This is a genomic window from Kitasatospora sp. NPDC034023 (genome assembly GCF_055575795.1).
Genome location: NZ_JBVIRY010000007.1, coordinates 55,857 through 111,775, shown reverse-complemented (window position 1 = coordinate 111,775; position 55,919 = coordinate 55,857). Strand labels below are relative to the sequence as shown.

Genomic DNA, 55,919 nt, shown 5'->3' with positions numbered 1-55,919 from the left:
GCCCCGGACCTCGTGGTCCGGGGCGGGGCCCCTGCTCGGGCGCTACGGCATCAGGCGCCGCGCAGCACCGCTCCCGTACGGGCGACGGCCTCGGCGACGGCCGCCTCACGGGCGGCGGTGGCCTCGTCCGCGGTCAGCGTGCGGTCGACGGCGCGGAAGCGCAGCGCGTACGCCAGCGACTTCTTGCCCTCGCCCACCTGCTCGCCGGTGAACACGTCGAACAGCCGGATGGCCTCCAGCAGTTCGCCGGCGCCGGTGCGCAGCGCGGCCTCGACGTCGGCGGCCGGAACCGCCGTGTCGACGATCAGCGCGACGTCCTGGGTGGCCACCGGGAAACCGGAGACGGTCGGACCGTTGACCCGCTCGGCGCCGTCGGCGGTGAGCAGGTCGACGTCGATCTCCATCGCGGCGGTACGGGCCGGCAGCCCGAGCGCCTTGACCACCCGCGGGTGCAGCTCGCCGGCGTGGCCGACCACCCGGTCGGTGCCGGTGACGAGCAGCTCGGCGCAGCGACCCGGGTGCCAGGGCGCCAGCTGCCCCTGGCGGACGGTCAGCTCGATGCCGGCCGCCCGGGCCACCGTGCGGGCCGCCTCGACGGCGTCCGCCCAGGAGGCCTGTTCGCCCTTGCCCCACCAGCCCGACGGCAGCCGCTCACCCGCGAGGGCGACGGCGATCCGGCGCGGCTGGTCCGGCAGCGCGGCGTCCAGCTCGGCCAGCTCCTCGTCGCTGGGCCGGTGGTCGACGGCCGGGCGCGGGGCCACGGACAGCTCGTCCTTGGGCAGGAAGACGGTGCCGGTCTCGTAGATCGCGAGGTCGGTGTTGCCCCGGCCGATGTTGCGGCGCAGCGCGCCGAGCAGGCCCGGCAGCAGCGTGGTGCGCAGCGCCGGCTCCTCGTCGTTCAGCGGGTTGACCAGCTTGACCGTCCGGCGGCGGCGGTCGTCCGCCTCCAGGCCGAGCGCGTCCCAGGCGGTCTCGCCGAGGAACGGGTAGTTGTTGACCTCGACGTAGCCGGCCCCGGCCAGCGCGACGCCGATCCGGCGGTTGATCCGCTGGGTCTCGGTCAGGCCCTTGCCCGGCGGCACGTTGGGCATCCGGGCGGGGACGTTGTCGTAGCCCTCCAGCCGGATGACCTCCTCCGCGAGGTCGTACGGGTCGGTGAGGTCGGGGCGCCAGGTCGGCGGGGTGACCTCCAGGACGTCGGCGCCGGCGACCGAGCAGCCGATCTCCTGCAGGCGCCGGGTGACGGTCTCGCGGCCGTACGCGGTGCCGGCCACCCGGTCGGGCAGGTCGGCGGCGATGGTGATGGTGCGCACCGGGTGCGGGGCGGCGATGTCGGTGACCCCGGCCTCGGCGGTGCCGCCGGCGATCAGGACCAGCAGGTCGACGGCGCGCTGCGCGGCGGCGCGGGCGGCCTCCGGGTCGACGCCGCGCTCGAAGCGCTTGGACGCCTCGGAGGGCAGCTTGTGGCGCTTGGCGGTGCGGGCGATGGCGACCGGGTCGAAGTGCGCCGCCTCGATGATCACCTCGGTGGTGCCCGGGCCTGCGGCCGGGTCGAGGATCTCGGTGGAGGCGCCGCCCATGACACCGGCCAGGCCGATCGGGCCGCTGTTGTCGCAGATCAGCAGGTCCTCGGCGGAGAGCTTGCGCTCGACGCCGTCGAGGGTGGTGAGGGTCTCGCCCTGCGCCGCCCGGCGGACCGTGATCGGGCCGTCCACGCGCTGCTTGTCGTAGGCGTGCAGCGGCTGGCCGACCTCGAGCATCACGTAGTTGGTGATGTCGACGGTCAGCGAGATCGGGCGGATGCCCGACTTCTGCAGGCGGCGCTGCAGCCACAGCGGGGACTTGGCGTCGGGGTCGACTCCGACGACCGTACGGGCCACGAAGCGGTCGCAGCCGGCCGGGTCGTTGACCTTGACCAGGTAGCCGAAGGAGTTGGCCGGCGGCACGTCGAGCAGCGCCGGGTCGGCCAGCGGCAGCCCGTACGCGGCGGCGGCCTCACGGGCCACGCCGCGCATGGACAGGCAGTAGCCGCGGTCCGGGGTGACGGCGATGTCGAGCACCTCGTCGACGAGCTGGAGCAGCTCGACGGCGTCGGTGCCGGGCTCGTACTCCGGCGGGAGCACGATGATGCCGTTGTGCTCGTCGCCCATGCCCAGCTCGCGGGCGGAGCAGATCATGCCGGCCGAGGTGTGGCCGTAGGTCTGGCGGGCCGCGATCGGGAAGGGGCCGGGCAGCACGGCGCCCGGGAGCACGACCACGACCTTGTCGCCGACGGCGAAGTTGGTCGCGCCGCAGACGATCTCCTGCGGCTCGCCGGTGCCGTTGGCGGCGCCGACGTTGACGAAGCAGTGCCGGATCGGCTTCTTGAAGCCGGTCAGCTCCTCGATGGAGAGCACCTCGCCGACCACCAGCGGACCCTTGAGGTCGGCGCCGATCTGCTCGACGGTCTCGACCTCCAGGCCGGCCCGGACCAGGCGCTCCGCGACGTCACGGCCGGTCGCGCCGGCCGGCAGGTCGACGTACTCGCGCAGCCAGGAAAGCGGGACGCGCATCAGATCTCCATCCCGAACGGGAGGGTGAAGCGCACGTCACCCTCGACCATGTCGCGCATGTCGGCGACGTTGTGACGATTCATCAGAATCCGCTCCAGGCCCAGGCCGAAGGCGAACCCGCTGTAGCGGTTGGGGTCGACACCGCAGGCGACGAGCACCCGCGGGTTGACCACGCCGCAGCCGCCGAGCTCGATCCAGCCCTCGGAGGAGCAGGTGCGGCACGGCCGGTCCGGGTTGCCGACGCTCTCGCCCAGGCACACGAAGCACTGCAGGTCGACCTCGGCCGACGGCTCGGTGAACGGGAAGTACGAGGGCCGCCAGCGCAGCTCCAGGTGGTCGCCGATCAGCTTCTCGACCATGACCTCGATGGTGCCCTTGAGGTCGGCGAAGGTGATGCCCTCGTCCACCGCGAGGCCCTCGACCTGGCGGAAGACCGGGGTGTGGGTGGCGTCCAGCTCGTCGGTCCGGTAGACCCGGCCCGGGCAGACCACGTAGATGGGGGGCTCGCGGTCGAGCATGGTGCGGGCCTGGACCGGGGAGGTCTGGGTGCGCAGCACCACGCCGGAGTCGGCGGAGCCGTCCGGGGCCTGGACGAAGAAGGTGTCCTGCATCGAGCGTGCCGGGTGGTCCGGGCCCAGGTTGAGGGCGTCGAAGTTCAGCCACTCGGCCTCGACCTCGGGGCCCTCGGCGATCTGGTAGCCCATCGCGACGAAGGTGTCCTCGATGCGCTCGGCCATGGTGGTCAGCGGGTGCCGGGCGCCGCGCGGGATGCGGTCGAACGGCAGCGTGACGTCCACCGACTCCTCGACCAGCACGCGGGCGTCACGCTCCGCCTCCAGCTCGGTCTGCCGCTCGGCGAGGGCCTGGTTGACGGCCCCGCGGGCCTGGCCGATCAGCTTGCCGGCGGCCGCCTTGGCGTGCGGGGGCAGGGCGCCGATCTCGCGGTTGGCGAGCGACAGCGGGGACCGGTCGCCGGTGTGGGCGACCTTGGCCTGCTTCAGCTCGTCCAGGGTGGTGGCGGCGGCGAACGCGGCGACGGCCTCGTCCCGCGCCTGCTCCACCACCTCGGGCTTGAGGGCCTCGACCTCGACCGGGTCGTACGACTTGTTGGGTGCCGACATCTCTATCTTTCCCGTGCTCCTGCTCGTCCGTGCTCAGGTGTGTGGGCTCGCCTTCGCGTCACGCCCGGCGGGGCCGGGGCACGGGCAGCCGGTTCTCCGTTCACCGGAGGCTCACGGGAGTGGGTGTCCGCGGCTCAGCCGCGCGGGGCGTTGCGCGACGCCAAAGGTCGAGTGTAGTCGCAGCGCGTAGCGCCGCTGCCGCGAAGCCCGTCCGGCGGGACCCCGGTGCCCTCTCGGAGCAGTGCTCAGAGCATGAAGTCGGGTACGCCGGCGGGCAGGATAAATCGGAACCGGGCGCCGCCGCCGGGCGCGCGGTCGACGCGGATCGAGCCGCCGTGGGCTTCCACGATGCCCTTGACGATGTAGAGGCCCAGGCCCGTGCCGCCACGCTTGGAGCCGCGCCAGAAGCGGGTGAAGACGCGCGGCATCGATTCCTCGGGGATGCCGCTGCCTTCGTCGCTCACGGTGACCGCTGTGCCTTCCACGATGCGGGGCGGGGTGCCGGAGCGCTCCCAGACGGGTGCCTCGACGACCTCCTTGGCCGGTGCCACCTCGATCGTGACAGTTCCCTCACCGTGCCGCACCGCATTTTCCAGCAGGTTGGCGAGCACCTGGTCGACCTTGTCCGGGTCGGCCCACAGGACGGTCAGCGGCTCGCTGACCCGGATGTCGAAGCGGTCCTCGGCGATGCCGGTGGCGACCTTGCGCTCGACGTGCCGGCGCACCGCCGCGGCCAGGTCGACCACCTGCTTGCGCAGCTCCAGCCGGCCGGCGTCGATCCGGGAGATGTCCAGCAGCTCGGCGATCAGCCGGGTGACCCGGTCGGCGTCGGCGTCCACGGTCTCCAGCATCAGCCGCTTCTGCCCGTCGGTGAACCGCTCCCACTTGGCCAGCAGCGTCGCCGTGAAGCCCTTGACGCTGGTCAGCGGGGAGCGCAGCTCGTGCGCGACGGTGGCGATCAGCTCGGCGTGGCTGCGCTCGGTGCGGCGCCGGGCCTCGGTGCCGCGCAGGGCGATCACCAGGCGCTCCAGCGGCCCGCACGGCACCGTACGGACGTACCGGGCGGAGACCAGCACCTCACGGCCGCCGGGCAGCAGCAGGTTGCGCTCCGGCTGGCGGGTGCGGGTGGCCAGGCCGCCGTACGGGTTGGTCAGCTGCCACCAGCGGCGCCCGTCCAGGTCCTCCAGCGGGAGGGCGTCCTCCAGCACGCAGCCGAGCGCGGCCTCCGGGGGCACGCCGGTGAGCCGGGCCGCGGCCCGGTTGAAGCAGACCACCCGGCCCAGCCCGTCGGCGACCACCAGGCCGTCCGGCAGGTCGTCCGGGTCGAGCTCGGGCCCGCTGCCGACCATGGGTTGCCTCCCCGATTACCCACCGTGCCGTTCCCCCCACCGAGGCAGACCCTAGCGCCTCGCAGGCCCCCGCAGTAGGGCTTGCAACGGGGTGATCCCGGTGCGCCCCCGGGTGTGTCAGGTGTTCGAACGGCAGCCGCCGGGCGAACGCTGCGCCCGGGCCGAGGCGTAGAGGCAGACTGCCGCGGCGGTGGCCAGGTTGAGGCTCTCGGCGTGACCGTGGATTGGGACGCGCACGACCTCGTCGGTGAGCGCGCGGGTCTCCTCCGGAAGCCCCCACGCCTCGTTGCCGAACAGCCACGCGCCGGGCGCGCCCAGGGTGCCCTCGTCCAGCTCCTGGTCCAGGTCGCGCTCCCCCGCGCCGTCTGCGGCGAGCACCCGGATGCCGGCCTCGCGCAGCTTCCCGACGGCTTCCTCGACCGGCACGCCGACCGCCACCGGCAGGTGGAAGAGGCTGCCCACGGAGGCCCGCACGGCCTTCGGGTTGTAGAGGTCCACCGAGGCGTCGGTGAGCACCACGGCGTCCGCGCCGGCCGCGTCGGCGGTGCGCAGGACGGTGCCGGCGTTCCCGGGGTCGCGCACGTGGGCGAGGATCGCGACCAGCTTCGGACGGGCCTCGAGCACCTCGGCGAACGGGGTGTCGATGAAGCGGCAGAGCGCCACGATGCCCTGCGGGGTCACCGTGTCGCAGATCCCGGCGATCACCTCGTCGGTGGCGGTCAGCACGGGCAGCCCCTCGGCCCGGGCCTCCTCGACGATGCCGGCGTGCCGCTCGGCGGCCTCCGGGCTCACGTACACCTCGACCACGGCGTGCTCGGACGTGCCCGGCAGCCTGCCGAAGGCGACGGCCTCCCGGACGGCCTGCGGGCCCTCGGCCAGGAAGCGGCGCTCCTTGGTCCGCTGGTTGCGCTTGGCCAGCCGGCGGGCGGCGACGACGCGCGGCGAGCGCAGGGAGGTCAGCAGGGGGGTCTCGGTGCTCGGCATGGTCTCGTTCTCTGGAGGCGCTGACGGAGGGGGTAAAGCAGAACCGGACCCGCAGGCGAGCCTGCGGGTCCGGTCAGAGCTCAACCGATCTCGGAAGATCAGGCGGCGTCGGCGGCGGCCTTCGGGGCGTTCACGTCGGCCGGCAGCGCCTTCTGGGCGACCTCGACCAGGGAGGCGAACGCACCCGGGTCGTTGACGGCCAGGTCGGCCAGCATCTTGCGGTCGATCTCGATGCTGGCGGCCTTCAGGCCCTGCACGAAGCGGTTGTAGGTGATGCCGTTGGCACGGGCCGCAGCGTTGATGCGCTGGATCCACAGCTGACGGAAGTCGCCCTTGCGCTTCTTGCGGTCGTTGAAGTTGTAGACCAGCGAGTGGGTGACCTGCTCCTTGGCCTTGCGGTACAGGCGCGAGCGCTGGCCACGGTAGCCGCTGGCGCGCTCCAGGATGACCCGGCGCTTCTTGTGGGCGTTGACTGCCCGCTTGACGCGTGCCACTTGATTACTCCTTGGGTTGGACCACGGACTACTTCACGTGGTCCGTCATTCGAATGGGTCGGGAAGGATCAGCTGCCCCGCACACGGCTCTCGCCGGGCGGGAAGGCGATCACTTGCCGAGAAGCTTCTTGATCTTCTTGGCGTCAGCGGGGGCCAGCTCGACGGTCCCGGCCAGCTTGCGGGTCAGCGTCGAGGGCTTGTGCTCCAGGAGGTGGCGGCGGCCGGCGCGCTCGCGCAGCACCTTGCCAGAGCCACTGATCTTGAAGCGCTTGCTGGCGCCACTGTGCGTCTTCTGCTTCGGCATTTCGCCGTATCTCCTCGTCGGTCCCATTCACGCCCGCGCGGCGCTGCCACACGGGCGTGAACTGGATGGATCTGTGGTGACCGGGCGGGACGCCCGTCACCCTTGGGGGCCGGTCTCCCGGGCCTCCTGGCCGGTGAAGGCTCAGGCGCCCTGGGAGGCGGCCGGCTGCTCGACCGGAGCGTCGGCCTCGGGGGCCGCGGCCTCGGCCGGGGCGTCCTGCGCCTCGGTCGCGGCGTCGTCGGTCGCCACGTCCTCGGTCGCCACGTCCTCGGTCACGACGTCGTCGGTCGCCAGGTCCTCGGCCACCTCGTCGTCGGCGAGGGCGGCGTCGGAGCCGGGGGTACGGCCCTGACGCTCGGCCTTGCGGGCGTCCGCGAGGGCGCGGGCCTCGGCCATCGCCTCGGTCTTCTTCTTGTGCGGGCCAAGAACCATGATCATGTTCCGGCCGTCCTGCTTGGGCGAGGACTCGACGAAGCCCAGCTCCTGGACGTCGTCGGCGAGCCGCTGCAGCAGGCGGAAGCCCAGCTCGGGGCGGGACTGCTCACGACCACGGAACATGATCGTGATCTTGACCTTGTCGCCCTGGTTGAGGAACCGGACGACATGACCCTTCTTGGTGTCATAGTCGTGCGGGTCGATCTTCGGCCGGAGCTTCATCTCCTTGATGACCGTGTGCGCCTGGTTCTTGCGCGCCTCACGGGCCTTCATGGCCGACTCGTACTTGAACTTGCCGTAGTCCATGAGCTTGCACACCGGCGGCCGGGCGGTCGCCGCGACCTCGACCAGGTCGAGGTCGTACTCCTGCGCAAGCTCCAGCGCCTTGGCAAGCGGCACGATGCCGACCTGCTCGCCGCTGGGACCGACGAGTCGCACCTCGGGGACGCGAATCCGGTCGTTGATGCGGGGCTCGGTGCTGATGGGGCCTCCTAGGTTGCACCTTCTGCGATGCGGCCGTCGGACGGCGGTCGCACGTAGTGGACTCGACCACTGGGCGGGGCTTCATTCGTACTGCGCTGCCCGGCACCTTCCGGCACCGACTGCACCCGCGACACGAAAAAAGCCCCGCTCGGTACAAGCGGGGCTCCACACAACCGGGGGCGACGCCCGGTGAGGGGCGCTGCGGCGACTCGGCGCCGAAGCGCCCGTCGCGGACCGGGACCCGTCGACCGCGAAGCCGATCGGGTGGGAGACTTTCGCGGTTGCCCTCTCGGGCCTCCTCAGTGGAGCCTCCACTTGCTGGCCAGGCGCCCATGCGGGATCCCGGCCGGTCAGTCTCGAAGCATACAGCGCCGGGAGGTCGAACGCTATTCCGCCCCGGCGCACTGCCTTCTCCGCGCCCCGAAGGGCCCTTGTACGCTCCACATGTACCCACACGGCACGACGGAACGAGCCCCCCTTGAGCAGCGAGCCCACCCAGACCCCCGGCACGGACGACGACGCGATCGGCTTCGACGACCTCACCCGCGACATCGCCGAGGTCCCGGCCGTCGAGGTGATCACCACCGTCGCCGTGCACCTGATGAGCGCGGCCGCCGTCAAGTGCGGTCTCGCCGAGGGCGGCGAGAAGGACAAGGACCTGGACGAGGCCCGCAAGCTGATCACCGCGCTCGCCGGACTGGTCACCGCCGGCGCCCCGGAGATCAGCAACTTCCACGCCGCCCCGCTGCGCGACGGCCTGCGCTCGCTGCAGCTCGCCTTCCGCGAGGCCTCCATCGTGCCGGACGCGCCGGGCACGGGCCCGGGCGAGAAGTTCACCGGGCCGGTCTACGCCTGAGTGTCGTCCGTGCGACAGGGGGCGCGCCTCACCCGAGGCGCGCCCCCTGATCGTTTCTGCCGCCGATCGCCTTTACCGCCGGTACAGCGGCTCCCCCGGCAGCTCGGCGCTCGCCGGCAGCACCGCGAGGTCCAGCCCCCGGTCCAGCCGCACCCGCAGCACCGGGTCGGCGGCCACCGCCTGCCCGACCCGCTGCGCGGCCGCCTGCAGCCCGGGCTGGTCCAGCGCCGGGTCGAACACCACCGCGAGCACCCCGTCCGAGCCCTCGGAAGCCGCCAGCAGCCCGGTGACCACCTGCGGCTCGGCCGCCAGCAGCGCCCGGACCGCCTCGCGCACCTCCGGGTCCCGCGCCGGCGGCAGGAACGGACGGTTCTCCGCGAGCGCCCGCAGCCGGGCGCCGGCCAGCTGGAAGGGCACCGGACCGGCCGGGTCGACCAGGAGCGTGTCGGCACGCTCCGAGAAGGCCACCATGGCGGCCTGCGGGGCGGCCACCGGCGCCGGGCGGGCGTCGGCCCGCCAGCGGGCGAGCGTCTCGAGCGAGGTGAAGGCCGGCAGCGCGCGGCGCCCGTCCGGGGCCTCCAGCACCGGGACGGCCATGTCGCTGGACTTGTCGTGCCGGTGCCCGTGCTCGTCCACCTCGACCTCGCCGAGGATCGCGACGATCGGGACCATCAGCCGGGTGGGAGTCAGCGCCGCCAGCACCTCGGGCTCGGCCGCGCGGTCCTGCGACCAGCGGGCGAGGGCCTCGACGAGCGCCGCATCGGCGGTACCGTCGTCGTCGCCGAAGCCGGGATTCGGGATGTTCTTGCCGACGAACGCCGGGTTGGAGAAGTCTTTGCGGTCCACCCGCCCGACCCTATGCCACCGCACCCGACCGGCCTCATTTCCCCGCACGCGCCCCCTACCCACCGGTAGCCCGCTGTGGCACCCTGCGCCCATGGTGATCCTCGACGCACCCGCGCCCGCCCCGGTCTCCGACCGCCTCCGGTACGACCGCGCCACCGCCCACCTGGACGGGCCGGTGGCCGTCGTGGACCTCGCCGCCTTCGACGCCAACGCCGCCGACCTGGTGCGCCGGGCCGGCGGCAAGCCGATCCGGGTCGCCAGCAAGTCCGTGCGCTGCCGCGCGCTGCTGGAGCGGGTGCTGGCCACCGACGGCTTCGCCGGGGTGATGAGCTTCACCCTCGACGAGTCGCTCTGGCTGGCCCGGACCGGCGTCCGCGACATCCTGCTCGCCTACCCCTCCGCCGACCGGGACGGATTCGCCGAGCTGACCGCCGACCCCGAAACCGCCCGGGAGATCACCGTCGTCCTGGACGACCCGGACCAGCTCGACCTGATCGACAAGGCCCGGACCGGCGACGCCGAGATCCGGGTCTGCCTGGAACTGGACACCGCCCTGCACCTGCTGGGCGGCCGGGTCCGGGTCGGCGCCCGACGCTCCCCGCTGCGCACCCCCGAGGACCTCGGCGCCTTCGCCGAACTCGTCCAGCACCGCCGGGGCTTCCGGGTCGTCGGCCTGATGGCGTACGAGGGACACGTCGCCGGGGTGGGCGACCGGATGCCCGGACGGCCGGTGCGCTCACAGCTGATCCGGCTGATGCAGGCCAAGGCCCGGGCCGAACTCGCCGAACGGCGCGCGGCGGTGGTCCGGCGACTGCGCCAGGTGGCAGAGCTGGAGTTCGTCAACGGCGGCGGCACCGGCAGCGTGGAGTCCACCGTGGCCGAGCGCGCCGTCACCGAAGTGGCGGCCGGCTCCGGGCTGTACCAGCCGCAGCTGTTCGACAACTACCGCTCGTTCCGGGGCCGTCCGGCCGCCCTGTTCGGCCAGCCGGTGGTACGCCGCCCCGGCGTCGGCGTGGTGACGGTCCTCGGCGGCGGCTACCCGGCCTCCGGCGCGGCCGGCCCCGACCGCTCGCCGGTGCCGTACCTGCCGCAGGGCCTGCGCTACGACCCGATGGAGGGCGCCGGGGAGGTCCAGACCCCCCTGCTCGGCTCCGCCGCGGACGACCTGCTGATCGGCGACCGGGTCTGGTTCCGGCACGCCAAGGCGGGAGAGCTGTGCGAGCGCTTCGCCGAGCTGCACCTCATCGAGGGCGACCGGATCGTGCGGACCGTACCGACGTACCGGGGCGAGGGGAAGGCGTTCCTCTGACGCTTCGTCCGGCATTGCCCTACGGTGGTGCCGACACTGCGGTAGTGACGAGGGGAGCGGCATGGACGCCGAGATCACGGAGATTGCAACGAGGGGCGCGACCGCTCTGGCCGGCCTCATGGTCAGCTCGGCCTGGGAGCGGGTCAAGCCGCGCGTTGCCGCGATGTTCGGCCGCCGGGCGGAGTCGGTCTCCGAGGAACTGGACGAGACCCAGGCCGAGTTGGTCGCGGCGCAGGAGGGCGACAGCGAGTCCGCCGCCCGGAGCGCACAGGGCGAGTGGGAGCCGAAGCTACGCCGACTGCTGGCCAACAACCCGGCCATGGTCGCCGAACTCCAGGCGATCCTCGACGAGTTCGCGCCCAGGCGGCCCGAGCAGGCGACCACCGTGTACCACAATGAGCTCAAGGACATGACGGTCCACGGCACCGTCATCCAGGTCGGCAAGGGCAAGGTCGTCCAGGCCGACACGATCAACGGCAGCCTGAACTTCTGACCTTTCCGCAGCCTTAACTGGGCCCGATGGAACGGCTAACGACAGCCTTCCATCGGGCCTTTGTGCTGCTCTGGGGCCTACAGTCCGTCAACAAGTGCTCCACGCATGGCTATTGCCATCTGGTCCAGACCAATCCTACGCTCTGGCCGGGGGTCGCGCGCCGGGCCGGCGGCTCCCGAGCGGGCAGGCGTGTCCGTTCCCCCACACTCGCCCGGAACGACGGCCAAGGAGTCCCCACCCCATGTCCATCAAGCGAAGTGCCCTGTCCGTCGGCGTGGTCGGCGCCGCGGTCCTCGCGGTGGCCGCGACCACCGCCGGCACCGCCGGCGCGCACGGCACGATGACCAACCCCGTCAGCCGGGTCGCCGCGTGCTACGCGGAGGGCCCCGAGCACCCGGTGTCCCAGGTCTGCAAGGACCTCGTCGCCGCGAGCGGCACCCAGCCGCTGTACGACTGGAACGAGGTCAACATCGCCAACGCCGCCGGCAACCACCAGGCGCTGATCCCGGACGGCAAGCTCTGCTCGGCCAACCGCGACAAGTACAAGGCGCTGGACTGGCCGCGCACCGACTGGCCCGCGACCCCGGTCAAGGCCGGCGCGTTCACCTTCCAGTTCCGCACCACCGCGCCGCACATCGGCACCCAGACCGTCTACATCACCAAGCCGAGCTACGACCCCACCAAGCCGCTGAAGTGGTCGGACCTCGACCCGACACCGGTGGCCCAGGTGCAGGTCGACCGCACCGCCACGAACGGCTACTACACCTACTCCGGCACCCTGCCGCAGCGCACCGGCCGCCAGCTGCTGTACATGGTCTGGCAGCGCAGCGACAGCCCGGAGGCGTTCTACAGCTGCTCCGACATCGACTTCGGTTCGACCACCGCCGCTGCCGCCCCGGCACTCGCCGCGCAGGCCCCGGCCGCGCCAAGCGACGCCCAGATCGCGGCCGACGCGCCCAGGTCCACGGTCGCCCACCACGGCCACGGCGGGGACCCGAACGCCCCGGCCGGCCAGATCGTCCCGACCACCTCCGCCGCCGTGGCCGGCACCTCGGCCACCGGTCCGCTGCTGCTCGCCGGCGCCGCCGCGATCGGCGTCGGGTGGGCGGGCATGGTGCTCCGGCGCCGCCGCGTCGAGGCTGTTCGACGCGACGCCTGACGCCGGAGGCGGGGCCGGGCCGGTCACACCCCCGTCCGGCCCGGTTCCGTCACCGCATGACGGCGGCGGCCCACCCGGGGTTTCCCTCCCGGGTGGGCCGCCGCTGTGTGAGGAGCGCGGGGCTCAGGTGGTGGTGCCCCCGGTCCCGTCGGTGCCCCCGGTGCCACCGGGGCCGGAGCCCGCGCTGCCGCCCGGGCCGGTGCCGGGCATCCCGGGAATGCTCGGGATCTTGCCCTTGAAGTCGGTGATGCCCTTGACGATGGTGTCCATCACGGCGACGTCCGGCGCCTTGTCGGCGATGTCGAAGCCGAAGTGCACCGAGACCAGCGACTTGCCGTCGGCGGACGGGAAGACCACGGTCTCCACGTAGCCGTTGTTGCCCTTGGGCGCGTCCACCTTCCAACGGACCAGGTAGCCGTCCTGGCCGTTGACCTTGACCGCCTCGGACTTGAGCTCCTGGTGCCCGGTGATGTTGCCGTACGACTCCTTGGCGACCTTCGCGATGTCGGCCTTGGCCGCCGTCTGGGCGTCGGTGCCGCCACCGTCGATCCGGCCGGTGTTCACCCCGCCGAGGGTACAGTCGCCACTGCCGTCGGGGCAGGCGTAGGAGCCGACGGTGATCATGGCGTAGCCGTCGCCGGTGGTGCCGGCCTGCCAGCCGTTCGGGACCGGCAAGGTGAGGCGGTTCACCACGTCGATCGCCGTGTCGGCGCCGGGCCGGACCTTGCCGTTCCCGTTGCCCTTGCCGTTGCCCTTGCCGTCCCCGCTGCTCCCGTTGCCGCCACCGCCGTTGCCACCATTGCCGTTGCCACCATTGCCACCGCCCGGGTAGCCGTCCCACGGCCCATAGGCGCCTCGCGGGGTGTGCTGGGCGATCGGCTTGGGCTTGTCCCCGTGGCCGTCCATCGCGAGGTAGGTGATCCCCGAGCCCGCGCCCAGGCCGAGCAGGGCGGCGGCGACGGTCGCCACGACCAGCTTGGACGGCTTGCGCCGGGGCTTGCGCGGCGGCAGCGGTGAACCGAAGGCGGCGCCGAAGGGCGGCGGCTCCGGATAGCGGACGGTCGGGCCGCTGCCCAGGACTTCGCCCTCCAGCACCCGGGTCTGATCGGTCGCCCCCGGATCGCCGGCCTCCGGGGCCGCCGGGCCCTCCGGGGTGTCCGGGCCCTCCGGGGCGCCGGGTGCCGCAGCATCGGCCGCGGGAGCGGTCGAGTCCGGGGCGTCCGAGGGCGTGGGCCGGGTGTCGGCTGTCCAGCCCTTGCCGTCCCACCACCGCTGCGGCCTCGGGTCACCGGTGGGGTCCTTCGGATCCGGGTACCACCCGGCGGGAATCTGCTCGCTCACAGCAGAGAATCTAAAGGCAGCCGGATAAGCGCGAAATCAGCGCGGCACGGAATTCCCCCGGTTTTCGATGAAATTACGGTGAGAAGCAGCGCACCGGACTACAACGGGGTGACGTACGCCCCGGAGATCCCGCCGTCGACCAGGAACTCGCTCGCGGTGATGAACGAGGAGTCGTCGCTCGCCAGGAAGGCCACCGCGGCGGCGATCTCCTCGGCCCGGGCGAACCGGCCGAGCGGAATGTGCACCAGCCGGCGGGCGGCCCGCTCCGGGGCCTCGGCGAACAGCTCGCGCAGCAGCGGGGTGTCCACCGGCCCCGGGGAGAGCGCGTTGACCCGGATCCCCTCACGGGCGAACTGCACGCCCAGCTCGCGGGACATCGCGAGCACCCCGCCCTTGGAGGCGGTGTAGGAGATCTGCGAGGTGGCCGCGCCCATCCGGGCCACGAAGCTGGCGGTGTTGATGATCGAGCCACGCCCGTGCCGGCGCATGTACGGCAACGCGGCCTTGCAGCACAGGTAGACGCTGGTCAGATTGACCTCCTGGACCCGCTTCCAGGCGTCCAGGCCGGTGGTCAGGATCGAGTCGTCCTCCGGCGGCGAGATGCCCGCGTTGTTGAAGGCGACGTCCACACTGCCGTAGGTCTCGTACGCCTCGTCGAACAGCGCCTCGACCATGTACGGGTCGGTGACGTCGGTGTGCACGAACAGCCCGCCGACCTCCTTGGCGGCGGCCCGCCCGGTCTCCTCGTCGAGGTCGGCGCAGACCACCTTCGCCCCCTCCGAGGCGAGCCGGCGGGCGGCGGCCAGGCCGATGCCGCTGCCCGCGCCGGTGACCACGGCGGTGCGGCCGACCAGCCGGCGGCAGACCACCTCGTCCCGCGCGGCGTGCTTCTCGCTCATCGGGCTGTCACTCCTCGCTCTGGATGAAGACGTTCTTGGTCTCGGTGACGCGGCGCAGCACGTCCGGCCCCCGCTCGCGGCCCACCCCGGACTCGCCGAAGCCGCCCAAGGGTGTCCAGTCGGTCATGCGTCACGTCCGTCGGTCACGCGTCACATCCGTTCGAAGGATCGGTAGCGCTCCCAGTCGGTGACGGCGCCGTCGTAGGCGGCCTGCTCGACCCGGGCCATGTTCAGGTAGTGGTCGACCACGTCGTCGCCGAAGGCCTCCCGGGCCAGTTCGCTCTCCGCCCACAACGCGGCGGCCTCGCGCAGCGATCCGGGCACCCGGGCGTACTCCTCGACCGCGTAGGCGTTGCCCAGGCAGGGCGTGGGCAGCTCCAGCTTGCGCTGCAGCCCGTGCAGGCCGGCCGCGATCATCCCGGCCACGGCGAGGTACGGGTTGACGTCGCCGCCGGGCACCCGGTTCTCCATCCGCAGGCCGGGGCCGTGGCCGACCACCCGGTAGGCGCAGGTGCGGTTGTCCCGGCCCCAGGCGACGGCGGTCGGGGCGAAGGAACCCGGGCGGTAGCGCTTGTAGGAGTTGATGTTCGGGGCGTAGAGCACGCTGAACTCGCGCAGCGCCGTCAGCTGGCCGGCCAGGAAGTGCCGCATGGTGTCGGTCATCCGGCCGTCCCGGTCGGCGAAGGCGGGGGCGCCGACGGCGTCGCGCAGCGAGAGGTGGATGTGGCAGCTGTTGCCCTCGCGCTCGTCGTACTTGGCCATGAAGGTGAGCGCGCAGCCCAGTTGGGCGGCGATCTCCTTGGCCCCGGTCTTGTAGACGCTGTGCTGGTCGCAGGTGGTGAGGGCGTCGGTGTAGCGGAAGGCGATCTCGTGCTGGCCGAGGTTGCACTCGCCCTTGGCGGACTCCACGACCAGGCCGGCGCCGGCCATCTCGTTGCGGATCCGGGAGAGCAGCGGCTCGACCCGGGCGGTGCCCAGCATCGAGTAGTCCACGTTGTAGAGGTTCGCCGGGGTCAGGCCGCGGTAGCCGCCGAGCCAGGCCTGCTCGTAGGTGTCGCGGAAGACCAGGAACTCCAGTTCGGTGCCGATGTCGGCGGCCAGGCCGTACTCGGCGAGCCGGGCGATCTGGCGGCGCAGCAGTTGGCGCGGGGCGGCATCCACCGGGTGGCCGCCGTGCCGGGCCAGGTCGGCGGTGACCTGGGCGGTGCCGGGCTGCCAGGGGGTCAGCCGCAGGGTGCCCAGGTCGGGGCGCATCGCGAAGTCGCCGTAGCCGGTGGCCCAGGACGAGAAGGCGTAGCCGTCCACGGTGTTCATGTCGACGTCGACGGCCAGCAGGTAGTCGCAGGCCTCGGCGCCGTGCTCGGCGACTTCGTCGAGGAAGAACCGGGCGGCGAAGCGCTTGCCCTGCAGCCGGCCCTGCATGTCGGTGAAGGCGAGTGCCACGGTGTGCACCTTGCCGGCGTCCACCAGGGTGCGCAGCTCGTCCAGGGTCAGCGGCGGCCGGGGCGGCGGCCCCGCGGCGGCGTTCCCGGGTGCGGCGTTCTCGGACATGACGGAACCCTCCTTCCTCGTGTCCTGGGTGGTCTCGATGGTCTAGGTGGTCTCGATGGTCTCGGTGGTCTGGTGGCCCGGATGGCCGTGACGACCTCGAACCCGTCGATCACTCTTCGAGATCAAGCAGTCACAGCGAACCGTACGGCCTGCGCCTCGCGGGGCGGAAGAGGGCAGGCGTGTGTGGCGCGCCGATATGCGTGGTTGACGGGGTATCGGGCGGTTCGGGAGGAGAATGCGCGCCATGGATCGCAGGCCTTTGATCGGTGTCAGCACCTACCTGGTGGACGCGAGTTGGAGCCACTGGCGGAGCCGTCGGGTCGCTCTCGTCCCCGAGCGGTACACCGCGTACGTCCGGGACTCCGGCGGGGTCGCCGTCCTGCTGCCGCCCGACGCCCCGGAGCGCGCGCCGGAGGTGCTGGCCCGGCTGGACGCGCTGGTCATCGCGGGCGGGCCGGACATCGACCCGGCGTACTACGGGGAGCCGGCCCATCCGGCGACCGAGGTGGACTCGCCGGAGCGGGACGTCTGGGAGGTCGCGCTGCTGCGGGCCGCGCTGGCGGCGGGGATGCCGCTGCTGGCCGTCTGCCGCGGGATGCAGGTCCTGAACGTGGTGTGCGGGGGCACGCTGGTGCAGCACCTGCCGGACGTGGTGCCGGTGGACGTGCACGGCGGCTCGCCGGGGAAGTACGGCTCGCACCCGGTGCGGCCGGTGCCGGGGACGCTGCTGGGCGGGCTGCTGCCGGAGTGCGAGCTGGAGGTACCGACCTTCCACCACCAGGCCGTCGACCGGGTCGGGACGGGCCTGCGGGTGAGCGCCCACGCGCCGGACGGCACGGTGGAGGCGCTGGAGGGGCCCGGCTTCACGCTCGGGGTGCAGTGGCATCCGGAACAGGGGGACGACCTGCGGCTGATGCGGGCCCTGGTTCGGGCGGCCACCGCCGCGGCCCTGGACGCGGTGGCGCTGGACCCGGCCTTGGACATGGCGGCGCTGGGATAGCTCAACTGGGCGCGGGCGCAGGGGATTTCTGCTGGTCGGACGGCTGCGGCGTGCGCCGGGTAAAGCCACCCGAACGGCAACGACAACGGTCACCAGTACAGCCTTTGGATCTTTGTCGATTCTGCGGTTCACTTCGGTTGCAGGGCGGTCGCGCCGCGCCCCTGTTCCCATCCGTGCGCCCAGAGAGGACTTCCATGGCCAGGCCCGAGCATTCGCACGATGATCATGCGCATGACCACCAGCCGTCGAACGGGGACGGGCACGCGCACGGTCACGGCGGACATGGCAGCCATGGCGGACACGGCAGCCACGGCGGGCACGGCGGCCACGGTGGGCACTCGCACGGCGTCTCCGCCGACGCGGACCGCCGCTGGCTGCTCAGCGCCCTCGCCCTGATCGTCGTCTTCATGGCCGGCGAGGTCGTGGTCGGCTTCGCCGCCAAGTCCCTCGCGCTGATCTCCGACGCGGCCCACATGCTCACCGACGCCGCCTCGATCGTGCTCGCCCTGATCGCGATGCGGCTCGCCGCCCGCCCGGCCCGCGGCGGCTACACCTACGGCCTCAAGCGCGCCGAGATCCTCTCCGCGCAGGCCAACGGCGTCACCCTGCTGGTGCTCTCGGCCTGGCTGGGCTACGAGGCGGTCACCCGGCTGATCTCGCCGCCCGCGGTCACCGGCTCGCTGGTGCTGGTCACCGCGCTGATCGGGATCGTGGTCAACCTCGCGGCCACCTGGTGCATGTCCAAGGCCAACCGCACCTCGCTCAACGTCGAGGGCGCCTTCCAGCACGTCCTCACCGACCTGTACGCCTTCATCGCCACCGCCGTCGCCGGTCTGATCATCCTGACCACCGGCTTCGCCCGCGCCGACGCGATCGCCTCGCTGATCGTCGTCGCGCTGATGCTCAAGGCCGGCGTCGCACTGGTCCGGGAGTCCGGGCGGATCTTCCTGGAAGCCGCCCCGGCCGGGATCGACCCGGACGCGGTGGCCGACCGGATGGTCACCGAGCCGCTGGTCGAAGAGATCCACGACCTGCACATCTGGGAGATCACCTCCGGCCAGCCGGCGCTGTCCGCGCACATCCTGGTCACCCCCGGCGGCGACTGCCACGCCGTCCGGCGCCAGCTCCAACGCCGGCTCGCCGACGAGTACGGGATCACCCACAGCACCCTCCAGGTCGACCACGTCGGCGAGGACGAGGCGGGCGCACTGTTGCAGATCGCCGCCCCGGGCGACACGGCCGCCGAGCACTGTGCCGACGCCCACGGCCCGGTCCACCGCGCCGGGCCGCACGAGCACTGACGGCGCACGAGCGCTGACGGCACACGAACGCCGACGCCGCACGGGCACGGGCACGGGCACTGGCGCCGCACGGGCACCGAGGCCCTCCGATGTCGCCCTCGTACGGCATGATCGGAGGCGTGACCGCACCGCGACTGATGCTGCTCGACTCCGCCAGCCTGTACTTCCGGGCCTACTACGGCGTACCGGACACCCTGCGCTCGCCGCAGGGCGAGCCGGTCAACGCCGTCCGCGGCCTGCTGGACTTCATCGCCCGGCTGGTCCACGACCACCGCCCCGACGAACTGGTCGCCTGCATGGACGCCGACTGGCGCCCCCAGTGGCGCGTCGACCTCGTCCCCTCGTACAAGACCCACCGGGTCGCCGAGGCCGCCGAGGACGGCGAGGAGGAGGTGCCCGACACGCTGGCCCCGCAGGTCCCGGTGATCGAGCAGGTGCTGGACGCGCTCGGCATCGCCCGGGTCGGCTCCCCCGGCTACGAGGCCGACGACGTGATCGGCACCCTCACGGCCCGCGCCAAGGGGCCGGTGCAGATCGTCACCGGGGACCGCGACCTCTTCCAGCTGGTCGACGACGCCCGCGGGATCACCGTGCTCTACCCCGTCAAGGGCATGGGCAACCTCCAGGTCACCGACGACGCGCTGCTGCTCGAGAAGTACGGCGTGCGCGGCGCCCGGTACGCCGACATGGCCGCCCTGCGTGGAGACCCGTCGGACGGCCTGCCCGGCGTCAAGGGCATCGGCGAGAAGACCGCCACCCAGCTGATCAACGAGTACGGGGACCTCGCCGGCATCCGCGCCGCCGCCCTCGACCTCGCCTCCAAGCTCACCCCCGCCCGCCGCCGCAACATCGTCGAGGGCTCCGCCTACCTCGACGTCGCCCCGAAGGTGGTCCGGGTCGCCGACGACGCTCCCCTGCCCGCCTTCGACCCGGCCCTCCCCCGCGAACCCCTCGACCCGATGACCCTTGAGGAACTCGCCACCCGCTGGGGCCTCGGCACCTCCCTCGACCGCGTCCTGGAAGCCCTGGCGACGCGCTGAGCAGCCCGACACGAAGGGCCCGCCGCACTCGGTGCGGCGGGCCCTTTCGGTCGGACGGGGGCGTCCGGGATGTTGGCGTCACGCGGTCAGGCGGTGACCCGTTCGGCCTGCTCCGCCTGGAGACCGGCGGGCTGCTCGGCGCCGGCGGAGGTGTTCTCCCGCGGCGTGGGAAGCACGGCCATGATCACGCCGGAGATCACGATGGTCGCCGCCCAGGCGAGCCCGTACTTGCCGACGAAAGTGCCGGAGAACGGGCCGGCGAACCAGTCGCACTTGGTGAAGGCGAGCCCGATCAGCAGCGCGAGCACCCAGGACACCATCGCCTGCCAGCAGAAGCCGCCCACGTACCAGTACCGGCTGCTCCGGCCGGTGTCCATCAGCGCGGCGGCGTCGTAGCGCACCGCGCGCGAGCGGCGCCGGAACATGTCCACCGCGTAGACGCCGATCCAGGCCGAGAAGGAGACGGCCAGCAGGATCAGGAAGGTGATGAAGGAGCCCAGGAAGCTCTTGGCGACCAGCATCAGCAGCAGGCCGCCGACCAGCGAGATCACGGCGTTGATGCTGACGGCCATGGCGCGCGGCAGCTTGACGCCCATGGTCTGCGCGGTGAAGCCGGCCGAGTACATGGAGAGGCTGTTGATCAGCAGCATGCCGACAATCGCGGTCAGCAGGTAGGGCACGGCCAGCCAGGTCGGCAGCAGGTCGCCGAGGAAGGAGACCGGGTCCGCGGCCTCGGCCAGGCCCGGCGAGGCCACCGCCATCACGGCACCCATCAGCACCATCGGCACCATCACCAGGCCGGCGCCGGAGACCGTCACGCCGACGATCTTCCGGCCGGAGGCGGCGTGCGGCAGGTAGCGGGCGAAGTCCGGGCCGGTGGGGACCCAGCTGATGCCACCGGCGGCGATGGTCCCGATGCCGGCGATCATCATCGCGGTGGTGCCCGCGGGCTTGGCGAAGACCTCGCTCCAGTGCATGGTCGCGACCAGGTAGCCCAGCACCAGGACACTGAAGATGCCGAAGAGGTACGTCGACCAGGTGTTGCAGACGTTCAGCGCCTTCCGGCCCATGCCGGAGACCAGGAAGGTGCAGGCGACGAAGACGAAGAGCGTGACGACGATCAGCACGGTGTTGCTCTTGACGCCGAAGAGCAGGTCAAGGACGGTCAGCACGGCGTAGGCACCGGTGACGGCGTTGATCGTCTCCCAGCCGAACCGGGCGATCCAGAGGATCGCGCCGGGGAACAGGTTGCCGCGCACACCGAAGGTCGCCCGGGAGAGCGTGGCACCCGGGGCTCCGCCCCACTTGCCGGAGACGGACAGCAGGCCGACCATGCCGAAGGAGGCGAGCGCGGCGCACGCGGCGACGATCAGGACCTGCCAGAAGTTCAACTGGTTGAACACCACCAGGGCCGCGCCCATGGTGAGGAGCAGGACGCTGATGTTCGCCGCGACCCAGGTCGGGAAGAGCTCGCGGACTCTGCCCCGGCGCTCGTGGTCCGGGACGGGTTCGATACCGCGGGTCTCTATCGCGCCGTCGGTGTCGGCGGTGGACAGCTTGTCCATGAGGGTGGCTCCGTGCGTGTGAAGCGGGAGATAAATCGGGCAAATGGAACATTGATGGAACTCTTCGCGCGTAGCGCGGGAGTTGAGTCATCCTACTTTGTCCACTTCGACCCGAGCGCCGTCGGCCGCACTGCGCAACGCCAAGGGGCCCGCACGTTCGCGTCGTCGAACGTGCGGGCCCCTTGGCGTTGCGCAGCCCGCGGCCACCCGCCACATTCGGCCTCGGTCAGGCAGCGGTCCCGGACGCGCTCGTCAGCCTTCGGACCTCTGCATCCTTGAAAGCCCTCACCTCTTCCACGATCCCGCTCCTCCGCAACTCGGGCACAGGAACGCAGAGGTCCATCCGCTGGATACAGACGCCCACCATGTACTCCCCTTGATCAGTGAGGTACAGGCGGATGCCGTAGTAGCCCTCCTCACAGTCCGTGTCATTGTTCAAACGACACGACGCGCACGTACCGGGAAGCCGTACGGGCAGCAATCGCTTGACATAGACCGCCCGGCTGCCGAGCGCCCGGTAGAGGGTGCGCTCATCGGAAGTCCCAGCGGTGAACGTCCGGAGCACCGGTTCCGCGCCGACACGGGCGAGCACTTCGGAGATGGCCGCGGTCGACTCCGCTCCGTCCTGGATGCTGGTGAGCATCCGCACGTCCGCGAACTGACCGTACGACTCCACCAGGTTGACGATGCGGTCGACGTGGGTCATACCGGGGACGACGATGTTCACGGAGACCTTCACGCCGTTGGAAACGGCAGCCCGGATGGTCTGCTCCGCGGCGCGGATCTTCGTCCCGGCCAGACCCGCCGACCTGAAGCGCTCGGACTGAACGGCTCGGAGTTCTTCGGGGGTCGTGCCGAAGACGGAGACATTGGCCCGGTTGAGGCCGGCCGCCGAGCAATCCCGCATGACCTGCCGGCCGCGCTCCCCGTTGCTGGTCATTCCGACGCTCAGCCCCATTCCGGTGAGCGCCGAGACCAGCGAGGACACTTCCGTGTGGAGCGTGGGTTCCCCGCCCGTGAGGTGAACCTCGTCGGCGTCGAACGCCCTCGCCACGGTTCGCACCGCACGTCGGAAAGACATGTCCGGGGCCATCCTGGCGGCAAGGAAGCCGACCCCGTTCGTCTCGCTGTAGATCGATACGCGGCCGGTCCTGCCCGGACCGGCCGCGAAGGGCAGTTCGGTGCGGCCTCGGTGGTCGGCGGTGACGGGCGTTCCCTCGTTGTGGCAGAACGTGCAGGCCAATCCGCAGTCGTCGATCACCTTGATGCGGACAGTCCTGTCGCGGACGACCCTGACCGCCGGACGGTTGGTTGCCGACAAGGTTCGTCTCCTGTCACTCGAACGTGAGCCGGGGGATCGCCTCGATGTCGATCCCGTACCGGCGGTAGACCTTGGTCGTGTTCTCGCTGGTCAGCTCCCCCAAGGGGAGCTTCAGCGAGAGCGCGGTCGTGTGGACGTGTTCGGCGCTGTCGCCCTCGATCTCCAGGTACGGGGGGATCAGCGGCCAGTGGTCGATCTCGATGGCCGCGCCGCCCAGCGTCCAGGAGGACCGGCGGTTCTCCTGGTACGCCTTCGGCTGGTAGCCGAGCTTGCCGAGGAGCGTGTTCATGGCGTCGAAGTCGCCGACGCTCGTCTCCGTCTCGGTGACGCCGTCGATCGCGTCGGAGTGGATCTCCTTGACGCACAGGGTGACGTCGGAACCGGTGTCACGCAGCCGGACCCACGCACCCGGCCGACCGGGGATGTCGTAGACATAGCGGCGCTGGAACCGGTCACGCAGGTGCTCGGCGCCGGCTTCCGCCAGCAGGGCGCGCATCGTCTCCGGCTCGATGTTGAGGACCTTCGCCTCGAACTCAATCGCGGTCATGGGAAGTTGCCTTCCTCGATGCGGTACGGGCATGCGCGCGCACGATATCGGCGATGCCCCTCGCCACCTCCTCGGGCGTACGGCCGGTGCCGTCCACCGGCACCAGACCGAACTCCCGGTACACGCGGGAGCTTTCCGCCACGTTCGGCTCTTCCCGCTGGTGCCAGTACGTCAGCGTCCCTCGCTCGGAGCGTCGATTGAGCCGCTCTTGGCGTACGCGTTCGTCCACTCCCAGGAGGATCGGCACGTCCGGCACGAGGGCATCGCTCGGGTACTCCGGCACGCAGTCCTGCCCCATCGCCCTGTGAGTGGCGATGGTGCGCGGGAAGTAGGACTCGACCACCACCGTTCGGCCGACCTCCACGAGCGCCCGCGCGGTCTCGGACTTGATGTGGTTGGCCATCATCCACCAGTGGAACCGCGCCGACAGAACGCCGGCGGCGTCGACTTCCGCCCGCATGCGGGGGAACGTCGGCAATGCCCCGTCCGTGAGGTGAACGCCGTTGACGAACGCGGCGACCAGCGGGGCGACGGTGGTCTTCCCGCTCGCACTCAGACCGTCGAGGGTGACGAAGACCCCTTGGGTCACGTCCAATGTGAACTCCGTTTCCTTGCTCGGTTCTTCGCGGCCCCCAGGTCCAGGGGCCCCGGGGGCTCCCCGCAGGCACGCGACTCGGTGGGCGGCCTGCCGGCGGGTGTGGGGCGTCGAGGTGAGTGCGGCGCACCGTCTCCATCAGCTCGGTGAGCATGACGAGGTCACGCACCACCCGGTAACCGGATCGGGCAGGTCGATCTCGGACCAGATCTCCTTGCCACCCTCGGGAAGGTTCTCGACACCGAACCGGGACACGACCCCCATGACCAACCTCAGGCCGCGCCCACAGGTCGCCTCGTCGCTCACCGACCGGCACTCGGGCCTGCCGCCGCCCGGGTCGGCCACGGACACTCGCAGCACACCCGGGGCGGACGTCAGAGAGGCGGTCAGTTTCAGATCCGGCTGGTCGCCGCCGCAGCCGTGCTGCACGGCGTTGGTGCCGAGTACGGACAGGACGAGTTCCACGTCGCCCAGCACGTCACCGCGCTGCCGGTCGTCCAAGCCGAGACCAAGCAGCGGCACAGCCATCCGGGCCCAGCGGCGGAGCTCACCGATCCGCTCCCGTTCAGCGGTAAACCTCGTCGTGATGATGTGTGATCCGGGCTCCATGAGGGCGCCTCACTCACTCGGGGCCGGGCTTTCGGGAAAACGTCCCTGCTGCTGGCCGAACGTGACGGAACATTCGCAGTGCAACCTGTGACTGCCTTGCACGAACAGCAAACCGCCCAAGTTCGCTGGGAGTAAGGTGTCGGCTACCTTCCGCTGTTAAACCGGTTAAACGGCACCGCCAGGAGACCCCCATGGGGCGTACCCGCCAGCCCAATGAACGGCTGGGACAGCTCATCCGGGAAACAGGCCGACCGAACGAAGCCCTCGCCCGGGCCTTGTGCGCCGTCGCGGCCGGTCACAACGATCCGGCACGGCCGAGCCGGGCATCCGTCACGCAATGGGTCCGCCAGGGCGTGATGCCCTCCGGGAACATCCCTCAGTACCTCACGCAGGTGCTCACCACCTGGCTGAACCGTGACGTCACCCTGTGTGCGATGGGGTTCGGAGACGAGCAATCGGATCTACGTGACTGGGGTTTGGATACGCTGAAAGCCCTGGCGGCTCTTGGACGGATCGACGTTGACGTGGAACGCAGACAGCTCCTCCGCACGCTCACGTACTCTCTTGGAGCGCTGAGTATCCCCCCCGACAGTTGGTGGGAGCACATGGCCCGAACGGAGAGTCGCGGCATCACACAACGCCGCTCCGGCCAGGCCGATGTGGACGCCGTCCGCGAGATGGCGGGGCTGTTCTCCCAGCTCGACCAGCGCCGTGGCGGCGGGCACGGCCGCACGGCGGTCGCGCAGTACCTCCTCACGGACGTCGGAGAGTTCCTCCAGGGCACCTTCTCCTCCGACCGGATTCGGCGGGACATGTTCTCCGCAGCATCCGAACTCGCCTACCTGGCAGGGTGGACGGCGTTCGACAACGGCGAGCACCCCACCGCCCAGCACTACTACACCGTCGCCGTGAAGCTGGCGGCCGAGGCCGACGACGCCGCGATGGCCGGCCACGTACTGCGCGCCATGGCCCACCAGGCGGTCGACCTCCGGAAGCCGGACCATGCCGTCAGGGTCGCCGAGGCATCCATGGCCGGCGACCGGTACGGGCTCGCCAGCCCTCGCGAGCGGTCCCTGCTCGGCGTCGTCCACGCACGTGCTCTCGCTGCTGCCGGGCGCACCGCGGAGGCGAACGCCGCGCTCCTTCAGGCCGAGCGGGATCTGTCCGCGGCCTCGCCCGGCGACGACGAACCGGCCCGGGTGTTCTTCTTCGGCGAGGCCTCCTTGGCGCACGAAACGGCGTCGGCGCTACGCGACCTCGGCGACTTGGAAGGTGCGGCGAAGGAGTTCGAACGCAGCGTTGCAACGCGGAAGGTCGCTTCCTTCACCAGGACCCACGCGGTGACCCTCGGTCACCTGGGCCTCGTGAAGGCCCGGCAACACTCGATCGAGGAAGCCTGCACAATCTGGTCCCGGTCGCTCGACGCCATGCAGGCGGTCCGCTCCGCCCGTACCCGCGATGTCGCCCTGGGCATCCGCAGTGCTCTGTCGCCCTATCGCGGACGGAAGGTGCAGGCCATCGACACCATCGACAGGCTCGCCGCCGAGTACCTGGCGGCCACCATCTGACCCGCCGTCCTGGCGGGTCCGTTCAGAGGAGGGGAAGCACGTGGGTGAAGTCTTCAGCGTGGAGGCGCTCGGGCATGTTGTGGGAGGCCGAACGGAACCGACCGACGACTACTGGGGAGGGACACGTGCCATCATCCGACTGGACGGCGACAGGTTTCCGCTCGACGCGACGAAGGGGCTGGAGGAGTTCTCCCACCTCGATGTGATCTTCCGGTTCCACAAGACCGACCCGGCCGATCTGAACTTCGGCGCACGCCGTCCCCGGGACAACCCGGACTGGCCCGAGGTCGGCGTGTTCGGCCACCGGAACATGCGGCGCATCAACTGGCTGGGGTCCTCCCGTTGCCGGCTCGTCAAGGTCGACGGCCTGGACCTGCACGTCGAGGACCTGGACGCCATCGACGGCACCCCGGTCCTCGAAGTGAAGCCCTGGTTCGAGGAGTTCGGCCCGCGCGGAGAGGTGCGCCAGCCCGCGTGGACGACGGAGATGCTCCGCGACTACTTCGCCCCGGTGGACCCTGCTCACTGAACGTCTCGCCTGGGATCACCTTGCTTCTGCCCATCCCTCTGCCCGCGCCCCAGTTCCCTGGGGAGCGGGTCGTCCAACTCCCTACGTCCCCGTCAGCGCGGGCCTCGGAGTTTGGAAACAACGCCGCCGCTTCGGCTGAGCCGAAGCGGCGGCGGGCAGGCGGGTGGGGGTGGGAGCGCCAAGGGGCCCGCACGTTCGACGACGCGAACGTGCGGGCCCCTTGGCGTTGCGCGGTCAGCTCACGGAGGAGTAGGCGATGATGCCGCGGCGGAGGCTGTCGACGGCCTTGCGGGCGGTCTTGCGGAGGTCGGCGTCCTCGCCGGCGGCGTCCTGGATCTGGCCGAGGACGTCGATCAGCTGCTTGGTCCAGCGGACGAAGTCGCCGGCGGGCATGTCGGCGTCGCGCAGGACCTGGTCGAGGTTGTGGCCGAGCGCCCAGCGGTAGGCGACCCAGGCGAAGCCCAGGTCGGGTTCGCGCTGGCCGACGCCCTCGGCGGTGTTGATCCGGTGCTGCTCCTCCAGGGCGTCCAGGTGGCCCCAGATCCGGACCATCTTGCCCAGCGCCTCCTTGGCCGCGCCCTCCGGCACCCGGGGGGCTCCGGCGTCGTCAGCCTGGCGGGCCTCGTACACCAGCGCCGAGGCGCAGGCGGCGAGTTCGGCGGCGGCGAGGCCGCTCCAGACGCCTTCGCGGATGCATTCGGAGGCGAGCAGGTCGAGTTCGCCGTAGAGCCGGCCGAGCCGCTTGCCGTCGTCGGTGACGGTGTCGCCGCGGAGGTAGCCGAGGTCGGTGAGCAGGGCGCAGACCCGGTCGAAGGTGCGGGCGATGGTGTGGGTGCGCGAGCGCATCCGGCGTTCCAGCATTTCGGTGTCGCGGTGCAGCCGGTGGTAGCGCTCGGACCAACGGGCGTGGTCCTCGCGGTCGGAGCAGCCGTGGCAGGGGTGCTGGCGCAGTTCGGCCCGCAGTCGGGTGATCTCCGGGTCGTCGGCGGCGGCGGCGCGGCCCTTGCGGAACCGTTCGGGTTCGAGGTGGCCGGCCTTGGTGCGCAGCGCGGAGGCGAGGTCGCGGCGGGACTGCGGGCTCCGCGGGTTGAAGGACTTGGGGATGCGGACGCGCTCGATCGCGGCGACCGGGTACGGGAAGTCGATCATGGCGAGCCGCTTGACCTGGCGTTCGGCGGTGAGGACCACCGGGCGCGGGCCGTCCTGGAAGTCGGGGTGGCGCCGGTCGCCCCGGCCGGAGCGGTCGACCGGGGGCAGGCCGGGGTCGAGGACCAGGGCGAGGCCGGCGAACTTGCCGGTGGGGACGTGGATGACGTCGCCCGGCTTGAGGTGCTCGATGGACTCGACGGCGGCCGCGCGGCGCTGGCTGGTGCCTTCGCGGGCCATCTCGTTCTCGCGGTCCTTGAGCCGGCGGCGCAGCTCCATGTACTCGTCGAAGTCGCCGAGGTGGCAGGTCATCGACTCGCGGTAGCCGTCCAGCCCTTCCTCGTTGCGCTGCACCTGGCGGGCGATGCCGACGACCGAGCGGTCCGCCTGGAACTGGGCGAAGGAGGTCTCCAGCAGTTCGCGCGAGCGGTGCCGGCCGAACTGGGAGACCAGGTTGACGGCCATGTTGTAGGAGGGCCGGAACGAGGACTTGAGCGGGTAAGTACGGGTGCCGGCCAGGCCGGCCAGCGCCTCCGGGTCGAGGCCGCGCTGCCAGAGCACCACGGCGTGGCCCTCGACGTCGATGCCGCGTCGACCGGCCCGGCCGGTGAGCTGGGTGTACTCGCCGGGGGTGATGTCGGCGTGGGTCTCGCCGTTCCACTTGACCAGCTTCTCCATGACCACCGAGCGGGCGGGCATGTTGATGCCGAGCGCGAGGGTCTCGGTCGCGAAGACGGCCTTGACCAGGCCCTTCACGAAGAGCTCTTCGACGACTTCCTTGAACCGGGGCAGCATCCCGGCGTGGTGGGCGGCGATGCCGCGCTCCAGGCCGTCCAGCCACTCGAAGTAGCCGAGGACGTGTAGGTCCTCGTCGGGGATGTCGGCGCAGCGTTCCTCGACGAGGGCCCGGACCTGGGCGCGGTCGGAGTCCTTGTTGAGCCGCAGCCCGGAGCTGAGGCACTGCTGGACGGCGGCCTCGCAGCCGGCCCGGCTGAAGATGAAGGTGATCGCGGGCAGCAGGCCTTCGGCGTCGAGCCGGTCGATGACGTCCACCCGGCCCGGTGTCCAGACCCGGCCGGGACGGCCGTTGGGCATCGAGCGGCCCCGGCCGCGGCCGAAGCGGTCGCGGGGGTTGCGGTCGACCTCGGAGCGGGCGAGCCGGACCAGTTCGGGGTTGACGGCCTTGCCGGGGTTCTTCAGGTTGTTCTTGGGGCGGCCGTCCCGGTCGGGGTTGGCGAACAGGTCGTACATCCGGTTGCCGGCCATCACGTGCTGCCACAGCGGCACCGGGCGGGTCTCGGAGACGATCACCTTGGTGCCGCCGCGCACGGTGTCCAGCCAGTCGCCGAATTCCTCGGCGTTGGAGACGGTCGCGGAGAGCGAGACGAGGGTGACCGACTCGGGAAGGTGGATGATGACCTCCTCCCAGACGGCGCCGCGGATGCGGTCGGCGAGGTAGTGCACCTCGTCCATGACGACGTAGCCGAGGCCGTTGAGGGTGCTGGAGCCGGCGTAGAGCATGTTGCGCAGCACCTCGGTGGTCATGACCACCACGGGGGCGTCGCCGTTGACGGTGTTGTCGCCGGTGAGCAGGCCGACCTTGGCGGCGCCGTAGCGCTTGACCAGGTCGCCGTACTTCTGGTTGGACAGGGCCTTGATGGGCGTGGTGTAGAAGCACTTGCGCCCGGCGGCCAGGGCCAGGTGCACGGCGAACTCGCCGACGATGGTCTTCCCGGAGCCGGTGGGGGCGGCGACCAGGACGCCCGAGCCGGATTCCAGCGTCTCGCAGGCCTCCAGCTGGAAGTCGTCCAGCGGGAAGTCGTACAGCTGCTGGAAGCCGTACAGGGCGGTGGCCTGTTCCTTGGCCCGGCGACGACTGGCCGCGTACGCCTCGGCGGGGCTGAGCTCCTGGTCGACCTGGGGCTCTGGATCGGGGGTGTTCATCGCCGTCCGGGTGTGGTTGGTGTGATCTCGCATCTCAGCGAGAGGTTACCCGGGAGGACTGACATCGATAGCACCGTTTTTTCGCGCTACGGATCAGTTCCCGCACAGCTCCATAGTTGCAAATGTCTTCAAGCGATCGCGATGCGTCCGAGTTCGGACATCTCCGGTCATTCCCGGTGGACCGGGCCGCAGGCTTCCTACCGTCGTCGTCACAGCCACCACACGGCCACCAAGCGGCCCGCACACGGCCGCCGACGCACGGGAGGACAGCCACGATGGCGAACCTGGAGACGTCCCTCAAGGACGCCATGTCGATCGACGGCGCGATCGGCGTCGCCCTGGTCGACTACGGCAGCGGCATGGCGCTCGGCAGCCTCGGCGACGGCGGCGAGCTGGACCTCAACGTCGCCGCGGCGGGGAACACCGACGTGGTCCGCGCCAAGATGCGGGCGATGGAGATGCTCAACCTGCACGACAACGAGATCGAGGACATCCTGATCAGCCTGACCAACCAGTACCACATGGTCCGGCCGATCACGACGCCCACCGGGCGCGGCCTGTTCCTCTTCCTGGCGCTCAACCGCAGCCGCTCCAACCTCGCAATGGCCCGCCACCAGCTCAAGCGGATCGAACTATCGCTGGAGATCTGAACCCGGACCGACACCAGGAAGGGGGGCCTCGTGACGGTGGCGCTCTACCAGGCCAAGGCCGAGTTCTTCCGGATGCTCGGCCATCCCGTCCGGATCCGGGTGCTGGAACTGCTCCAGGCCGGGCCGACGCCCGTCCGCTGCCTGCTCGCCGAGCTGGAGGTCGAACCCTCCAGTCTCTCCCAGCAGCTCGCGGTGCTGCGCCGGTCCGGCATCGTCACCGCCACCCGGGAGGGCAGCACGGTGGTCTACGCGCTGGCCGGCGGGGACGTGGCCGACCTGCTGCGGGCGGCCCGGCGGATCCTCACCGGGCTGCTCGCCGACCGGAACCTGCTGCTCGCGGAGCTGCGCGGGGACGCGAGCCCGCGCGGGGACACGGGACTGCGCGGGGACGCGAACCTGCGCGGGGACGCGAGCCTCGGACGCTAGCCCTCCAGCTCCTTGAGCACCCCCGCCAGCCCGTCCGCCAGCCGCTCGTACTCCTCCGGCCGGTTGTACAGCTGGGCGCTGATCCGCAGCACCCCGCCGCCGGCCCAGGGGCGGACGGCGATGCGGGTGCGCAGCCGCTGCCACACCTCGGCCATCAGCGCCCGTACCTGCGGCTCGGTCTCGCCGTGGCCGGCCGGCAGCCGGACCGTGCGCATCCACACCCCGGGCGTCGCGGGCAGCGGTTCCAGCCCCGCGCGTTCGACCAGCGCCTGCCGGCCGTACGCGGCGAGCGCGGTGTTGTGGGCGGCCACCGCCGCCGGGCCGAGCGTGCGCAGCAGGTCGAAGCCGGCCGGGGCGGCCAGCCAGGGCGTGTAGTCGCAGGTGCCGCGCCATTCGACGTTGCCCGGGAAGCCCTTGTCGTGTTCCCAGGACAGCGCCAGCGGGCGTACCCGGCCGGTCCACTCGGGGCGGACGGCGAGGACGCCGGTGGCGCGCGGGGCGAAGGCCCACTTGTGCAGGTTGCCGAACCAGAAGTCGGCGTTCGGGTCGGCCGGGGCGGGCAGCATGCCGGGCGCGTGGGCGCCGTCGACGACGGTGGTCACGCCGCGTTCGCGCAGGTCGGCGAGCAGGGCCGGGCCGGCCACCAGGCGGGCGGTGGGCGAGGTGAGCTGGTCCAGGACGGCGACGGTGGTGCGTGCGTCCACGGCGGCGAGCACGGCCTCCCGGACGGCGTGCTCGTCCGGGGCGTCCAGCGGGATCCGAGCGACGACCAGTTCGGCTCCGGTCTCGGCGGCTTTGCGGGCGACGGCCTGGGTCACCGCGCCGTAGCCGTGGTCGGTGACCAGGATCCGGTCGCCGGGGGCGAGCGGGAGGGTGTCCAGGGCGATCGCGACCGCCTCGGTGACGTTGGCGACCAGGGCGAGCCGGTCGGGGTCGGTGCCCAGTTCGGCGGCGATGAGGGCCCGGGCGGCGGCGATCCTGGCCGGGAGGTCGGCGAAGAAGCCGTCCGGGTCGAGCTCGTGTTCGGTCCGCAGCCGTTCCTGCGCGCGCTGCACCGGGAGGGGCACGGCGCCGTACGACCCGTGGTTCAGGTGCGCCGCGTCCGTCGACACGCTGAACAGGCCGTCGGCGGCGGGCAGCGGGGCCGGGGGCTCGGCGGTCTTCAGGTCCTCGGTCACGGTTTCCTCCGCTCGTCCGGCCTTCCATGGCCTCGTATGGCGTCATATGGCGTCGCGCGGCGTCGTATGGCGCACATCACGTGGTGTGTGACATTTCACATGACAGACTACTGGTCGGGGCACGCACCGCGCGACCACGATCGGGCCGTGACCATCACCGACGCCTTCCTTGCCCTCAGCGCCCGTACCGGCCGGTTCACCTTCGGCGCACCGCGCGCGTACACCCTCGCCGAGGACGGTACCCGGCTGCTGCTGCTCCGCTCGAACGGTCCCGAGGATCCGGTCGACCGCCTCCACCTGCTCGACACCGCCACCGGCGAGGAGCGGACGGTCGCCGACCCGGCCGCACTGCTGCCCGGCCGCACCGGCCGCCGCGACGACCTGCCGACCGTCGAGCGCCGGCTGCGCGAGCGCACCCGGCTGGTCGCCGCCGGGATCGGCTCGTACGCGGCCACCGCCGACCTCGCGATCGCCGTCTTCACCCTCGACGGCCGGCTGTTCCGCACCGACACCGCCGCCGCCACCAGCGACGAACTCCCGGTCGCCGGGCCCGCGTTCGACCCCCGGCCGGACGCCACCGGCCAGCGCGTCGCCTACGTCGCCGACGACGCCCTGTACGTCACCCCCGGCCTCGAACCGCTCTCCCCCGCTGACGGCGCCCGCTGGGGCGTGGCCGAGTTCGCCGCCGCCGAGGAGCTCGGCCGTGCCCGGGGCCACTGGTGGCGCCCGGACGGTGGCGCGCTGCTGGCCGCCCGGGTGGACGAATCCGCCCTCCCCCGGCGCTACTTCGCCGACCCGGCCCGCCCCGCCGAGGCCCCCGAGGACTTCGCCTACCCGCAGGCCGGCGGCCCCAACGCGGACGTCCAGCTCTGGGTCCTCGGCCTCGACGGCGGCCGGGTCCGGCTGCGCTGGGACACCGACGGGTTCCCGTACCTCTGCGCCGCCTCCTGGGCCTCCGACCACGAGGTGCTGCTCACCGTCGCCGACCGGCTGCAGCAGAACGTGCTGCTCCTCAGCGCCGACCCGGCCACCGGCGCGACCCGCGAACTCTCCCGCACCACCGACGAGTTCTGGGTCGACGACCTGCCCGGAACCCCCGGCCGACTGGCCGACGGCCGACTGCTCACCGTCCACGACACCCCGCAGGCCCGCGGCCTCGCCCTGGACGGCAAGCCGCTGGACACCACCGGGCTGCAGATCCGCCGGGTGGTCGGACTGCTGCGCGGCCGACTGCTCTGCGAGACCGGCCAGGGCGACCCCGCAGACCAGTACGTCCACCTGATCGACCCGGACGGCGGCGCGCCCGAGCCCCTCACCACCGGCCCCGGCACGCACTCCGCCCTTGCCGCCGCCGACACCCTGGTCCTCACCTCGGCCACCGCCGACGGGATCCGCCGCCGCGTCCTGCGCGACGGCGGCGAGCGGGCGCTCACCGACCTCAGCGCCGGGCTGCCGCTCACCGACCTCAGCGCCGCGCTGCCGTACCGGGTCAGCCCGCGGCTCGCCCGGGTCACCGAACGCGGCCTGCCGACCGCCGTCGTCTACCCGCGCGAGCACGGCCCCGGCCGCCGGCTGCCCGTCCTGCTGGACATCTACGGCGGGCCCGGCTACCAGGCCGTGGCCGCCGAGCCGCGCCGCTGGCAGCTCCGCCAGTGGTGGGCCGACCAGGGCTTCGCCGTGGTCACCACCGACAACCGCGGCACCCCGTTCGTCTCCCCGGACTTCACCCGGGCGATCTTCCGCCGCTTCTCCCAGGCCGCCCTGGACGACCAGGTCGACGCCCTGCACGCGCTCGCCGCGCACCACCCGGACCTCGACCTCGGCCGGGTCGCCGTGCGCGGCTGGTCGTACGGCGGCTACTTCGCCGCGCTCGCGGTGCTGCGCCGCCCGGACGTCTTCCACGCCGCCTGCGCGGGCGCCCCGCCCACCGACTTCCGGCAGTACGACACCGCGTACACCGAGCGCTACCTCGGCCTGCCGCAGGACAACCCCGAGGGCTACGCCGGCGACTGCCTGCTCGCCGACGCGCCCGCGCTGACCAGGCCGCTGCTGCTGATCCACGGGCTGGCCGACGACAACGTCCACCCCTCGCACACCCTGCTGCTCTCCCAGGCCCTCACCAAGGCCGGCCGCCCGCACACGGTGCTGCCGCTGCCGGGCGTCACCCACATGACTCCGGACGGGATGAACGAGCAGCTGACCCGGGCCGAACTCTCCTTCCTCCGGGCCTCCTTGGGGTGACCCGTTCGGGTCTGTCCATTGCGCCGCCCGGGCCGGACTGCGACACTCCGCGTGGTCGCCGCCCGGCCCGGGCGGAGCAGTGGAACGGGGAGAGCGCGAAATGAAGATCGACAGACCCGGCCCGGTCGGACAGCGGCAGTGGACCCCGCTGACCGCCGGCAACGCCGGCCTCGCCTTCGGGCTGGAGCTCGCCATGCTGGCGGCGCTCTGCTACTGGGGCTTCAAGACCGGGTCCGACCTGGGCACCCGGCTTCTGCTGGGGCTCGGCGCACCGGCCCTGGCCGCCCTCGTCTGGGGCCTGTTCCTGGCCGCGGGCGGGCCGAAGTACCGGCTCCCGCTGCCCGCCGAGATCGTCCTCAAGCTGCTGACGCTCGGCACGGCCGCGCTCGCGCTGTACGCCACCGGGCGGACCACCCTCGCGGTGGTGTACGGCGTGCTGGTGGTGGTCAGCGTGACCGTCGAGTACAGCACCCGCTGACGGCAACGCCGTTGACGGACCGGCAGGTGGGAGGCATCGGACCGGCAGCCGCGGGAGGATCCGTTGAGTTCGCCCGACCGGGCTGGGACACTCCGCTGGAGCAGCCCTCCGCCTGTCCGCCGTCCGGTCCCGGCGGCGGCCCCGGCGGCGGACGGCGCGAGGATCGAGGCGGGGATCGGGGCCGGGATCGAGGCCGGGACCGAGGCGGGGAGAGCGCGCGGATGACGATCGACGGACCCGGCCCGACGGAGCGGCGGCTGCGCAGGTCGCTGGCCAGGGCCGGCACCGAACTCGGCTTCGGGGTGCAGCTCGCGAGCCTGGCGGCGCTCTGTTACTGGGGGTTCAGGACCGGCGACAGCCTGGGCCTGCGGCTGCTGCTGGGGCTCGGCATCCCGGCCGCGGCCCGGGCGGTCTGGGACGTGTTCCTGGCCGAGCGCCGGGCGAAGGTCGAACTGCCGCTCGCCGCCCGGCTGGTGCTGAAACTGGTCCTGCTCGGCGTGGCCGTGGTGGCACTGTCCGCCGCCGGGCCGGCCACCCTGGCGGCGGTGTTCGCGGCACTGGTGGCGTTCAGCCTGGCGCTGGACTTCGGCAACGGCTAGACAGGACGTCACGGAAAGGGGCGTCGCACCTGCGGGTGCGGCGCCCCTTTCGCTTGCCCCGGACCCCTTCCACGTGACCCGTGACATGTGAAATATTACCTGCGCTTCATCGACCGATGATCCGAAGCACCCCATCCCCCGGAAAGGACCGGTCAGTTGCGCAGACTGTCCGCGGCCCTCGCAGCAGCGCTCACCACGAGCGCGATAGCGGCCACCCTGCTGGGCACCCCCGCCCAAGCCGCTCCCCCGACCCCCCTCACCGTCACCGCCGCCGCGGCCTCCGACGCCGCCGCACAGGGCGCCGAGGCCCCGCCCGCACCGCTCGTCCCCCAGGAGCGCGAGCGCCAGGCGCTCCGCAGCAAGGCCCTGGAGCAGCTCAACAAGGGCGCCGTCGCCAAGACCGCCGACAAGCGGGCCCCGGCGAAGGTGAAGGTCGGCAACGACTACGTCCAACTGGCGCACCAGCGCACGGACAAGGTCTTCGTGATCCTCGCCCAGTTCGGCGACGAGGTGGACAACTCCACCCAGTGGAACGGCCAGCCCCGCTACGGCGGCACCCCCGGCCCGCGCCACGACCAGATCCCCAAGCCGGGCAAGGACGACAACCACACCCTGTGGTCGCCGGACTTCGACCGCACGTACTACCAGAAGATGTTCTTCGACGACGCGCCCGGCGCCGTGTCGATGCGCAACTACTACCGCACCCAGTCCTCCGGCCGGTACGACGTCGAGGGCACGGTCAGCGACTGGGTCACCGTCCCGTACAACGAGGCCCGCTACGGCAGCAACAAGGGCCCGCAGGGCTCCGGCGCCTGGACCGAGGCCCAGGAGTTCGTCCGGGACGCCGTGAAGGCCTGGTTCGACGGCGAGGTCGCCAAGGGCCGCTCGTCCGCCGACATCAAGGCGCAGCTCGCCCAGTACGACGTCTACGACCGCTACGACCACGACAAGGACGGCGAGTTCAACCAGCCCGACGGCTACCTGGACAACGTCATCGTCGTGCACGCCGGCGTGGACGAGACCTGGGGCGGCGGCGCACAGGGCACCGACGCGCTGTGGGCACACCGCAGTTGGGCCTTCCCGGACGCGACCGGGCAGACCGGCCCGGACGGCGACAAGATCGGCGGCGCGCCCGTCGGCGACACCGGCCTCTACGTCTACGACTACGTCCAGGGCGGCGAGAACAGCGGCGTCGGCCTGTTCGCCCACGAGTACGGCCACAACCTCGGCCTGCCCGACCTGTACAGCACCACCGGCGGCGACAACAGCGTCAACTTCTGGTCGCTGATGTCCTCCGGCTCGTACCTGGGCAAGGGCCCCAACACCACCGGCGGCTACCCGGGCGACCTCGACGCCTGGAGCAAGCTGCAGTTCGGCTGGCTCAACTACGACGAGGCGCAGGCCGCCACCCGCTCCAGCCACGCCCTCGGGGTGAGCAGCTACAACACCGACCAGGCGCAGGCGGTCCTGGTCCACCTGCCGGACGGCACCACCAGCACCGACCTCGCCGACCCGTACGAGGGCTCCAAGCAGTGGTGGAGCGACACCGGCGACAACCTCGACAACTCCCTCGCCCGGGACGTCGACCTGCGCACCGCCACCGGACCGGCCGCGCTGGACGCCGCGGCCTGGTACGACACCGAGCAGGACTACGACTTCCTGACCGTCGAGGCCTCCACCGACCAGGGCAAGCACTGGACCGCCCTGGGCGGCACCGTGGACGGCGCCCCGATCGGCAACACCAGCGCCAACACCCCCGGGCTGAGCGGCAGTTCCGGCACGTACCGGAAGCTGCACATCCCGCTGGACGGCTACCTCGGCCAGCAGGTCCGGCTGCGCTTCCACGCCACCTCGGACGGCAACACCCACGGCAGGGGCGTCCTGGTGGACGCCGTGAAGGCCACCGCCGGGGGCACCGAGCTGTTCGCCGACGGCGCCGAGAACGGGGCCGGCGGCTGGACGGCCAGCGGCTTCACGGCCATCACCGGCCGCACCGCCGTCAAGCAGCACCCGCGCGCCTACATCGCCGAGAACCGCCGCTACACCGGCTACGGGGCGTTCCTGAAGACCGGCCCGTACAACTTCGGCTACACCGGCGTCACCGGCAAGGCCAACGTCGTCGACAACTACCCGTACCAGGAAGGCGTCCTGCTCTGGCTCTGGGACACCTCGTACGGCGACAACAACACCAAGGACCACCCCGGCGGCGGGCTGATCCTGCCGATCGACGCCCACCCGGCGCCGATCCGCTTCGCCGACGGGACCCTGGTCAACGGGCGGGCGCAGACCTTCGACGCCACCTTCTCCCTCAGGCCGACCACCCCGTTCACCCTGCACAAGGGCGGGGTCGCGGTGCGGATCCCGGCCGAGCCGGCCGTCCCGGTGTTCAACGACCACACCGGGGTGTACGCCGACCCGGCCACGCCGCAGCTGACGGTGAAGGTGCCGGACACCGACACGAAGATCGAGGTCGTCCGGGAGTCCCAGGGCGGGCGGATCACCACCGTCCGGGTGGGCCCGGCCTCCTGAGCCTCGACCTCCCGAACGGCAACGTCCCGAACGGCAACATCCCGAACCGCGGCCTCCAGCGCCGCGCATGACGAAGGCCCCGGATCCCCCGACAAAGGGATCCGGGGCCGGTCCGCGTCCGATCACCGCCCGAGGCGGCGGGCGGTGGGCGCGGCCGCGGCCGTGGCCGTGGCTACGCCGAGCACGGTGATCGCGGCGATCCCGAAGGTCATGTACCGGGCCGAGCCGACCGGGCTGTCCGCGCGCAGGATGACCAGGCCGCCGCCCGGCAGCACAGCGGGAGAAGAGTTCGCGCCACCCGCCGGAGGCCCCGTCGGACGGCGACTCCGTTGGGTAACTGTGCGGCTGGGCAACGGTTGTACCGTTCCTCACGGCAGATGATTCGGCCACGTCCGGTACGCTGAGACTTCAAGAGAACTTGAAGTCAAGGAGTCGCCATGACCACCGCGGAGGAGACATGACCACCGCGCCCGTCGACCTGCTGAGCGTCGGCGAGGTGGCCCGGCGGGCCGGGATCGCCACCTCGGCGGTGCGCTTCTACGAGGAGCAGGGACTGATCTCCTCCGAGCGGTCGGCCGGAAACCAGCGCCGCTACCGCCGGCACGTGCTGCGCCGGATCTCGCTCATCCTGGTCGCCAAGCGGCTCGGCATCCCGCTCAGCGAGGTCGCCGAGGTCTTCACCGGCCTCCCGGAGGACCGGATGCCCGGCAAACACGACTGGGAGCGCATCTCGCTCCGCTGGGCCGAGCAGCTCCGCGCCCGCCGGATCGAACTGGAGCGGCTGGAGGGCGAGCTGACCGGCTGCATCGGCTGCGGCTGCGTGTCGCTGCGCCGCTGCCGGGTGCTCAACCCCGGCGACGAGCTGGCCGCCGAGGGCCCCGGCCCGCGCCTCCTGCTGCCCGAGGAGTGAGAGCCGGGGATCGGTTGGAACCCGGTCGGACGCGGCCCTCGTAAGGTTCCCCGCCGCGTCCGACCGGGGGTCTGGATGCCCGGATCACATCTCCGGGAAGTCCCGGCTCACACCTCCGGGAAATGGCAGGCCGCCTGCCGGGTGCCCGGGCCGGCGATCTGCAGCAGCGGCCGCTCCGTCCGGCACAGGTCCTGCGCCTTGGGGCAGCGCGGGTGGAAGGTGCACCCGGGCGGCGGGTCGGCCGGGCTCGGCGGGTCGCCGAGCAGCACGATCCGTTCCCGGGTCCGCTCGGCCTCCGGGTCCGGCAGCGGTACGGCGGACAGCAGCGCCCTGGTGTACGGGTGCGCGGGGCTGCCGTACACCTCGGCCTTGTCGCCGATCTCGACGATCCGGCCCAGGTACATCACGGCGACCCGGTCGCAGACCCGCTTGACCACCGACAGGTCGTGCGCGATGAACACGTACGCCAGTCCGAGCTCCCGCTGGAGCCGCTCCATCAGGTTGACCACCTGGGCCTGGATGGACACGTCCAGCGCGGAGACCGGCTCGTCGGCGATCACCAGCCGCGGCGAGGTGGCCAGCGAGCGGGCGATGCCGATGCGCTGCGCCTGGCCGCCGGAGAACTCGTGCGGGTAGCGGTCCAGGTGCTCGGGGATCAGCCCGACCAGTTCCATCAGTTCGGCGGCCCGCTTGCGCGCGGCCGTCGCGCTCTCGCCCTGGACCAGCAACGGCTCGGAGATGATCCGGGACACCGTCTGCCGGGGGTTGAGCGAGGAGTACGGGTCCTGGAAGACCATCTGCAGGTCCCGCCGGTGCGGGCGCAGCCGGGCCTGGGAGAGCCCGCCGATCTCGGTGCCGTCGAAGGTGACGGTGCCCGAGGTCGGGTCGAGCAGGCGGACGATCATCCGGCCGGTGGTGGACTTGCCGCAGCCGGACTCGCCGACCAGGCCGAGCGTCTCCCCCGCGACGACGTCGAAGCTGACCCCGTCCACGGCCCGGACCGGCGCACCGGGCCGCCCGGTGCGGCTGCGCCGGCCGGGGAAGGTCTTCACCAGGTCCCGTACGGACAGCAGCGGACCGGTCGGCACGGCATCGGCCGTCGCAGGATCGGTCATCGCAGGATCGGTCATCGCGGCATCGGCCATCACAGCACCCCTTCCGGCACCAGCGGCAGGTGGCAGGCGGCCTGGTGGCCGGGAGTGAGCGGGCCGAACACGGGTCGATCGGCCAGGCAGCGGGCGTGTTCCTCGGCGGACGCGGCGGTGGTGCGGGCGCAGCGCGGGGCGAAGGAGCAGCCGGTGGCGGGGGCGATCAGCGACGGCGGGGTGCCGGGGATGGCCCGCAGCGGGGCGTCGTCGGTGTCGTCCAGGCGGGGCAGCGAGTCCAGCAGACCGCGGGTGTACGGGTGTGCGGGTTGCGCGAACAGCCGGTCCACCGGGGCCTGTTCGGCCGCCCGTCCGCCGTACATGACCAGGACCTCGTGGGCGACCCGGGCGACCACGCCGAGGTCGTGGGTGATCATCACGACGCCGAGGCCGCGCTCCTGCTGGATCCGGGCGATCAGGTCGAGGATCTGCGCCTGGACGGTGACGTCGAGCGCCGTGGTGGGCTCGTCGGCGATCAGCAGCTCGGGCTCGCAGGCGAGCGCCATGGCGATCATGACACGTTGGCGCATGCCGCCGGAGAACTGGTGCGGGTACTCGTCGACCCGGCGGGCCGGCTCGGGGATGCCGACCTCGGTGAGCATCTCCACCGCGCGGGCCCGGCCCGCCCTGCGGTTGGCCTTGAAGTGCACCCGGTAGTGCTCGGCGATCTGCTCGCCGACGGTGTAGAAGGGGTGCAGGCTGGACAGCGGGTCCTGGAAGATCATCGCGATCCGGCGGCCCCGGACGGTGCCCAGTTCCTTCTCCCCGAGCCCGTTCAGCTCCTGCCCGTGCAGCCGGATCGAGCCGGTGACGGCGGCGCCGCGGTGCAGGCCCATGACGGCGAGCGAGGTGACGGACTTGCCGCTGCCGGACTCGCCGACCAGGCCGAGGGTGCGGCCGGCCTCGACGGCGAAGGAGATGCCGTCCACCGCCCGCACGGTGCCGCGCGGGGTGTCGAAGGCGACCCTGAGGTCGTCGACCTCCAACAGGCTGGTCATCAGTACCTCACTCTCGGGTCGACGAACGCGTAGAGCAGGTCGACCAGCAGGTTCGCCGCGACGATGAAGAACGCCGCGAGCAGGGTGACGCCGAGGATGACGGGCTGGTCGGAGCGGCCCAGGCCGTCGTAGAACAGCCGGCCGACGCCGGGCAGGCCGAAGATGGACTCGGTGATGACGGCGCCGGCCAGCAGGCCGCCGAGGTCCATGCCGAAGATGGTGAGGATCGGCGTCATCGCGGAGCGCAGCCCGTGCTTGACCGTGACCGTCCGCGGCGGCAGCCCCTTGGCCCGGGCGGTGCGGATGTACGGCTCGGCCATCGCCTCGATCATCGAGTTGCGGCTCTGCCGGGCGTACATCGCCGCGTACAGCAGGGCCAGGGCGGTCCACGGCAGCAGCAGGTTGGAGGCCCACGCGAGGGGGTTCTCGGTGAACTGGTGGTAGGCCGGGTAGGGCAGCAGCCCGGCCGTCCTGACGACGCCCCAGATCAGCATGATCGAGGTGAAGTAGACCGGCAGCGAGGCGGTGCCGACCGAGAACACCATCAGTGTCCGGTCGAGCGGCCTGCCCTTGTGCAGCGCCGAGGTGATGCCCGCGCCGAGGCCGAGGACCAGCCAGAGCACGGCCGCGCCGAGGGCCAGCGAGATGGAGACCGGCAGCCGGTCGGTCAGCAGGTCCCACACCGGCAGCCCGTACTCGTAGGAGTAGCCGAGGCACGGGAAGCCGCAGTGCACGGTGCTGGGCCCGGAGCCGTAGTCGCGGCCGGCGAAGATGCCGCCGAGGTAGGCGAGGAACTGGTCCCAGATCGGCTTGTCCAGGCCCATCGCCGCCTTGACGTCGGCGAGCCGCTCGGGGCTGCAGGTCTTGCCGCAGGCTGCCGCGGCCGGGTCGTTGGGCAGCAGGTAGAAGATGGTGAAGGTGATGGCGCAAATGGCGAGCAGGATGCCCACCACGCCGAGCAGTCGGCGGCCGAGGTAGAGGATCACGACCGGCCTCCCCGGGGGTCGAGGATGTCGCGCAGCGTGTCCCCGAGGAGGGTGAAGGCGAGCACGGCGAGGAACAGGAAGGCGGTCGGGATCAGGAAGTAGGTCGGGTCGGTCTCGTAGTGGACGATGCTCTCGGCGATCATCTGGCCCCAGGACGGGGTCGGCGGGCGGACGCCCACGCCGAGGTAGCTGAGCGCGGCCTCGGTGGCGATCATGCCGGGGATGAGCAGCGTGGTGTAGGCGATGATCGGCCCGGAGACGTTGGGCAGGATCTCCCGGGTGAGGATCCGCCAGGACCGGGCGCCGCCGACCTTGGCGGCCTCGACGTACTCGCGGTGCTTGAGCGACAGGGTCTGGCCGCGGACCACGCGGGCGATGCCGGGCCAGGTGAACAGCCCGATCACCAGGGTGATCAGCAGGATCCGGTTGACGTCCTTGGCCACCGACATCATCGCGATCATGAAGATCAGCGAGGGGAAGGACATCGTGAGGTCCATCAGCCGGGACAGCAGCGTGTCGGTGCGGCCGCCGAAGTAGCCGGCCGCGATGCCGGCCAGGGTGCCGGCGATCACGACGACGGCGGTCGCGGTGAAGGCGATCAGCAGGGACACCTGCCCGCCGTGCAGCACCCGGGCGAACAGGTCGCGCCCGGTGATCGGCTCGACGCCCAGCCAGTGCCGGCTGCTGATGCCGCCGAAGTCGCCCCGGGGCAGGCCGCCCAGGTACGGGTCGATGGCGCGCTTGTCGAACTCCTCGGGGGTCCAGCCGCCGAGCGAGCTCAGCGGACCGGCCAGCGCGGCGGCCAGGATCAGCACGCCGACCGTGATCAGCCCGAACCGGGCCGAGCCCTTGGCCCACAGCTGGTCCCAGACCAGCCGCCAGGGCCCGCGCCCGGCGGTCTTCGCGGCGCCCGCCGCCGTGGCACCGGCCACGGCGGCGGGCTCTGCAACACTTCGCTCGGCTCCGGCCGCTCCTGATCCGGCGTCGACGCTCCGCGCTCCGGCACTGGCTGCGCTCGCCTGTCGCTCGTCACCGTCGACACCCGCGCGGCCTTCGGCTCCCGAAGGGGTGGTGGTACTCATCGGTGCCGGCCCCTCAGCCCTTGCCCTTGGCGGGGTCCTTGAGGCCGACCACGGCGAGGTCGATCATGCCGGCGTAGCCGGAGTTGCCGAACGCGCCGGCCACGTTGGTGCCCACCAGCAGGGGGCGGCGCTGCCACATCAGCGGGACGGCCGGGGCCTTAGCCATCAGGTCCTGGTCCAGCTGCTGCCAGGCCTTGTTGGCCTCGCTGACGTCCGTCATGGCCGCGATCTGGTCCATCCGGTCCATCGTGGCCTGGTCCTTGAACTGGCTGTAGTTGCCCTGGTTGCCCTTCTCCTTGAGGGTCCGTCCGTCGAACAGGAACGGGAAGAAGGTCGCGGCGGACGGGTAGTCGGGACACCAGCCGTTGATGGTCAGCTCGGGGGCGTTCTTGAGGTCGCCGATGGTGTCGGCGAAGGCGGACGGGTCCACGGTGTTGACGGTGACCTGGACGCCGACCTTGGCCAGCGACTGCTGGATCGCCTCGGCCCGGGTCTTGTCGCCGAGCGAGACGGTGATCGCGACCTTGAGGTCGGTCTTGCCCGCCGCCTTCAGCAGGTCCTTGGCCTTCTCCGGGTCACCGGCCACCGGGACCTTCAGCGGGTCGGCCTTGACTCCGCCGGTCAGCGACGGCGGCAGGTAGGAGGTCGCCACGTCGGTCACCGCCGGGCCGCCGAACGCCGTCACCTGCGCCTCGCGGTCGACCGCCCACATCATCGCCTCGCGCACCTTCGGGTCGTCGAAGGGGGCCTTGGCGGTGTTCATGTACAGCATGTCGGTGCAGCCGGTCTGCTCCGCCACCATGCGGGACTTGACGTCCGCCTTGGGCAGCACCTTGGCGACGCTCTCGTGCTGCATCCAGGGCATGTCGATGGCGTTGGCGTCGGCGCCGTCACTGGCGATGATCCGGTCGTCGGCCTGGCCGCCCTTGATGCCCTGCGTGACCACGATCTTGTCCGGGTACGCCTTGCGGACGGTGTCGGTGCCCTGCTCCCAGTTGGTGTTGCGGACCAGGACCAGCTGCTTGCCGCGGTCGTAGGTCTCGATCTTGTACGGGCCGGAGGAGAACGGCCGCGAGTCGTACTGGGTGCCCTTCTCCTGGGACTGCGGCACCGGGGAGAAGGTCGGCAGGGTGACGGTGTCCGAGAACTCGGCGACCGGGCGCTTCAGGTGGAAGACGATCGTCCTGTCGTCCGGCGTCTCGATGCTCGCCAGGTGCTCGCCGTTCAGCGGGCCCTTGTAGTTCTCGCCGCCCGCCAGGTACTGGATCGCGTAGTCGGGGCCGCCGGTGAGGTCCGGCGAGAAGGAGCGCTCGACGTTGTACTTGATGTCGGCGGACTTGATCGGGCTGCCGTCCTCGTACTTGAGGCCGTCCTTCAGGGTGAAGGTCCACACCTTGCCGCCCTCGGCGGACTTGCCCAGGTCGGTGGCGAGGTCCGGGACGATCTCGCTGCCCGCGGCGCCCGGCTCGGACTTGAAGGTGGTCAGCGTGCGGTAGATCAGCCGGGTGCCGAAGTCCATGTGCGGCACCACCCAGTTGCGGGCCGGATCGAGGTGGGCGAAGTCCTGGTTGGTGAGGACGGTGAGGGTGCCCCCCTTGGCCGGGGTGCCGCCGACGATCGAACCGGACGCCGCGCCCGGGCCCTGACTGTTCGAAGGCCCGGCCGCGTCACCGCCACTGTCGCTCTTGTCGTTCTTGCAGGCCCCGAGGCCGAGGGTGAGGGTCGCCGCGAGGGCCGCCGCGAGGGCGGCGTGGGTGCGCCTGGTCATGTTGCAACTCCGCTGTGGGGGGCCTGATCCGGCCGCTCCGCTGTGTGACCCGTAACATAGTAATGTGAAATTGCACTGCACAAGAGGTGACGCCACCCGTTACCGAGCTGTGTCCGTGCGCGCCCCCTGCCGCACATCTCCCCAGTCCAGCCAAGGAGTTCACCGGTGACCCTCCCCCGGACCGGCCTCAACACCGGGAGCCACGACCTCCCGGTCTCCCCCGCCCTCGCCGCCTTCATGGGCACCCGCTGGGCCCCCACCCCGCTCCCCACCGACCGCCGCGTCCCCGGCCACGACCGCTTCCCCGGCCGCCGCGCCCGCCTCTGTGCCGCCTTCCCCGGCGAACGGCTCATCATCCCGGCCGGCCGGCTCAAGGTGCGCTGCAACGACCTCGACCACCGCTTCCGCCCGCACAGCGCGTACGTCTGGCTCACCGGACTCACCGGCGAGGACCAGGCCGACCACGTCCTCGTCCTCGAACCCGCCGGCCCCGAAGGCCACGAGCCGATCCTCTACCTGCGCCCCCGCTCCCCGCGCGACGGCGGCGAGTTCTACCGCGACCGCCGCTACGGCGAGTTCTGGGTCGGCCCCCGACCCGACCTCGCCGAAGCCGCCCGGCTCACCGGGATACGCACCGAACACCTCGACGACCTCGGCAAACTGCTCTCCGGCCCCCAGCCGCCCACCCGGGTCCTGGCGGGCACCGACGCCCTGGTCGACGAGACCACCGGGCGGCGCACCGCCTCCCACGAGGACGGCGAACTCGCCGCTGTCCTCTCCGAGTTGCGCCTGGTCAAGGACGAGTGGGAAATCGGGCAGCTGCAACTCGCCGTCGACCACACCGTCACCGGCTTCGAAGACGTCGTCCGCGCCCTGCCCACCGCGCTGCGCCACCACCGCGGCGAACGCTGGATCGAAGGCGTCTTCGACCTGCGCGCCCGCGCCGAAGGCAACGGCACCGCCTACACCACCATCGCCGCCACCGGCGCCCACGCCTGCGTCCTGCACTGGATCCGCAACGACGGCGCCCTCGACCCGAACGCCCTGCTCCTGCTGGACGCCGGCGTCGAAACCGACACCCTCTACGCCGCCGACATCACCCGCACCCTCCCGCTCAGCGGCACCTTCACCCCCGCCCAACGCCAGGCCTACGAACTCGTCCTCGCCGCCCAGAGCGCCGGCATCGCCGCCCTACGCCCCGGCGCCCGCTTCCGCGACTTCCACCGCGCCGCCATGCGCGTCATCGCCGAAGGCCTCGCCGACTGGGGCATCCTGCGCATCCCCGCCGACCAGGCCCTCGCCGAGGACAACGGCCTCTACCGCCGCTACACCCTCTGCGGCAGCGGCCACATGCTCGGCCTCGACTACCACGACTGCGCCAAGTCCCGCGCCGACCGCTACCTCGACGGCACCCTCGAAGAGGGCATGGTCCTCACCGTCGAACCCGGCCTCTACCTCCAACCCGACGACGAAACCCTCCCCCTCGAACTCCGCGGCCTCGGCATCCGCATCGAGGACGACCTGGTGATCACCCCGGACGGCGCCCACCTGATGTCGAACGCCCTCCCGAGGACGGTCAAGGACATCGAGTCATGGATGGCGGCCCTCCTGAGCTGACCACCTACGGCCAGGGCGGACGATCAAGCCACCTTGATCGTCCGCTCCCCCTGCCGAACGGTGACCTCCACCTCGCCGCCGATGGCAGCGGCATACGCCCGCAGATTGTCCAGGCTGTCCACCTGCCCGTGCTCGATCTGCGACACCCGCGCCTGGCTCACCCCGAGCAGTTCAGCCACGTGCTTCTGCGTGAGTCCGGCCTTGCGCCGCATCTCCGCAAGCTCATACCCCCGAACCTGAGCAAGCATCTCCTGGCGAACCTGCACCCGCCTCGCCTCCGCCTCCGGCGTCGCCAGCTCGGGAAACCGCTTCATGACCTCGGCTTGCACCTCGGTCCAACTGCGCCCCTTCATCGGCGCGCTCCGTTCCGTTGCTCCTCGACGTAGCCCGCGTAACGCTTCTCCGCCAGAGGAATCGACTCGTCGTACGGGCGTGATCTCCCACATGCGGCCACATTGAGTTGTGTCTTATGCGCTACCGCGTACGTTCCCTCCTAATCCACCCCGGCGAGGGACAACACGCCCCGTCCGGCGCGCGCTGGGCGCGCTACCCCTGCGCGCCCTGCCACAGCTGCGCCACGATCTGCTCCGCCGGGCCGGAGCGGGCCAGGTGGTGGGCCGTACCGGCCCAGAGGTGCATGGCCGTGGTGTCGGCGCGGCGGGTGGCGGCGGTGCGGAGCGGGGCGGTGAGGTGGTGGACCTCGGGGTAGGCGGGCGGGGCGTACCGGCCGTGGCGGTCGATGAAGGCGTTGCGCAGGCCGCGAGCGGGACGGCCGGTGAAGGCGCGGGTGACGGTCGTCTCCGGGAGTTCGGTGAGCGCCGCCCGGTGCGCGGCCGAGGCGCCGGACTCGTCGGAGCGCAGCAGGGCCGTCCCCAGCTGCACCGCGACCGCCCCGGCCCGCAGTGCCGCCGCGATCGCCGCGCCGTCGCCGAGCCCGCCGGCGGCGATCAGCGGCAGCGCCGTCACCTCCCCTACGGCGGGCAGCAGTTCGAGCAGCGGCGTCTCCCCCGGCACGTCCGCGATCCGGTGGGTGCCCCGGTGCCCGCCCGCTTCCGGGCCCTGCACGCACAGCGCGTCCATGCCGGCCGCCTCCGCCGCCCGCGCCTCCTCCGGCGTGGTGACGGTGCCGACCTGCAGCGTCCCGGCGGCCCGCAGTGCGGCGGCCTCCTCCGCCGTCGGCAGCCCGAAGGTGTACGAGACCACCGGCACCGGGTCGGCGAGCAGCGCGGCGAGCTTGGCCTCCCAGTCGTCCCGGTCCGGCCCGATCTCCTCCGGCAGTGCCACCCCCCACCGCTCGGCTTCGGGCCGCAGCCGCTCGCGGTAGGCGGCGACGGCCGCCGGATCCCCGGGCGGTGCCGGGACGAAGAGGTTCACCCCGTACGGCCGGTCGCTCGACTTGCGTACCAGCGCGATCTGTTCGCACATCGCCGCGGCGCTCTTGTACCCCGCGGCGAGGAACCCGAGCCCGCCGGCCCGGTTCACCGCGGCCACCAGCTCCGGGGTGGAGGCCCCGCCCGCCATCGGCGCGGCGATCACCGGTACGGCAAGCTCGTCGAGACGCACGGCCATCGGGGCTCCTCACACTGCTGCGGGCACGGACCGTTTCCCACCCTACGCTCGGCGGACCGGCCGCCGCGGTCCCTATCGGATCAGCCCGCGCCCCCGCGCCTCCCGCACCGCCGCCGTGCGCGAGTCGACCCCCAACTTGGTGTAGATGTGCACCAGGTGCGACTTCACCGTGGCCTGGCTCAGGTGCAGCCGCTGGCTGATCTGCTGGTTGGTCAGCCCGTCGGCGACCAGCCCCAGCACTTCGGTCTCCCGCGCGCTGAGCGCCGCCGCGGGTGTCCGCATCCGTTCCAGCAGCCGGTCCGCGACGCTGGGCGCCAGTGCGGAGCGTCCGGCGGCGGCCGCCCGTACGGCCTGGGCCAGTTCCTCGGGCGGCGCGTCCTTCAGCAGGTACCCGGTGGCGCCCGCTTCCAGGGCGGGCAGGGTGTCGGCGTCGGTGTCGTACGTGGTGACGACCAGGACGCGTGGCGCGCCCGCGCGGGCGGTGATCGCCGCGGTGGCCTGTGCGCCGTTCATCGCCGAGCCGGGCCCGAACTGCAGGTCCATCAGCACCACGTCGACGCCGGCTTTCGCGGCGAGTTCGACGGCCCGTTCGGCGGTCGCCGCCTCCGCGACGATCGCGAAGTCCGGTTCGCTCTCCAGTACCGCCCGTAGCCCGGCGCGCACGACGGGGTGGTCGTCGGCGATCAGCAGCCGGATCACGTCGCCTCCTCCGCTCCGGGAACGACCGGCCCGACGGGCAGTTGCACGGCCACCGCCGTCCCCTCTCCGGGCGCCGACTCCACCGTGAAGGTGCCGCCGAGCGTCCGCGCCCGGGCCCGCATCGAGGGCAGCCCGAATCCGCCGTCCGCGCCGGTGCGGCCCGCGACCGCCGCCGGGTCGAATCCGGCCCCGTCGTCGAACACGTCGAGCGCCACCTCGCCCTCCATGTAGCTGAGTGTCACTTCGGCCCGCGAGGCCTTCGCGTGCCGGACGGTGTTGCCGAGCGCCGACTGTGCGATCCGCAGCAGCGCGACCTCCTGCGCGGCCGGCAGCCGGACCGGGTCGCCGGAGACGTGCAGGTGGACGGGCAGCGCGCCGTGCGCCGTCGTCGTCGCGCACAGCCGTTCCAGCGCGACCGGCAGCGGGTCGCTGTCCAGTGCGGGCGGGGTGAGCGCGCGGACGAAGCGCCGGGCCTCGTCCAGGTTGTCCTGAGCGGCCTGCCGCGCCTGCTCGACGTATCCGGCGGCGGCTTCGGTGCGCTCGGGCAGGGCCCGTTGGGCGGCCCGCAGCAGCAGTTGGATGGAGCTGAGGCTCTGCGCGAGGGTGTCGTGGATCTCGCGGGCGAGGCGTTCGCGTTCGGCCAGCACGCCGGCGGTGTGGTGGGCGGCGGCGAGGTCGGCGCGGGCGGCGGTGAGTTCGTCGATCAGCCGGCGCCGTTCTTCGCTCTCCCGGTAGAGCGCCTGGTAGCCGAGCACGGTGGCGGTGGCGACGGCCGCGCCGAGGGCGGGCCCGATGGCGGCGGCGAGGCTGAAGCTGTGCTGGTGCCAGGACCATGCGGCGATCGCCGCGACGGCGGTCAGCCCGACGGCCACGGGCCCGCCGCGCCGCCCGAGCAGGTGCAGTTCCAGGAAGTACAGCGGGAACGCCAGCCAGACCCCGTCCTGGGTGGCGACCAGCACGCCCGCCCAGGTGACGCCGAGCAGTGCCAGCCAGAGCGCGGCCGCCCGGCGCGAGCGGCGGACGGCGGCCAGCTGCGGTCCGACGGCGTAGACGGCGCCCATCGCGGTGGCCGCGGCGGCGACGGCGGCCGGGTCGCCGCCGTGGTCGGCGCCGTGGCCGGTGAAGGCGGACCGGGCGACGGCGAGCGCGAGGAGGCCCGCTACGAGCAGGTGCAGGCAGACCTGGAGGACGCGGGCGACGGGGGTGGTTCTGGATCGTTCGGTCGCCATCCGTCCAGCCTAAGTTCCGTTCGCGGGGCTCGGCATCAATCAAAAGGTTGAACTCGGCTTCTGCCCTTTGATGCCCAGGATGCAATCCCCGGCGCGATGCCGCAGGGCCGTACCGTCCACGACGGTGGGAACGTCGGAAAACACCTGCGCAGAGGAAGGCCCACCGTGTTCGTCGCCTGGAGGGACCTGAGGTTCGCCAAGGGGCGGTTCGCCCTGATGGGGACCGTCATCGTCCTGATCACCGTCCTGGTCGGCCTGCTGTCCGGTCTGACCGCCGGCCTCGGCCGCCAGAACATCTCCGCGATCACCGGCCTGCCCGCCGATCACCTGGTGTTCTCCAAGCCAGCCGACGGACAGCAGCTGTCCTTCACCGACTCCCAGGTCACCCCCGAGCAGTGGCAGGCCTGGTCCCGCGAGCCGGGCGTCACCTCCGCCCAGCCCATCGGCATCACCACCACCAAGGCCGCCGCCGGCACCCGCACCGCCGCGCTCTCCGCCTTCGGCGTCCCGGACAGCTCCGGGCTCGCCCCGCAGGGCACCCTGATCGCCCCCGGCCGGGCGGTGCTGTCGAAGACCGCCGCCGAGAACCTGGGCGGCCTCACCGCCGGCGCCGACTTCACCCTGGCCGGGCACCCGCTGCGGGTCGCGGCCGTCGACGGCGACGCCGCGTACAGCCACACCCCGGTGATCTGGACCAGCCTCACCGACTGGCAGCGGTTCGCCCCCGGCGGCACCGGCCACGCCACCGTCATCGCGCTCACCACCGCGAAGGGCGCCGACCTCGCCGCCGCCGACACCCACCAGGGCACCGTGACCCGCACCCGCGACGACGCCCTCGCCGCGATCGGCTCCTACACCTCGGAGAACGGCTCCCTCCAGCTGATGCGCGGCTTCCTGTTCGCCATCTCGGCGCTGGTGATCGGCGCGTTCTTCACCGTCTGGACGATCCAGCGCAGCGGCGACATCGCCGTCCTCAAGGCCCTCGGCGCCTCCACCCGCTACCTGCTGCGCGACGCGCTGGGCCAGGCCGTCCTGCTGCTCGTGCTCGGCACCCTGCTGGGCACGGCGATCGCGGCGGGCCTGGGGGCGCTGGTCGGCTCCGCCGTCCCCTTCGTCCTGGACGCCCCGACCGTCCTGCTGCCCGCCACCGTCATGATCGCCCTCGGCGCGGTCGGCGCGGCCCTGTCCATCCGCCGGATCACCTCCGTCGACCCGCTGACCGCCCTGGGGAGCGCCCGATGAGTCTCCTGCTCGACCGCATCACCCTCACCTACCCGGACGGCGACGGCCGGCTCACCGCCCTCGACGACGTCTCGCTGACCGTCCCCAAGGGCACCATCACCGCCGTCGTCGGCCCGTCCGGCTCCGGCAAGTCCAGCCTGCTGGCGGTGGCCGCCACCCTGATCACCCCGGACTCCGGGCAGGTCGTCATCGACGGCACCGACACCACGGGCCTCAGCCGGGCCGACCTCACCGCGCTGCGCCGCACCAGGATCGGCGTCGTCTTCCAGCAGGCCAACCTGCTTCCCTCGCTCACCGCCGCCGAACAACTCCAGGTGATGGCCCACCTCGACGGCCGCCCGCCGCGCGAAGCCCTCCCCCGCGCCCTGGACCTGCTGGACGCCGTCGGCCTGCGCGACCAGGCCGCCCGCCGCCCGCACCAGCTCTCAGGCGGCCAGCGCCAGCGCGTCAACATCGCCCGCGCCCTGATGAACGACCCCACGGTCCTGCTGGTGGACGAACCCACCAGTGCCCTCGACCACGAACGCGGCGCCGCCGTCCTGGACTTGATCACGGAACTCACCCACCGAAGGGCCACCGCCACCGTCCTGGTCACCCACGACCGCACCCACCTCACGGCCGTCGACCAGATCGCCGAAGTCCACGACGGGAGGCTGACCCTGCCGACGGCGGTGGGTTAGGAGAAGAGCTCGTCCACGTTCAGTGCCACCGACGTCCCGGGCAGGGTGAACGACTGCCCGGGCATGCCGCCCGTCCGGCAACGGGTCGACCGACACCTCACCACCCAGCACCTCCACCCGGTGCTCGGGGAACCGCTCGAAGAGAGCCTCGGCCATACCGAGCACGGAGTACGGCACTATTTCTTGGCAGTCAGCACGTCGTCCACCGACAGCGTCACCGACGCGCCGATCGACTCCGGCAACGTGAACGACTGGCCCGGGTGGTGGACGGCATGCACCCGGTACTCGCCATCTCGTGGCTCGGTAAGAACCATGACCTTCAGGTTCTTACGGTCGACGATGACGTAAACGGGCACTCCCGCTTCGGCATAGATTCCCGGCTTGATCTTGACATCAGATAGATGGTTGGAGGACGTGACCTCTACGACCAACCGAAAGACCGCCGGATCATAGCAATTATGCTCGATCAGATGGTCCCGATAGTCGGCATCGACAAGAGACAGGTCGGGAATCGCGTAATCGGACAGGCCTCCTGGCAGCCACATACCCATCCCCTGGACCACTCGAGATGTGTCACCGTGAAGCCCTGCAGCCCACAACGGGATCATGAGGTCCGTGAGCGTTTCCCCGTGCGGCCCGTCGGGAGGCGGCGTCACTGTGATCTGTCCTCCGAGGATCTCGACCCGGTGCCCCACGAACTGCTTGGAGATCAGCTCGGCGGTTTCGAGCAGCGTCTGCTGCTCGAACGGCTCTTCCACTGCTGCGGCGGACATGGAATTCCTCCTGGCTGCCGATGTCGAGAGCATCATCGTAGAGCCCGGGCGCCCCCCGACGCCCGATCCTCAGTCTTCACCCGAACGGGCGGTTTAGCCCCTACCGGGCCCGCAGGCGCAGCGCCGGCCGCTCCGGCTCCGCCGCCTCGTCCTGGCCGGCCCACAGGGAGCGGACGTGGCTGAGGTGGCGGGTCATGCAGGCCTCCGCCGCCGCCACGTCGCCCGCGATCATCAGGTCGAGCAGTTCCAGGTGCTCCTCCGCCGAGGAGACCAGCTCGCCGCGCTCGTCGAGCCGGTTGAGCCCGTACAGGCGCGAGCGCTTGCGCAGGTCGCCGACGACGTCGACCAGCCGCGCGTTGCCCGCGAGCCCCAGCAGGTCGAGGTGGAACTGCCGGTCGGCCTCCAGGTAGCCGATCAGGTCGTGCTTGCGTGCGGCCGCGACGATCGCCTCCGCCTGCGGGCGCAGCCGCTCCAGCTGCTCCTTCGTCGCCGTCTGCGTGACCCGGCCGACGGTCGGGACCTCGATCAGGGCGCGGATCTCGGTGTAGTCGTCCAGGTCGCGTTCGGTGAGTTCGGTGACCCGGAAGCCCTTGTTGCGGACGGCCTCGACGAGACCCTCGCGGGCGAGGTCGAGCATGGCCTCGCGGACGGGGGTGGCGGAGACGCCGAAGTCGGCGGCGAGGGCGGGCGCGGAGTAGACGACGCCGGGGCGCAGTTCGCCGGAGATCAGAGCCGCCCGGAGTGCGTGGGCGACCTGGTCGCGAAGCCGCTCCTGGACGGAGATCAGGGTGCGGGGTTTGAGGTCGGCCATGGTGTTCCTCCGGGTGGGTGCAGAACACCAGTGTACAATGTCACGTTACGTTGAGTACGCAACAGTCCGCGATTCAAACAACCCGTCAGCCGCCGAAACCCATGGTGGCAGCGGCCGCCGACCGTGACAACGGCCGACGGCACACGATCTGCCGTACGGGACCGGGCTACGCCCGGCGGAACTGCCCGACCAGCGCGGTCAGGCTCGCCGCGCCGTTGCCGCTCTCGACGCCGCGCCGGAACGCCTCCGCCAGCAGCGCCGGCAGTGCGCCGTCCACTCCGGAGGCCTCCGCGGTGTGCCGGACGTGCTCGATGCTGGCGAGCGCCATCGCCATCCGGTCGACGTCCCCGCGGTGGTCCCCGGCGGTGATCCGCGGCGCGTAGAACGCCTGGAAGCCGGGGAGCGAGGCGGCCGTCGAGCTCAGGTACGGCAGGAACTCCTCGGCCGAGATGCCGTTGGCTTCGGCGATCGCCGTGGCATGCAGGTAGCCGACCATGGAGGTCCAGAACAGGTCCATCTGGATCTGGTAGTACAACTGTGCCAGCCCGGGGTCGTCGCCCCGGTAGTCGGCCCCGGTGAGGACCTCCAGGGCGGCCCGGTGCCGCTGGAACAGCTCGACCGGGCCGCTGTAGAAGGTGGACGACTCGGGGCTGCCGATGCCGGACGGCGGCGTCTGCACCCCGCCGGTCAGGTGTCCGGCCCCGTGCTCGGCGAGCCGGCGGGCGGCCTCGCGGGCCCGCTCGGGGGTGTCGGAGCTGAGGTTGACGACGGCCTTGCCCTTGAGCACGGCCGGGTCCAGCGACTCCAGCACGGTGAACACCGCGTCGTAGTCGGTGAGGCTGAGGACCACCAGCTCGTTCGCCGCCACCGCCGCTTCCGCACTCGACGCCAACTCCGCACCCCTGGCGACCGGTTCATCGGCCCGCGCGGCCGTACGGTTCCACACGGTGACGGCGTACCCGGCGTCCAGGAACGCCCCGGCCATGGCCTGCCCCATCGGGCCGAGCCCGATCACCGTCACCGATCGCTCCGGCTGCTGCTCCGGCTGCTGCTTCGACTGCTGCTCGACGGACATACGTCTACCCCTCCGTTGGAACGAACGCTCTATCCAGAGCGACGGAGCTGACGCTAACACAGCTCTGGAACGAACGCTCTATTCATATTTCGGCTAGGATCACGCCGTGAAGACGTCCGAGACGCCCGAGAAGACCACCACCGTCGGCACCCGCGAGCGGATCGTCCGGGCCACCTCCCGGCTGCTGCAGCGCCAGGGGTACGAGGGCACCGGGATCAAGCAGATCTCCCGCGAGGCCGAGGCCACCCTCGGCTCCGTCTACCACTTCTTCCCGGGCGGCAAGCAGGAGTTGGCCGCCGAGGCGATCCGGCACGGGGACAAGGAGTTCGCCGTCCTGCTGCGCGCCGGACTGGACTCCTCGGCGGACCTCGGCGAGGCGATGACCGCCTGTACCCGGATGCTGGCCACCGAACTGCGTGCCTCCGACTGGCAGGACGGCTGCCCGATCACCACCACCGCCCTGGAGACGGTCGGCCGGGTACCGGTGATCGAGCAGGCCGTGACCGAGGCCTTCGCCAACTGGCGGGCCATCGTGGAGGAACGGCTGCGCGCCGCCGGCATCGACGCGCAGGACGCCCGCGAACTGGCCGGCACGGTGATCAACATCCTCGAGGGCGCCGAGCTCGCCGCGCAGGTCGCCCGCAGCGAGGAGCCCCTGCTGGTCACCGGCAAGCACCTGGCCCGCCTGCTCGCCACCTACACCCGCGACCAGGGCTGAAACGCGAAGAAGTCGGCCCGGCGGGGGATCCCTTCCCGCCGGGCCGACTTCAGCTTCACAACTCCCGACCAGCGTCAGGAGCAACGGACTTGCCGATCGAGGCAGCGCCGTACGACGGCCGTCCGAACAACCGGACCGCCACGACCGGGCCGCAGCGGCCGACCAGCTGCGGCCGGGCCGCCTCGACCGACCCGCTACGACGCCTGGCCGCCACCCGCCCGGTACACCTCCGCCGCGACCGCGAGGTCCTCCCACGCCATCCCGACGCTCTTGAAGAACCGCGGCCGCCCGGTCGGCACCAGCGCGTCGCCGCGCACCAGTTCGGCGAGGTTCCACACCTGCCGCCCGGCCACGCCCGCCATCAGCAGGTCCCCGGCTTCCCGGGCCGCGACCGACCGGGCTTCCACGTACAGCTCGGCGCGTCCGACGAGCGCCTCGTCGACCTCCCGCGCGTCCGGCTCGTGCGAGCCGACGGCCGCCACCGCCGCGTGCGCGGGCACCAGCGCGCCGTCGAACAGCGGCGTGCGCGCGGTGGTGCAGCAGACCACCAGGTCCGCCTCCGCGACCGCCTCCGGCCCGCCGACGGCGGCCGTCAGCCCGAGCCGCTGCCCGTACGCGACCAGCGCCGCGGCCCCCTCGGCCCGGCGTGCGACCACCGTGAGCCGGGTCAGCGGCCGGACGGCCAGCAGCGCGTCCAGATGCCCGTACGCCTGCGGCCCGGAGCCGAACAGCACGAGGTGTTCGGCCTCCGGCACCGCCAGCCGTCGCAGCGCGGCGGCGGTGACGGCCGGCGTGCGCAGTGCGGTGAGCGCGGCGCCGTCCAGCAGCGCGAGCGGTTGCAGGGTGGGCCCGTCCAGCAGCAGGTAGCTGCCGGTGATGCGGGGCAGCCCCCGTTCCGGGTTGGCGGGGGCGACCCCGGCGATCTTCACGCCCGCGTACGGTCCGGCGGCGGCCGGCATCAGCAGCAACTCGCCGGCCGGCACCGGTACGGCGGACCGGGCGGGTGCGGCCTCCGGGTCGAACCCGTCCAGCAGCACCCGCTCGATCGCCCCCACCGCCCCGGCGGGCCCGACTCCGCCGGTGCCCGGTACGGCGTACTGGAGCGGCACAACCGCCCTACCGGGACTTGCAGTTGGACTCACAGGAGGAACCCCGTCCCCAGTTCGTCGCCCGGC

General features: G+C 71.9%; 53 protein-coding genes (1 of these 53 only partly in view). 20 read left to right on the top strand and 33 right to left on the bottom strand.

The genetic code is table 11. From position 1 onward, the window contains the following. Window positions 1-50: 50 nt before the first annotated feature. The 7 genes from pheT to infC all read right to left on the bottom strand — a co-directional run bounded on the left by pheT (window position 51) and on the right by infC (window position 7,722). On the bottom strand, window positions 51-2,552 hold the full coding sequence (gene pheT / locus ACZ52R_RS13235; protein WP_360498369.1) for a phenylalanine--tRNA ligase subunit beta: 2,502 nt from the start codon (window positions 2,550-2,552) through the stop codon (window positions 51-53). Beyond that, window positions 2,552-3,673: a phenylalanine--tRNA ligase subunit alpha gene (gene pheS, locus ACZ52R_RS13230; protein WP_465753472.1), complete on the bottom strand. Its 1,122-nt coding sequence runs from the start codon at window positions 3,671-3,673 to the stop codon at window positions 2,552-2,554. The genes pheT and pheS overlap by 1 nt, the downstream gene beginning before the upstream one ends. A gap of 245 nt (window positions 3,674-3,918) precedes the next feature. Then, window positions 3,919-5,022, bottom strand: a complete 1,104-nt coding sequence (locus ACZ52R_RS13225) for a sensor histidine kinase (RefSeq protein ID WP_465616970.1) — start codon at window positions 5,020-5,022, stop codon at window positions 3,919-3,921. Window positions 5,023-5,139: 117 nt separating this feature from the next. Continuing rightward, a complete protein-coding gene (locus ACZ52R_RS13220) occupies window positions 5,140-6,006 on the bottom strand; it encodes a TrmH family RNA methyltransferase (RefSeq protein WP_360498363.1) in 867 nt (288 codons plus the stop codon). 98 nt (window positions 6,007-6,104) lie between these two features. Then, the gene (gene rplT / locus ACZ52R_RS13215) at window positions 6,105-6,500 is read right to left on the bottom strand and encodes a 50S ribosomal protein L20 (protein ID WP_360498361.1); all 396 of its coding nucleotides are present in this window, start codon (window positions 6,498-6,500) and stop codon (window positions 6,105-6,107) included. A 109-nt stretch (window positions 6,501-6,609) separates the two neighbouring features. After that, on the bottom strand, window positions 6,610-6,804 hold the full coding sequence (gene rpmI / locus ACZ52R_RS13210; RefSeq protein ID WP_030055648.1) for a 50S ribosomal protein L35: 195 nt from the start codon (window positions 6,802-6,804) through the stop codon (window positions 6,610-6,612). Between the two features lie 141 nt (window positions 6,805-6,945). Further along, window positions 6,946-7,722 (bottom strand): translation initiation factor IF-3, encoded by a 777-nt coding sequence (infC, locus tag ACZ52R_RS13205; RefSeq protein ID WP_360498535.1) that lies wholly within the window; start codon window positions 7,720-7,722, stop codon window positions 6,946-6,948. A 478-nt stretch (window positions 7,723-8,200) separates the two neighbouring features. On the opposite strand from infC, the gene ACZ52R_RS13200 reads away from it, so the two are divergent. After that, a complete protein-coding gene (locus ACZ52R_RS13200; RefSeq protein WP_360498359.1) occupies window positions 8,201-8,578 on the top strand; it encodes a DUF1844 domain-containing protein in 378 nt (125 codons plus the stop codon). 72 nt (window positions 8,579-8,650) lie between these two features. On the opposite strand, the gene ACZ52R_RS13195 is transcribed toward ACZ52R_RS13200, so the two are convergent. After that, complete coding sequence (locus tag ACZ52R_RS13195) at window positions 8,651-9,424, bottom strand: SseB family protein (protein WP_360498357.1); 774 nt, start codon at window positions 9,422-9,424, stop codon at window positions 8,651-8,653. A 91-nt stretch (window positions 9,425-9,515) separates the two neighbouring features. Between ACZ52R_RS13195 and ACZ52R_RS13190 the strand changes: the two genes are divergently transcribed. The 3 genes from ACZ52R_RS13190 to ACZ52R_RS13180 all read left to right on the top strand — a co-directional run bounded on the left by ACZ52R_RS13190 (window position 9,516) and on the right by ACZ52R_RS13180 (window position 12,385). Beyond that, window positions 9,516-10,733 carry an amino acid deaminase/aldolase gene (locus ACZ52R_RS13190; RefSeq protein ID WP_465753471.1) on the top strand — a complete coding sequence of 406 codons (1,218 nt, stop codon included), beginning with the start codon at window positions 9,516-9,518 and terminating at the stop codon, window positions 10,731-10,733. A gap of 61 nt (window positions 10,734-10,794) precedes the next feature. Further along, window positions 10,795-11,226 (top strand): hypothetical protein, encoded by a 432-nt coding sequence (locus ACZ52R_RS13185; protein WP_465753470.1) that lies wholly within the window; start codon window positions 10,795-10,797, stop codon window positions 11,224-11,226. A gap of 241 nt (window positions 11,227-11,467) precedes the next feature. Then, window positions 11,468-12,385: a lytic polysaccharide monooxygenase auxiliary activity family 9 protein gene (locus ACZ52R_RS13180; protein ID WP_465753469.1), complete on the top strand. Its 918-nt coding sequence runs from the start codon at window positions 11,468-11,470 to the stop codon at window positions 12,383-12,385. A gap of 123 nt (window positions 12,386-12,508) precedes the next feature. On the opposite strand, the gene ACZ52R_RS13175 is transcribed toward ACZ52R_RS13180, so the two are convergent. The 3 genes from ACZ52R_RS13175 to ACZ52R_RS13165 form a co-directional block, all read right to left on the bottom strand. Then, on the bottom strand, window positions 12,509-13,726 hold the full coding sequence (locus ACZ52R_RS13175) for a DUF2510 domain-containing protein (protein WP_465616962.1): 1,218 nt from the start codon (window positions 13,724-13,726) through the stop codon (window positions 12,509-12,511). A gap of 98 nt (window positions 13,727-13,824) precedes the next feature. Continuing rightward, window positions 13,825-14,625: a 3-oxoacyl-ACP reductase gene (locus ACZ52R_RS13170; RefSeq protein ID WP_465753468.1), complete on the bottom strand. Its 801-nt coding sequence runs from the start codon at window positions 14,623-14,625 to the stop codon at window positions 13,825-13,827. A gap of 150 nt (window positions 14,626-14,775) precedes the next feature. After that, a complete protein-coding gene (locus ACZ52R_RS13165) occupies window positions 14,776-16,176 on the bottom strand; it encodes a glutamine synthetase family protein (RefSeq protein WP_465616958.1) in 1,401 nt (466 codons plus the stop codon). Between the two features lie 244 nt (window positions 16,177-16,420). Between ACZ52R_RS13165 and ACZ52R_RS13160 the strand changes: the two genes are divergently transcribed. The 3 genes from ACZ52R_RS13160 to ACZ52R_RS13150 all read left to right on the top strand — a co-directional run bounded on the left by ACZ52R_RS13160 (window position 16,421) and on the right by ACZ52R_RS13150 (window position 19,517). Continuing rightward, complete coding sequence (locus tag ACZ52R_RS13160) at window positions 16,421-17,176, top strand: gamma-glutamyl-gamma-aminobutyrate hydrolase family protein (protein ID WP_465616956.1); 756 nt, start codon at window positions 16,421-16,423, stop codon at window positions 17,174-17,176. Window positions 17,177-17,370: 194 nt separating this feature from the next. Continuing rightward, complete coding sequence (locus ACZ52R_RS13155) at window positions 17,371-18,477, top strand: cation diffusion facilitator family transporter (RefSeq protein WP_465753467.1); 1,107 nt, start codon at window positions 17,371-17,373, stop codon at window positions 18,475-18,477. A gap of 137 nt (window positions 18,478-18,614) precedes the next feature. Beyond that, window positions 18,615-19,517 (top strand): 5'-3' exonuclease, encoded by a 903-nt coding sequence (locus ACZ52R_RS13150; RefSeq protein ID WP_360498533.1) that lies wholly within the window; start codon window positions 18,615-18,617, stop codon window positions 19,515-19,517. Between the two features lie 86 nt (window positions 19,518-19,603). Here ACZ52R_RS13150 and ACZ52R_RS13145 read toward each other — a convergent pair whose 3' ends face one another. The 5 genes from ACZ52R_RS13145 to ACZ52R_RS13125 form a co-directional block, all read right to left on the bottom strand. Continuing rightward, on the bottom strand, window positions 19,604-21,082 hold the full coding sequence (locus tag ACZ52R_RS13145) for a purine-cytosine permease family protein (RefSeq protein ID WP_465616952.1): 1,479 nt from the start codon (window positions 21,080-21,082) through the stop codon (window positions 19,604-19,606). A 226-nt stretch (window positions 21,083-21,308) separates the two neighbouring features. After that, the gene (locus ACZ52R_RS13140) at window positions 21,309-22,403 is read right to left on the bottom strand and encodes a radical SAM protein (RefSeq protein WP_465661801.1); all 1,095 of its coding nucleotides are present in this window, start codon (window positions 22,401-22,403) and stop codon (window positions 21,309-21,311) included. Window positions 22,404-22,416: 13 nt separating this feature from the next. Continuing rightward, complete coding sequence (locus ACZ52R_RS13135) at window positions 22,417-22,950, bottom strand: class IV adenylate cyclase (RefSeq protein WP_465616948.1); 534 nt, start codon at window positions 22,948-22,950, stop codon at window positions 22,417-22,419. Next, on the bottom strand, window positions 22,937-23,545 hold the full coding sequence (locus ACZ52R_RS13130) for a hypothetical protein (protein WP_465616946.1): 609 nt from the start codon (window positions 23,543-23,545) through the stop codon (window positions 22,937-22,939). The genes ACZ52R_RS13135 and ACZ52R_RS13130 overlap by 14 nt, the downstream gene beginning before the upstream one ends. Before the next feature lie 138 nt (window positions 23,546-23,683). Beyond that, window positions 23,684-24,154, bottom strand: a complete 471-nt coding sequence (locus ACZ52R_RS13125) for an ATP-binding protein (protein WP_465661799.1) — start codon at window positions 24,152-24,154, stop codon at window positions 23,684-23,686. Window positions 24,155-24,345: 191 nt separating this feature from the next. Between ACZ52R_RS13125 and ACZ52R_RS13120 the strand changes: the two genes are divergently transcribed. Further along, entirely contained in the window at window positions 24,346-25,722 is a 1,377-nt protein-coding gene (locus ACZ52R_RS13120) for a Tat pathway signal protein (RefSeq protein WP_465661797.1), read from the top strand. Between the two features lie 40 nt (window positions 25,723-25,762). Continuing rightward, the gene (locus ACZ52R_RS13115) at window positions 25,763-26,251 is read left to right on the top strand and encodes an SAM-dependent methyltransferase (RefSeq protein ID WP_465616940.1); all 489 of its coding nucleotides are present in this window, start codon (window positions 25,763-25,765) and stop codon (window positions 26,249-26,251) included. A 234-nt stretch (window positions 26,252-26,485) separates the two neighbouring features. Here the strand turns inward: ACZ52R_RS13115 and ACZ52R_RS13110 are convergent, their stop codons facing one another. Next, a complete protein-coding gene (locus tag ACZ52R_RS13110) occupies window positions 26,486-29,341 on the bottom strand; it encodes a DEAD/DEAH box helicase (RefSeq protein WP_465617415.1) in 2,856 nt (951 codons plus the stop codon). Window positions 29,342-29,616: 275 nt separating this feature from the next. On the opposite strand from ACZ52R_RS13110, the gene ACZ52R_RS13105 reads away from it, so the two are divergent. Both ACZ52R_RS13105 and ACZ52R_RS13100 read left to right on the top strand, forming a co-directional pair. Beyond that, complete coding sequence (locus ACZ52R_RS13105; RefSeq protein WP_360498337.1) at window positions 29,617-29,991, top strand: hypothetical protein; 375 nt, start codon at window positions 29,617-29,619, stop codon at window positions 29,989-29,991. A 30-nt stretch (window positions 29,992-30,021) separates the two neighbouring features. After that, on the top strand, window positions 30,022-30,417 hold the full coding sequence (locus ACZ52R_RS13100) for an ArsR/SmtB family transcription factor (protein ID WP_465753466.1): 396 nt from the start codon (window positions 30,022-30,024) through the stop codon (window positions 30,415-30,417). Here ACZ52R_RS13100 and ACZ52R_RS13095 read toward each other — a convergent pair. Next, window positions 30,414-31,595: an aminotransferase class V-fold PLP-dependent enzyme gene (locus tag ACZ52R_RS13095; protein WP_465616936.1), complete on the bottom strand. Its 1,182-nt coding sequence runs from the start codon at window positions 31,593-31,595 to the stop codon at window positions 30,414-30,416. The two genes, ACZ52R_RS13100 and ACZ52R_RS13095, sit on opposite strands and share 4 nt — an antisense overlap. Before the next feature lie 147 nt (window positions 31,596-31,742). Between ACZ52R_RS13095 and ACZ52R_RS13090 the strand changes: the two genes are divergently transcribed. The 4 genes from ACZ52R_RS13090 to ACZ52R_RS13075 all read left to right on the top strand — a co-directional run bounded on the left by ACZ52R_RS13090 (window position 31,743) and on the right by ACZ52R_RS13075 (window position 37,442). Then, the gene (locus ACZ52R_RS13090) at window positions 31,743-33,836 is read left to right on the top strand and encodes a S9 family peptidase (RefSeq protein WP_465616934.1); all 2,094 of its coding nucleotides are present in this window, start codon (window positions 31,743-31,745) and stop codon (window positions 33,834-33,836) included. A gap of 100 nt (window positions 33,837-33,936) precedes the next feature. Beyond that, entirely contained in the window at window positions 33,937-34,314 is a 378-nt protein-coding gene (locus tag ACZ52R_RS13085; protein ID WP_465616932.1) for a YrdB family protein, read from the top strand. Between the two features lie 221 nt (window positions 34,315-34,535). After that, window positions 34,536-34,913, top strand: a complete 378-nt coding sequence (locus tag ACZ52R_RS13080) for a DUF2568 domain-containing protein (RefSeq protein ID WP_465753465.1) — start codon at window positions 34,536-34,538, stop codon at window positions 34,911-34,913. A gap of 156 nt (window positions 34,914-35,069) precedes the next feature. Then, window positions 35,070-37,442, top strand: a complete 2,373-nt coding sequence (locus ACZ52R_RS13075) for an immune inhibitor A domain-containing protein (RefSeq protein WP_465753464.1) — start codon at window positions 35,070-35,072, stop codon at window positions 37,440-37,442. A gap of 122 nt (window positions 37,443-37,564) precedes the next feature. Here the strand turns inward: ACZ52R_RS13075 and ACZ52R_RS13070 are convergent, their stop codons facing one another. Further along, window positions 37,565-37,717 (bottom strand): hypothetical protein, encoded by a 153-nt coding sequence (locus ACZ52R_RS13070; RefSeq protein WP_465753463.1) that lies wholly within the window; start codon window positions 37,715-37,717, stop codon window positions 37,565-37,567. A gap of 182 nt (window positions 37,718-37,899) precedes the next feature. Here ACZ52R_RS13070 and soxR point away from each other — a divergent pair, with 182 nt between their 5' ends. Further along, a complete protein-coding gene (soxR, locus tag ACZ52R_RS13065; RefSeq protein ID WP_360498321.1) occupies window positions 37,900-38,352 on the top strand; it encodes a redox-sensitive transcriptional activator SoxR in 453 nt (150 codons plus the stop codon). 107 nt (window positions 38,353-38,459) lie between these two features. Here the strand turns inward: soxR and ACZ52R_RS13060 are convergent, their stop codons facing one another. From ACZ52R_RS13060 to ACZ52R_RS13040, 5 genes are all read right to left on the bottom strand, one after another. Next, complete coding sequence (locus ACZ52R_RS13060; protein ID WP_465753521.1) at window positions 38,460-39,482, bottom strand: ABC transporter ATP-binding protein; 1,023 nt, start codon at window positions 39,480-39,482, stop codon at window positions 38,460-38,462. 14 nt (window positions 39,483-39,496) lie between these two features. Then, window positions 39,497-40,495, bottom strand: a complete 999-nt coding sequence (locus ACZ52R_RS13055) for an ABC transporter ATP-binding protein (protein ID WP_465753462.1) — start codon at window positions 40,493-40,495, stop codon at window positions 39,497-39,499. Beyond that, complete coding sequence (locus tag ACZ52R_RS13050) at window positions 40,495-41,481, bottom strand: ABC transporter permease (protein WP_360498317.1); 987 nt, start codon at window positions 41,479-41,481, stop codon at window positions 40,495-40,497. The genes ACZ52R_RS13055 and ACZ52R_RS13050 overlap by 1 nt, the downstream gene beginning before the upstream one ends. Beyond that, window positions 41,478-42,413, bottom strand: a complete 936-nt coding sequence (locus ACZ52R_RS13045) for an ABC transporter permease (protein WP_465616922.1) — start codon at window positions 42,411-42,413, stop codon at window positions 41,478-41,480. Before ACZ52R_RS13045 ends, ACZ52R_RS13050 begins: the two co-directional genes overlap by 4 nt. 163 nt (window positions 42,414-42,576) lie before the next feature. Then, window positions 42,577-44,331, bottom strand: coding sequence for an ABC transporter substrate-binding protein (locus ACZ52R_RS13040; protein ID WP_465753461.1), 1,755 nt, complete (start codon window positions 44,329-44,331; stop codon window positions 42,577-42,579). Between the two features lie 165 nt (window positions 44,332-44,496). On the opposite strand from ACZ52R_RS13040, the gene ACZ52R_RS13035 reads away from it, so the two are divergent. Then, complete coding sequence (locus tag ACZ52R_RS13035; RefSeq protein ID WP_465753460.1) at window positions 44,497-45,948, top strand: aminopeptidase P family protein; 1,452 nt, start codon at window positions 44,497-44,499, stop codon at window positions 45,946-45,948. 23 nt (window positions 45,949-45,971) lie between these two features. On the opposite strand, the gene ACZ52R_RS13030 is transcribed toward ACZ52R_RS13035, so the two are convergent. From ACZ52R_RS13030 to ACZ52R_RS13015, 4 genes are all read right to left on the bottom strand, one after another. Beyond that, window positions 45,972-46,301, bottom strand: coding sequence for an XRE family transcriptional regulator (locus ACZ52R_RS13030; RefSeq protein WP_465753459.1), 330 nt, complete (start codon window positions 46,299-46,301; stop codon window positions 45,972-45,974). Window positions 46,302-46,494: 193 nt separating this feature from the next. Beyond that, the gene (locus tag ACZ52R_RS13025; RefSeq protein ID WP_465661789.1) at window positions 46,495-47,517 is read right to left on the bottom strand and encodes a nitronate monooxygenase; all 1,023 of its coding nucleotides are present in this window, start codon (window positions 47,515-47,517) and stop codon (window positions 46,495-46,497) included. A gap of 72 nt (window positions 47,518-47,589) precedes the next feature. Continuing rightward, the gene (locus ACZ52R_RS13020) at window positions 47,590-48,216 is read right to left on the bottom strand and encodes a response regulator transcription factor (protein WP_465616914.1); all 627 of its coding nucleotides are present in this window, start codon (window positions 48,214-48,216) and stop codon (window positions 47,590-47,592) included. Further along, the gene (locus ACZ52R_RS13015; RefSeq protein ID WP_465616912.1) at window positions 48,213-49,445 is read right to left on the bottom strand and encodes a sensor histidine kinase; all 1,233 of its coding nucleotides are present in this window, start codon (window positions 49,443-49,445) and stop codon (window positions 48,213-48,215) included. Before ACZ52R_RS13015 ends, ACZ52R_RS13020 begins: the two co-directional genes overlap by 4 nt. Window positions 49,446-49,610: 165 nt before the next feature. Between ACZ52R_RS13015 and ACZ52R_RS13010 the strand changes: the two genes are divergently transcribed. Both ACZ52R_RS13010 and ACZ52R_RS13005 read left to right on the top strand, forming a co-directional pair. Continuing rightward, window positions 49,611-50,687, top strand: coding sequence for an ABC transporter permease (locus ACZ52R_RS13010; protein WP_465753458.1), 1,077 nt, complete (start codon window positions 49,611-49,613; stop codon window positions 50,685-50,687). Continuing rightward, window positions 50,684-51,367, top strand: a complete 684-nt coding sequence (locus ACZ52R_RS13005) for an ABC transporter ATP-binding protein (RefSeq protein WP_465753457.1) — start codon at window positions 50,684-50,686, stop codon at window positions 51,365-51,367. The genes ACZ52R_RS13010 and ACZ52R_RS13005 overlap by 4 nt, the downstream gene beginning before the upstream one ends. Window positions 51,368-51,543: 176 nt before the next feature. Here the strand turns inward: ACZ52R_RS13005 and ACZ52R_RS13000 are convergent, their stop codons facing one another. The 3 genes from ACZ52R_RS13000 to ACZ52R_RS12990 all read right to left on the bottom strand — a co-directional run bounded on the left by ACZ52R_RS13000 (window position 51,544) and on the right by ACZ52R_RS12990 (window position 54,026). Further along, window positions 51,544-52,140 carry a Uma2 family endonuclease gene (locus tag ACZ52R_RS13000; RefSeq protein ID WP_465753456.1) on the bottom strand — a complete coding sequence of 199 codons (597 nt, stop codon included), beginning with the start codon at window positions 52,138-52,140 and terminating at the stop codon, window positions 51,544-51,546. A 100-nt stretch (window positions 52,141-52,240) separates the two neighbouring features. Next, on the bottom strand, window positions 52,241-52,951 hold the full coding sequence (locus ACZ52R_RS12995; protein WP_360498294.1) for a GntR family transcriptional regulator: 711 nt from the start codon (window positions 52,949-52,951) through the stop codon (window positions 52,241-52,243). A 166-nt stretch (window positions 52,952-53,117) separates the two neighbouring features. After that, entirely contained in the window at window positions 53,118-54,026 is a 909-nt protein-coding gene (locus tag ACZ52R_RS12990) for an NAD(P)-dependent oxidoreductase (RefSeq protein ID WP_465753455.1), read from the bottom strand. A 106-nt stretch (window positions 54,027-54,132) separates the two neighbouring features. Here ACZ52R_RS12990 and ACZ52R_RS12985 point away from each other — a divergent pair, with 106 nt between their 5' ends. Continuing rightward, entirely contained in the window at window positions 54,133-54,744 is a 612-nt protein-coding gene (locus ACZ52R_RS12985) for a TetR/AcrR family transcriptional regulator (protein ID WP_465625581.1), read from the top strand. Between the two features lie 194 nt (window positions 54,745-54,938). Here ACZ52R_RS12985 and ACZ52R_RS12980 read toward each other — a convergent pair whose 3' ends face one another. Both ACZ52R_RS12980 and ACZ52R_RS12975 read right to left on the bottom strand, forming a co-directional pair. After that, a complete protein-coding gene (locus tag ACZ52R_RS12980; protein WP_465625579.1) occupies window positions 54,939-55,853 on the bottom strand; it encodes an ornithine cyclodeaminase family protein in 915 nt (304 codons plus the stop codon). 29 nt (window positions 55,854-55,882) lie between these two features. After that, window positions 55,883-55,919, bottom strand: the final stretch of a protein-coding gene (locus ACZ52R_RS12975) for a proline racemase family protein (protein ID WP_465625577.1). Its footprint extends 1,007 nt past the window's final position; 37 of the gene's 1,044 nt are visible here — the last part of the coding sequence; its start codon lies beyond the right edge, outside the window; the stop codon is at window positions 55,883-55,885.

Coding starts and splice junctions, on each gene's coding strand:
- pheS (WP_465753472.1), bottom strand. CDS start 3,673: ATGTCGGCACCCAACAAGTCGTACGACCCGGTCGAGGTCGAGGCCCTC.
- ACZ52R_RS12995 (WP_360498294.1), bottom strand. CDS start 52,951: ATGGCCGACCTCAAACCCCGCACCCTGATCTCCGTCCAGGAGCGGCTT.
- ACZ52R_RS13125 (WP_465661799.1), bottom strand. CDS start 24,154: ATGGAGCCCGGATCACACATCATCACGACGAGGTTTACCGCTGAACGG.
- ACZ52R_RS13225 (WP_465616970.1), bottom strand. CDS start 5,022: ATGGTCGGCAGCGGGCCCGAGCTCGACCCGGACGACCTGCCGGACGGC.
- rpmI (WP_030055648.1), bottom strand. CDS start 6,804: ATGCCGAAGCAGAAGACGCACAGTGGCGCCAGCAAGCGCTTCAAGATC.
- ACZ52R_RS13030 (WP_465753459.1), bottom strand. CDS start 46,301: ATGAAGGGGCGCAGTTGGACCGAGGTGCAAGCCGAGGTCATGAAGCGG.
- ACZ52R_RS13220 (WP_360498363.1), bottom strand. CDS start 6,006: ATGCCGAGCACCGAGACCCCCCTGCTGACCTCCCTGCGCTCGCCGCGC.
- ACZ52R_RS13135 (WP_465616948.1), bottom strand. CDS start 22,950: ATGACCGCGATTGAGTTCGAGGCGAAGGTCCTCAACATCGAGCCGGAG.
- ACZ52R_RS13165 (WP_465616958.1), bottom strand. CDS start 16,176: ATGTCCGAGAACGCCGCACCCGGGAACGCCGCCGCGGGGCCGCCGCCC.
- ACZ52R_RS13120 (WP_465661797.1), top strand. CDS start 24,346: ATGGGGCGTACCCGCCAGCCCAATGAACGGCTGGGACAGCTCATCCGG.
- ACZ52R_RS13155 (WP_465753467.1), top strand. CDS start 17,371: ATGGCCAGGCCCGAGCATTCGCACGATGATCATGCGCATGACCACCAG.
- ACZ52R_RS13170 (WP_465753468.1), bottom strand. CDS start 14,625: ATGAGCGAGAAGCACGCCGCGCGGGACGAGGTGGTCTGCCGCCGGCTG.
- ACZ52R_RS13015 (WP_465616912.1), bottom strand. CDS start 49,445: ATGGCGACCGAACGATCCAGAACCACCCCCGTCGCCCGCGTCCTCCAG.
- pheT (WP_360498369.1), bottom strand. CDS start 2,552: ATGCGCGTCCCGCTTTCCTGGCTGCGCGAGTACGTCGACCTGCCGGCC.
- ACZ52R_RS13060 (WP_465753521.1), bottom strand. CDS start 39,482: ATGACCGATCCTGCGATGACCGATCCTGCGACGGCCGATGCCGTGCCG.
- ACZ52R_RS13000 (WP_465753456.1), bottom strand. CDS start 52,140: ATGTCCGCCGCAGCAGTGGAAGAGCCGTTCGAGCAGCAGACGCTGCTC.
- ACZ52R_RS13025 (WP_465661789.1), bottom strand. CDS start 47,517: ATGGCCGTGCGTCTCGACGAGCTTGCCGTACCGGTGATCGCCGCGCCG.
- ACZ52R_RS13110 (WP_465617415.1), bottom strand. CDS start 29,341: ATGAACACCCCCGATCCAGAGCCCCAGGTCGACCAGGAGCTCAGCCCC.
- ACZ52R_RS13185 (WP_465753470.1), top strand. CDS start 10,795: ATGGACGCCGAGATCACGGAGATTGCAACGAGGGGCGCGACCGCTCTG.
- ACZ52R_RS13105 (WP_360498337.1), top strand. CDS start 29,617: ATGGCGAACCTGGAGACGTCCCTCAAGGACGCCATGTCGATCGACGGC.
- ACZ52R_RS12990 (WP_465753455.1), bottom strand. CDS start 54,026: ATGTCCGTCGAGCAGCAGTCGAAGCAGCAGCCGGAGCAGCAGCCGGAG.
- ACZ52R_RS13055 (WP_465753462.1), bottom strand. CDS start 40,495: ATGACCAGCCTGTTGGAGGTCGACGACCTCAGGGTCGCCTTCGACACC.
- ACZ52R_RS13040 (WP_465753461.1), bottom strand. CDS start 44,331: ATGACCAGGCGCACCCACGCCGCCCTCGCGGCGGCCCTCGCGGCGACC.
- ACZ52R_RS13160 (WP_465616956.1), top strand. CDS start 16,421: ATGGATCGCAGGCCTTTGATCGGTGTCAGCACCTACCTGGTGGACGCG.
- ACZ52R_RS13190 (WP_465753471.1), top strand. CDS start 9,516: ATGGTGATCCTCGACGCACCCGCGCCCGCCCCGGTCTCCGACCGCCTC.
- soxR (WP_360498321.1), top strand. CDS start 37,900: ATGACCACCGCGCCCGTCGACCTGCTGAGCGTCGGCGAGGTGGCCCGG.
- ACZ52R_RS13180 (WP_465753469.1), top strand. CDS start 11,468: ATGTCCATCAAGCGAAGTGCCCTGTCCGTCGGCGTGGTCGGCGCCGCG.
- ACZ52R_RS13085 (WP_465616932.1), top strand. CDS start 33,937: ATGAAGATCGACAGACCCGGCCCGGTCGGACAGCGGCAGTGGACCCCG.
- ACZ52R_RS13145 (WP_465616952.1), bottom strand. CDS start 21,082: ATGGACAAGCTGTCCACCGCCGACACCGACGGCGCGATAGAGACCCGC.
- ACZ52R_RS13080 (WP_465753465.1), top strand. CDS start 34,536: ATGACGATCGACGGACCCGGCCCGACGGAGCGGCGGCTGCGCAGGTCG.
- ACZ52R_RS13150 (WP_360498533.1), top strand. CDS start 18,615: ATGCTGCTCGACTCCGCCAGCCTGTACTTCCGGGCCTACTACGGCGTA.
- ACZ52R_RS13005 (WP_465753457.1), top strand. CDS start 50,684: ATGAGTCTCCTGCTCGACCGCATCACCCTCACCTACCCGGACGGCGAC.